This is a genomic window from Actinomadura sp. 1N219, from assembly GCF_044326405.1.
Lineage (GTDB): Bacteria > Actinomycetota > Actinomycetes > Streptosporangiales > Streptosporangiaceae > Spirillospora.
Map to the genome: position 1 here is coordinate 56884 of NZ_JBIRAY010000003.1, position 56761 is coordinate 113644.

General features: G+C 73.1%; 57 protein-coding genes and 1 riboswitch (2 of these 58 running past the window's edge). Of the genes, 28 read left to right on the forward strand and 29 right to left on the reverse strand.

Translation table 11 applies throughout. The annotated features are described in order from the left end of the window. Positions 1-472: the 5' portion of an AIM24 family protein gene (locus ACH35V_RS12390; protein WP_395972121.1), read on the reverse strand. Its footprint begins 167 nt before the window's first position; the window shows 472 of its 639 coding nt (coding positions 1-472); its start codon is at positions 470-472; its stop codon lies beyond the left edge, outside the window. A gap of 114 nt (positions 473-586) precedes the next feature. Here ACH35V_RS12390 and ACH35V_RS12395 point away from each other — a divergent pair, with 114 nt between their 5' ends. Then, a complete protein-coding gene (locus ACH35V_RS12395; protein WP_395972123.1) occupies positions 587-982 on the forward strand; it encodes an ABC transporter permease in 396 nt (131 codons plus the stop codon). Between the two features lie 104 nt (positions 983-1086). Next, entirely contained in the window at positions 1087-2226 is a 1140-nt protein-coding gene (locus ACH35V_RS12400) for an EAL domain-containing protein (protein ID WP_395972124.1), read from the forward strand. 65 nt (positions 2227-2291) lie between these two features. On the opposite strand, the gene ACH35V_RS12405 is transcribed toward ACH35V_RS12400, so the two are convergent. Beyond that, positions 2292-2969, reverse strand: coding sequence for a response regulator (locus ACH35V_RS12405; RefSeq protein ID WP_395972126.1), 678 nt, complete (start codon positions 2967-2969; stop codon positions 2292-2294). Between the two features lie 16 nt (positions 2970-2985). Then, positions 2986-4188: a sensor histidine kinase gene (locus ACH35V_RS12410; RefSeq protein WP_395972128.1), complete on the reverse strand. Its 1203-nt coding sequence runs from the start codon at positions 4186-4188 to the stop codon at positions 2986-2988. On the opposite strand from ACH35V_RS12410, the gene ACH35V_RS12415 reads away from it, so the two are divergent. After that, entirely contained in the window at positions 4183-4881 is a 699-nt protein-coding gene (locus tag ACH35V_RS12415) for a hypothetical protein (RefSeq protein ID WP_395972130.1), read from the forward strand. The genes ACH35V_RS12410 and ACH35V_RS12415 overlap by 6 nt on opposite strands. 45 nt (positions 4882-4926) lie before the next feature. On the opposite strand, the gene ACH35V_RS12420 is transcribed toward ACH35V_RS12415, so the two are convergent. The 13 genes from ACH35V_RS12420 to ACH35V_RS12480 form a co-directional block, all read right to left on the reverse strand. Then, positions 4927-5244, reverse strand: a complete 318-nt coding sequence (locus ACH35V_RS12420; protein WP_395972132.1) for a metal-sulfur cluster assembly factor — start codon at positions 5242-5244, stop codon at positions 4927-4929. Continuing rightward, positions 5241-5699 carry a Fe-S cluster assembly sulfur transfer protein SufU gene (sufU, locus tag ACH35V_RS12425; RefSeq protein ID WP_395972134.1) on the reverse strand — a complete coding sequence of 153 codons (459 nt, stop codon included), beginning with the start codon at positions 5697-5699 and terminating at the stop codon, positions 5241-5243. The genes ACH35V_RS12420 and sufU overlap by 4 nt, the downstream gene beginning before the upstream one ends. Positions 5700-5753: 54 nt before the next feature. After that, positions 5754-7016, reverse strand: coding sequence for a cysteine desulfurase (locus ACH35V_RS12430; protein ID WP_395972136.1), 1263 nt, complete (start codon positions 7014-7016; stop codon positions 5754-5756). Next, a complete protein-coding gene (sufC, locus tag ACH35V_RS12435; RefSeq protein WP_395972137.1) occupies positions 7013-7777 on the reverse strand; it encodes a Fe-S cluster assembly ATPase SufC in 765 nt (254 codons plus the stop codon). The genes ACH35V_RS12430 and sufC overlap by 4 nt, the downstream gene beginning before the upstream one ends. 26 nt (positions 7778-7803) lie before the next feature. Continuing rightward, positions 7804-8121, reverse strand: a complete 318-nt coding sequence (locus ACH35V_RS12440) for a bifunctional 3-phenylpropionate/cinnamic acid dioxygenase ferredoxin subunit (RefSeq protein ID WP_395972138.1) — start codon at positions 8119-8121, stop codon at positions 7804-7806. Next, entirely contained in the window at positions 8118-9254 is a 1137-nt protein-coding gene (gene sufD, locus ACH35V_RS12445) for a Fe-S cluster assembly protein SufD (protein WP_395972139.1), read from the reverse strand. The genes ACH35V_RS12440 and sufD overlap by 4 nt, the downstream gene beginning before the upstream one ends. Beyond that, a complete protein-coding gene (sufB, locus tag ACH35V_RS12450; protein WP_395972140.1) occupies positions 9254-10666 on the reverse strand; it encodes a Fe-S cluster assembly protein SufB in 1413 nt (470 codons plus the stop codon). The genes sufD and sufB overlap by 1 nt, the downstream gene beginning before the upstream one ends. A 112-nt stretch (positions 10667-10778) precedes the next feature. Beyond that, a complete protein-coding gene (locus ACH35V_RS12455) occupies positions 10779-11606 on the reverse strand; it encodes a helix-turn-helix transcriptional regulator (protein ID WP_395972142.1) in 828 nt (275 codons plus the stop codon). An 80-nt stretch (positions 11607-11686) separates the two neighbouring features. Further along, positions 11687-12613 (reverse strand): universal stress protein, encoded by a 927-nt coding sequence (locus ACH35V_RS12460; RefSeq protein ID WP_395972144.1) that lies wholly within the window; start codon positions 12611-12613, stop codon positions 11687-11689. Beyond that, positions 12610-14070 (reverse strand): amino acid permease, encoded by a 1461-nt coding sequence (locus ACH35V_RS12465; protein ID WP_395972145.1) that lies wholly within the window; start codon positions 14068-14070, stop codon positions 12610-12612. Before ACH35V_RS12465 ends, ACH35V_RS12460 begins: the two co-directional genes overlap by 4 nt. Next, entirely contained in the window at positions 14067-15002 is a 936-nt protein-coding gene (gene arcC / locus ACH35V_RS12470) for a carbamate kinase (RefSeq protein WP_395972146.1), read from the reverse strand. Before arcC ends, ACH35V_RS12465 begins: the two co-directional genes overlap by 4 nt. Positions 15003-15052: 50 nt before the next feature. After that, complete coding sequence (argF, locus tag ACH35V_RS12475; RefSeq protein ID WP_395972147.1) at positions 15053-16054, reverse strand: ornithine carbamoyltransferase; 1002 nt, start codon at positions 16052-16054, stop codon at positions 15053-15055. A 27-nt stretch (positions 16055-16081) separates the two neighbouring features. Further along, positions 16082-17326, reverse strand: a complete 1245-nt coding sequence (locus ACH35V_RS12480) for an arginine deiminase (RefSeq protein ID WP_395972148.1) — start codon at positions 17324-17326, stop codon at positions 16082-16084. A gap of 199 nt (positions 17327-17525) precedes the next feature. Between ACH35V_RS12480 and ACH35V_RS12485 the strand changes: the two genes are divergently transcribed. The 5 genes from ACH35V_RS12485 to polX all read left to right on the forward strand — a co-directional run bounded on the left by ACH35V_RS12485 (position 17526) and on the right by polX (position 22864). Continuing rightward, entirely contained in the window at positions 17526-18464 is a 939-nt protein-coding gene (locus ACH35V_RS12485; RefSeq protein WP_395972149.1) for an ABC transporter ATP-binding protein, read from the forward strand. An 8-nt stretch (positions 18465-18472) separates the two neighbouring features. Next, on the forward strand, positions 18473-19231 hold the full coding sequence (locus ACH35V_RS12490; protein WP_395972727.1) for an ABC transporter permease: 759 nt from the start codon (positions 18473-18475) through the stop codon (positions 19229-19231). A gap of 3 nt (positions 19232-19234) precedes the next feature. Then, complete coding sequence (locus ACH35V_RS12495; protein WP_395972150.1) at positions 19235-20173, forward strand: EamA family transporter; 939 nt, start codon at positions 19235-19237, stop codon at positions 20171-20173. A gap of 82 nt (positions 20174-20255) precedes the next feature. Then, entirely contained in the window at positions 20256-21092 is an 837-nt protein-coding gene (gene prcB, locus ACH35V_RS12500) for a proteasome subunit beta (protein ID WP_395972152.1), read from the forward strand. A gap of 53 nt (positions 21093-21145) precedes the next feature. Next, the gene (gene polX, locus ACH35V_RS12505; protein WP_395972153.1) at positions 21146-22864 is read left to right on the forward strand and encodes a DNA polymerase/3'-5' exonuclease PolX; all 1719 of its coding nucleotides are present in this window, start codon (positions 21146-21148) and stop codon (positions 22862-22864) included. Between the two features lie 2 nt (positions 22865-22866). Here the strand turns inward: polX and ACH35V_RS12510 are convergent, their stop codons facing one another. From ACH35V_RS12510 to ACH35V_RS12520, 3 genes are read right to left on the reverse strand one after another with little or no spacing between them, the layout of a single operon-like run. Next, positions 22867-23868 carry a heme A synthase gene (locus ACH35V_RS12510; RefSeq protein ID WP_395972154.1) on the reverse strand — a complete coding sequence of 334 codons (1002 nt, stop codon included), beginning with the start codon at positions 23866-23868 and terminating at the stop codon, positions 22867-22869. 48 nt (positions 23869-23916) lie between these two features. After that, positions 23917-25167 (reverse strand): PrsW family intramembrane metalloprotease, encoded by a 1251-nt coding sequence (locus tag ACH35V_RS12515; protein ID WP_395972155.1) that lies wholly within the window; start codon positions 25165-25167, stop codon positions 23917-23919. Between the two features lie 43 nt (positions 25168-25210). Continuing rightward, on the reverse strand, positions 25211-26221 hold the full coding sequence (locus ACH35V_RS12520; protein ID WP_395972156.1) for a heme o synthase: 1011 nt from the start codon (positions 26219-26221) through the stop codon (positions 25211-25213). A 446-nt stretch (positions 26222-26667) separates the two neighbouring features. Between ACH35V_RS12520 and tkt the strand changes: the two genes are divergently transcribed. The 13 genes from tkt to ACH35V_RS12585 all read left to right on the forward strand — a co-directional run bounded on the left by tkt (position 26668) and on the right by ACH35V_RS12585 (position 42475). Next, complete coding sequence (gene tkt, locus ACH35V_RS12525) at positions 26668-28794, forward strand: transketolase (RefSeq protein ID WP_395972157.1); 2127 nt, start codon at positions 26668-26670, stop codon at positions 28792-28794. A gap of 11 nt (positions 28795-28805) precedes the next feature. After that, positions 28806-29921 carry a transaldolase gene (tal, locus tag ACH35V_RS12530; RefSeq protein ID WP_395972158.1) on the forward strand — a complete coding sequence of 372 codons (1116 nt, stop codon included), beginning with the start codon at positions 28806-28808 and terminating at the stop codon, positions 29919-29921. After that, positions 29918-31585, forward strand: a complete 1668-nt coding sequence (locus ACH35V_RS12535; RefSeq protein WP_395972159.1) for a glucose-6-phosphate isomerase — start codon at positions 29918-29920, stop codon at positions 31583-31585. Before tal ends, ACH35V_RS12535 begins: the two co-directional genes overlap by 4 nt. Before the next feature lie 84 nt (positions 31586-31669). Beyond that, a complete protein-coding gene (locus ACH35V_RS12540) occupies positions 31670-33355 on the forward strand; it encodes a phosphoheptose isomerase (protein WP_395972160.1) in 1686 nt (561 codons plus the stop codon). After that, complete coding sequence (locus ACH35V_RS12545; protein WP_395972161.1) at positions 33352-34989, forward strand: hypothetical protein; 1638 nt, start codon at positions 33352-33354, stop codon at positions 34987-34989. The genes ACH35V_RS12540 and ACH35V_RS12545 overlap by 4 nt, the downstream gene beginning before the upstream one ends. 33 nt (positions 34990-35022) lie before the next feature. Beyond that, positions 35023-36561: a glucose-6-phosphate dehydrogenase gene (gene zwf, locus ACH35V_RS12550; protein ID WP_395972162.1), complete on the forward strand. Its 1539-nt coding sequence runs from the start codon at positions 35023-35025 to the stop codon at positions 36559-36561. Beyond that, a complete protein-coding gene (locus ACH35V_RS12555; protein ID WP_395972164.1) occupies positions 36561-37592 on the forward strand; it encodes a glucose-6-phosphate dehydrogenase assembly protein OpcA in 1032 nt (343 codons plus the stop codon). Before zwf ends, ACH35V_RS12555 begins: the two co-directional genes overlap by 1 nt. Then, complete coding sequence (pgl, locus tag ACH35V_RS12560) at positions 37589-38368, forward strand: 6-phosphogluconolactonase (RefSeq protein ID WP_395972165.1); 780 nt, start codon at positions 37589-37591, stop codon at positions 38366-38368. Before ACH35V_RS12555 ends, pgl begins: the two co-directional genes overlap by 4 nt. 99 nt (positions 38369-38467) lie before the next feature. Continuing rightward, positions 38468-39679 (forward strand): Ig-like domain-containing protein, encoded by a 1212-nt coding sequence (locus ACH35V_RS12565; protein WP_395972167.1) that lies wholly within the window; start codon positions 38468-38470, stop codon positions 39677-39679. A 43-nt stretch (positions 39680-39722) separates the two neighbouring features. Continuing rightward, the gene (locus tag ACH35V_RS12570; protein ID WP_395972168.1) at positions 39723-40055 is read left to right on the forward strand and encodes a cupin domain-containing protein; all 333 of its coding nucleotides are present in this window, start codon (positions 39723-39725) and stop codon (positions 40053-40055) included. Between the two features lie 93 nt (positions 40056-40148). Beyond that, on the forward strand, positions 40149-41315 hold the full coding sequence (locus ACH35V_RS12575; RefSeq protein WP_395972169.1) for a sensor histidine kinase: 1167 nt from the start codon (positions 40149-40151) through the stop codon (positions 41313-41315). 39 nt (positions 41316-41354) lie between these two features. Further along, positions 41355-41783: a pyridoxamine 5'-phosphate oxidase family protein gene (locus ACH35V_RS12580; RefSeq protein WP_395972170.1), complete on the forward strand. Its 429-nt coding sequence runs from the start codon at positions 41355-41357 to the stop codon at positions 41781-41783. Between the two features lie 26 nt (positions 41784-41809). Further along, complete coding sequence (locus tag ACH35V_RS12585; RefSeq protein ID WP_395972171.1) at positions 41810-42475, forward strand: response regulator; 666 nt, start codon at positions 41810-41812, stop codon at positions 42473-42475. On the opposite strand, the gene ACH35V_RS12590 is transcribed toward ACH35V_RS12585, so the two are convergent. After that, positions 42472-43965 (reverse strand): MDR family MFS transporter, encoded by a 1494-nt coding sequence (locus ACH35V_RS12590; protein ID WP_395972172.1) that lies wholly within the window; start codon positions 43963-43965, stop codon positions 42472-42474. The genes ACH35V_RS12585 and ACH35V_RS12590 overlap by 4 nt on opposite strands. Positions 43966-44060: 95 nt before the next feature. Here ACH35V_RS12590 and ACH35V_RS12595 point away from each other — a divergent pair, with 95 nt between their 5' ends. The 3 genes from ACH35V_RS12595 (at position 44061) to ACH35V_RS12605 (ending at position 46235) form a co-directional block, all read left to right on the forward strand. Further along, positions 44061-44516 carry a MarR family winged helix-turn-helix transcriptional regulator gene (locus ACH35V_RS12595; RefSeq protein ID WP_395972173.1) on the forward strand — a complete coding sequence of 152 codons (456 nt, stop codon included), beginning with the start codon at positions 44061-44063 and terminating at the stop codon, positions 44514-44516. Positions 44517-44589: 73 nt separating this feature from the next. After that, complete coding sequence (locus tag ACH35V_RS12600; protein ID WP_395972174.1) at positions 44590-45591, forward strand: sigma-70 family RNA polymerase sigma factor; 1002 nt, start codon at positions 44590-44592, stop codon at positions 45589-45591. Positions 45592-45656: 65 nt separating this feature from the next. Further along, positions 45657-46235: a dihydrofolate reductase family protein gene (locus ACH35V_RS12605; protein WP_395972176.1), complete on the forward strand. Its 579-nt coding sequence runs from the start codon at positions 45657-45659 to the stop codon at positions 46233-46235. Positions 46236-46270: 35 nt separating this feature from the next. Here the strand turns inward: ACH35V_RS12605 and ACH35V_RS12610 are convergent, their stop codons facing one another. After that, positions 46271-46642, reverse strand: coding sequence for a VOC family protein (locus ACH35V_RS12610; RefSeq protein WP_395972177.1), 372 nt, complete (start codon positions 46640-46642; stop codon positions 46271-46273). A 121-nt stretch (positions 46643-46763) separates the two neighbouring features. Here ACH35V_RS12610 and ACH35V_RS12615 point away from each other — a divergent pair, with 121 nt between their 5' ends. The 3 genes from ACH35V_RS12615 to ACH35V_RS12625 are packed head-to-tail and all read left to right on the forward strand — an operon-like array spanning position 46764 to position 49144. Beyond that, the gene (locus ACH35V_RS12615; RefSeq protein WP_395972178.1) at positions 46764-47558 is read left to right on the forward strand and encodes an SDR family NAD(P)-dependent oxidoreductase; all 795 of its coding nucleotides are present in this window, start codon (positions 46764-46766) and stop codon (positions 47556-47558) included. A 37-nt stretch (positions 47559-47595) separates the two neighbouring features. Then, a complete protein-coding gene (locus ACH35V_RS12620) occupies positions 47596-48408 on the forward strand; it encodes a class I SAM-dependent methyltransferase (protein ID WP_395972180.1) in 813 nt (270 codons plus the stop codon). Between the two features lie 7 nt (positions 48409-48415). After that, entirely contained in the window at positions 48416-49144 is a 729-nt protein-coding gene (locus tag ACH35V_RS12625; protein WP_395972181.1) for an aspartate/glutamate racemase family protein, read from the forward strand. A gap of 10 nt (positions 49145-49154) precedes the next feature. Here the strand turns inward: ACH35V_RS12625 and ACH35V_RS12630 are convergent, their stop codons facing one another. Beyond that, a complete protein-coding gene (locus ACH35V_RS12630) occupies positions 49155-49763 on the reverse strand; it encodes a GNAT family N-acetyltransferase (protein WP_395972183.1) in 609 nt (202 codons plus the stop codon). Beyond that, positions 49756-50487, reverse strand: coding sequence for a carboxymuconolactone decarboxylase family protein (locus ACH35V_RS12635; protein ID WP_395972185.1), 732 nt, complete (start codon positions 50485-50487; stop codon positions 49756-49758). Before ACH35V_RS12635 ends, ACH35V_RS12630 begins: the two co-directional genes overlap by 8 nt. 130 nt (positions 50488-50617) lie before the next feature. On the opposite strand from ACH35V_RS12635, the gene ACH35V_RS12640 reads away from it, so the two are divergent. Continuing rightward, positions 50618-51430, forward strand: a complete 813-nt coding sequence (locus ACH35V_RS12640) for a class I SAM-dependent methyltransferase (RefSeq protein WP_395972186.1) — start codon at positions 50618-50620, stop codon at positions 51428-51430. Here the strand turns inward: ACH35V_RS12640 and glyA are convergent. The 6 genes from glyA to gap form a co-directional block, all read right to left on the reverse strand. Continuing rightward, on the reverse strand, positions 51397-52668 hold the full coding sequence (gene glyA / locus ACH35V_RS12645) for a serine hydroxymethyltransferase (RefSeq protein WP_395972187.1): 1272 nt from the start codon (positions 52666-52668) through the stop codon (positions 51397-51399). The two genes, ACH35V_RS12640 and glyA, sit on opposite strands and share 34 nt — an antisense overlap. A gap of 52 nt (positions 52669-52720) precedes the next feature. Further along, a riboswitch (ZMP/ZTP riboswitch) is annotated at positions 52721-52807 on the reverse strand. 228 nt (positions 52808-53035) lie between these two features. Continuing rightward, a complete protein-coding gene (locus tag ACH35V_RS12650; RefSeq protein WP_131962259.1) occupies positions 53036-53407 on the reverse strand; it encodes an RNA polymerase-binding protein RbpA in 372 nt (123 codons plus the stop codon). A gap of 82 nt (positions 53408-53489) precedes the next feature. Further along, on the reverse strand, positions 53490-53726 hold the full coding sequence (gene secG / locus ACH35V_RS12655) for a preprotein translocase subunit SecG (RefSeq protein WP_131962261.1): 237 nt from the start codon (positions 53724-53726) through the stop codon (positions 53490-53492). Between the two features lie 151 nt (positions 53727-53877). Next, positions 53878-54672 (reverse strand): triose-phosphate isomerase, encoded by a 795-nt coding sequence (gene tpiA / locus ACH35V_RS12660; protein WP_395972189.1) that lies wholly within the window; start codon positions 54670-54672, stop codon positions 53878-53880. A 2-nt stretch (positions 54673-54674) separates the two neighbouring features. Then, positions 54675-55862 carry a phosphoglycerate kinase gene (locus ACH35V_RS12665; RefSeq protein WP_395972190.1) on the reverse strand — a complete coding sequence of 396 codons (1188 nt, stop codon included), beginning with the start codon at positions 55860-55862 and terminating at the stop codon, positions 54675-54677. Positions 55863-55972: 110 nt separating this feature from the next. Next, positions 55973-56761 carry the 3' portion of a type I glyceraldehyde-3-phosphate dehydrogenase gene (gene gap / locus ACH35V_RS12670; protein WP_395972192.1) on the reverse strand. Its footprint extends 216 nt past the window's final position, so only the last 789 of its 1005 coding nucleotides appear in the window; the start codon falls outside the window, past its right edge — the gene reads right to left on this strand; its stop codon occupies positions 55973-55975.

A 56761-nucleotide genomic window follows, 5' to 3' on the forward strand; every position in this document is an offset into this window, starting at 1 on the left:
GCGGGTCGACGCACAGCGGCGTCTGCGGCGTCACCTCCAGCACGATCGCGGGGCCCGCGGACAGGATCGCGACCGTCCCGTGCCCCTCCACCTTGGTGGTGGCGAGCCCCTGCCCGGTGCCCATGCCCCGCAGCCCGACGAAGTGGACGCCGGTCTGCAGGTTCCCGTCCAGGGCCAGGAGGCTCTCCGACTCGACGAACAGGGTGTCGCCGGTCAGCGGGACGAGGGTCACCTCCGTCGCCTCGCTCGCCAGGTACACCGTCCCCTGCCCGCTGATCTCCATGAGGGTCATGCCCTCGCCGGCGATCCTGCGTTTCAGCGCGCCCCGCAGGCCCTCGCCGCCCGTCATGCCCTGGCGTTTGAACGACATCTGGCCCTCGTAGGCGACCATGGATCCGTTCAGCGCCCTGATGGTCTCGCCGCCGAGGTCGACGGCGAGCATCTTGGAGCCGTTCATTCGAAATTGCGCCACGAAGCGAGAAGATACAGCTGTTCCCGGGGGGTGTGGGGGCGGCGTCTCCGCACAATTGAGCAGCCCGGCGCGTTGAGGGCCCGCGCCGGGCGCTGATCGGGAAGGATGAGGACCATGTGGATCGCTCCCGAACGCCGCAGCCTCAGCAGGTGGGCCGTGCCCGGGCTCGTCCTGGGCGCGGGCGTGGTGGTCGGGGCCGTGCTGGCCGCCGACGGGCGGTCGGGGACGGCCCTCATCGCGCTCGCCTCGCTCGCCGGGTACGCGGCGTACCTCGCCTACCGGCGCAACGAGCCGGCGCTGCCGATCAGCGAGGGCTTCGGCTCCGGCACCCGCGCCCGCGCGCATCTGCGGGCCGCGGCGATGACCGGGGACGTGCTGACCGTCGCGGTGGTCGGCGGGCTGACCGTCCAGGCCCTGCGCGGCGCCGACATCACCGCCTACGTGTGGCTCGCCGCCGTCGCCGGCGTGACGTACCTGCTGGCGGCGTTCGCAGGCGGCCGCGGTCTCTGACCGCACACGACCGGTGACCGCGCATGGCCTCTGAACTGCGAATATTGGGTTAACTTCGGCTGACACATCTAGTTTCGTCGCGGAGTGGGCGACATGATGCGGCTGTGTCAGCAGTCGATGCACTCGATGCCCTCCTCCCGGCCCGGGCGGTGTTCCATCCGGTCGTCGACCTCGGCACCGGAACCGTCGTCGCGGTGGAGGCCCACGCGCCCCCGGCCGGTCCGTCCGGCCCGATGCGGCTCGATCCGGCGGCCGAGGACGTGCGCCGCGCCGTCGAGGCCGCCCGCGCCGCCACCGGACTCGGCACGCCCCTGCCGCTGCAGATCGGCCTGCGCACCGAGACCCTCGCCCGCGGCGACGACCTCCTCGCCGACCTGCACCGCGGGCTCAGCGACACCGGACGCCGCCCGCAGGAGATCATCATCTGCGTGTCGGGCGGGTTCCCGCCCGCGGCGCGCCCGCCCGTCACCGCCGCGCTGTCCGGGCTGCGCCGGACCGGCTACCTCGTCGGCCTCGCCGGCCTCGGCGCCGCCCACGCGCCGCTGGACCTGCTCGTGGACGGCGCGTCCTACCTGCTGAAACTCGATCCCGAGCTGGCGCGCAGGGCGGTGTCGGAGCCGCGCCGCGCGGCGCTGGTCGGGAGCCTGGTCGAGCTGGCGCACCGCCTGGAGACGCACGTCCTGGCGCCGCAGATGGCGACCAGGGAGCAGGTGCTGCACATGCGGGACGCGGGGGTGCGGCTCGTCCAGGGGCCCGCGCTGGCGCCGCCGGAGTGGCGGCCGGGGATGCCGGTCCACATCCCGGTCGCGGCGGCCGAGGAGCCCGCGCGCCCGGACCCGGGGCTGGGCCTCGGGCCGCGGGTGTCGGAGTTCACCCTCCCGGCGGTGACGCTGCCGCACACCGCGACCGCGGGCGCGGTCCTCAACGCGCTGAACGCCGAGACCGGCATCACCAGCATCGTCCTGGTCGACGACCGGCAGCGGCCCCACTGCACCGTGGACCGGACGCGCTTCCTGCTGCGCCTGTCCGGCGCGTACGGGCACGCGCTGCACGCCCGCCGTCCCGCCGCGCGGCTGGCCGACGCGCCCCGGCTGGTGCCGCGCACCGTCCCGGCGGTCGCGGCGCTGCGGGCCGCAGGGCGGGAGGACGAGCGCGTCTACGACGACCTGGTCGTGGTGGACGAGGTCGGGCGCTGCCTCGGCATCGTCCGCGTCGCCGACCTGATCCGCAGCCTGTCCAGCTGAAGATCATCCGTCGCGCCGACCGTCCGCCGCGGATCCTTCGCCGCGCTGAGATCGTCTCTGGCGGGTCAGCTCGCCCCGGGTGATCCTTTATGCGGATCGGTCCCGGAACGCCCGGAGGCGGCCGTCTCCTGCGCGAGGATGGCCGCCTGCACCCGCCCGGCCAGCCCCAGCTTCCCGAGGATGCGGCTGACGTGGGTCTTGGTGGTCGTCTCCGCCATGTCCAGCCGGGCCGCGATCTGCCCGTTCGACAGGCCCTCCCCCAGGCACGCGAACACCTCCCGCTCCCGCGGCGTCAGCTCCGCGAGCCCCGGCGCGGACGGGTCCGCCGCGGGACGGGCGGAGAAGGCCTCGATCAGCCGCCGGGTGACCTTCGGCGCGATGATCCCCTCGCCGGCCGCGACCGTCCGCACCGCGTCCACCAGCTTGTCGGCGTCGACGTCCTTGAGCAGGAACCCGGCGGCGCCCGCCCGGAGCGCGCCGAACACGTACTCGTCCATGTCGAACGTGGTCAGCACCAGCACGTCCGCGATGCCCGCGATCTCCCGGGTGGCGCCGATGCCGTCCAGGCGGGGCATGCGGACGTCCATCAGCACCACGTCCGGGCGCAGCTCCCTGGCCAGCTCCACCGCCTCCACCCCGTCGGCCGCCTCGCCCACGACCCGGACGCCGGGCGCCGCGCCCAGGATCAGCACCAGCCCCGCCCGCACCGCCGCCTGATCGTCCGCGACCAGCACCTCGATCATGACGCCCTCGCTCCGGTCATCGGGTCTCCGTGAACTGCTGGTCGACGGGCAGCTCGGCGTGCACGCGCCACCGCCGCGCGGCGGCGTCGGGCCCGGCGTCGAACTCGCCGGCCAGCATCACCGCGCGCTCGCGCATCCCCACCAGCCCGCTGCCGGTACCGGGGAGCCGCGCCGCATCCGCCCCGAGCGGGCTCAGCACGTCGATCACCACGCTCCGCCGCGTGTACTCGACGCGGACGTCGGTGCTGCCGGGACCGGCGTGTTTCAGCGCGTTCGTCAGCGCCTCCTGCACGATCCGGTAGGCGGCCAGTTCCACCGCGGCGGGCAGCTCCGGCGGCTCCCCGGCGACCTCCAGCCGCGCGAACAGGTCGGACCGCGCCGTGTGCCGGACGAGCCGTCCCAGCTCCGCCAGCCGCGGCCGGGCCGCGGGATCCTCGCCGTCGCCGTCGCCGTCCCGCAGGAGCCCGATCATCCGGCGCATCTCCGCGAGGCCCTGGACGCTGTTCTCCCGGATGACCTCCATCGCCCGCTCGATCCCCTCCCGGTCGAGGCCGGGCACCTTCAGCACGGCCGACGAGTGCAGCGCCACGGCGCTCAGATGGTTGGCGATCACGTCGTGCAACTCCCGCGCCATCCGGGCCCGCTCGGCCGTCACGGCGGCCCGCCGGTCCAGCTCCGCGAGCCGCGCCACCTGCTCGGCGCGCTGCCGCTCGGCCTCGGCCCGCCGCCGCTCCGCCTCCGCCCGGAACCGGTGCTCCCGGACGGCCATCGCCGTCAGCACCGGCGCGACCCACACCACCCCGGCGACCGACCCGCCGACCACGCCGACGGCGAGGTCCCGCAGCCCGATCCCGGTGCCGGCCGCGACCGCCAGGCTCGCCGCCGCGGTGGTGCCGAGCAGCCACTCCGCGGTCCGGCGCCGCCCGTAGAGGCTCGCCGCGTACAGCGCGTCCCCGTAGATCATCGCGGTGGCGATGCTCGGCCCCATCGCCACGTCGGCGAAGTTGAACGGCGTCGCCACCGCCAGCGCGGTCAGCGGCGCCGTCCGCCGCAGCAGCAGCGCCGAGGACAGCCCGAGCAGCGGGACGAGCCGCGCCCACACCGACGGGTCCCAGTCCTCCGACCAGGTCGAGTAGCCGTGCACCGCGAGCATGAGCAGCCCGCCGGCCAGCGCGGCCGCGGCGACGAGCGCGTCCTTGCGGGTGGTGAGCCTGTGCACGACTCCATCTCAGCATCCCCGCGCGAGAACCTCGTCCACCGGGATGACGAGGACGCGTACATCCTTCGGACGACCCCCCGAACCCCCACCGCGGACGACGATTTCCGCCCGTCCCGCACCGACGATGGAACCATCGAGAAAGGACTCCACGTGCTCATCGCGATCATCGCCGCCTGCGAGATCGGCTTCTGGGTCGTCCTGGCCGCCGGTCTCGCCGCCCGCTACCTGCTGCGGCTCCGCCGGACCGGCGCGGTGCTCCTGCTGTGCGTCCCGCTGGTCGACCTGGTTCTGCTGGTCGCGACGGCGATCGACCTGCGCGGCGGCGCCACCGCGGGCTTCGCCCACGGGCTCGCCGCCGCCTACATCGGCTATTCGGTCGCGTTCGGGCACAGCATGGTCCGGTGGGCCGACCAGCGCTTCGCGCACCGCTTCGCCGGCGGCCCGCCGCCCCGCCGCAAGCCCGGCCACGGCCGGACGCGCACCCGCTACGAGTGGCGCGAGTTCGGGAAGGCGGCCGTCGCGACCGCCATCGCCTGCGGCCTGCTCCTGGCGATGATCGCCTGGGTCGGCGACCCCGACCGCACCGAGGCCCTGCTCGGCTGGCTCGCCCGCCTCGGCACGGTCCTGGCGATCTGGTCGCTGTGGCCGATCACCCACACCCTGTGGCCGTCCAAGCCCAGCACGCACGCGTGAGGCCGCGCCCCTGGCGGGGCGCGGCCTTCGTGTGCGTGGCGCGGGTCAGACGTTGAAGCCGAGGGCGCGGAGCTGGTCGCGGCCCTCGTCGGTGATCTTGTCGGGGCCCCATGGCGGGAGCCACACCCAGTTGATCTTGACGTCCTTGACCATGCCCTCCAGGGCGCTGTGGGCCTGGTCCTCGATCACGTCGGTGAGCGGGCAGGCGGCGCTGGTGAGGGTCATGTCCAGGGTCGCGACCTCGTCGGCGATGCTGACGCCGTACACCAGGCCGAGGTCGACGACGTTGATGCCGAGTTCGGGGTCGACGACGTCCTTGAGGGCCTCGAGGATGTCCTCGTCGGGAATGGCCGTTTCGGTCATGATGCCTCTCCGAGTGCGCGGGCGGTCGCGTCCTTCCACGCCATCCAGGCGAGCAGGGCGCATTTGATGCGGGCGGGGTACTTGGAGACCCCGGCGAAGGCGACGGCGTCCTCCAGGACGTCCTCGTCGGGCTCGACGTCCTGGCCGCGCGACTGCATCAGCGCGCGGAACTCCTCGCCGACCGCCATCGCCTCCTTGACGGACTTCCCGATGACCAGGTCCGACATCACCGACGCGCTGGCCTGGCTGATCGAGCAGCCCATCGCGTCGTAGGACACGTCGGCGACCGTGGCGTCCTGGCCGTCGCCGTCCAGGTGGACGCGCAGCGTCACCTCGTCCCCGCAGGTCGGGTTGACGTGGTGCGCCTCGCCCTCGAACGGCTCGCGCAGCCCCTTGTGGTGGGGGTTGCGGTAGTGGTCCAGGATGACCTCCTGGTACATCCCCTCCAGGTGCATGTGGTCCTCTCCAAGGCTCTCTCGCTACAACCGGGCAGGTCTCGGGGCTGTTCCTCAGGACGTGCCGAAGAACTTCTGGGCCTGCCTGACCCCGTCGGCGAGGACGTCGATGTCGCCGAGGGTGTTGTAGAGGTAGAACGTCGCGCGGGTCGTCGCCGGGATGGCGAAGCGGCGGCAGATCGGCCACGCGCAGTGGTGCCCGACGCGGACCGCGACGCCCAGGTCGTCGAGGACCTGGCCGACGTCGTGGGGGTGGATGCCGTCGACGGTGAACGACACGGCGCCGCCGCGGGCCTCGGTCGTGCCGGGGCCGATGATCCGGACGCCGGGGATCTCGGTGAGCCGCTCCAGCGAGTAGCCGACGAGGGCCTCCTCGTGGGCGTGGACGCGGTCCATGCCGATCTCGGCGAGGTACTCGCAGGCCGCGCCGAGTCCGATCGCCTGCGCGGTCATCGGGACGCCGGCCTCGAACCGCTGCGGCGGCGGCATGAAGGTCGTCTCCTCCATGCGGACGATCTCGATCATGGAGCCGCCGGTGATGAACGGCGGCATCACCTCGAGCAGCTCGTGCCGTCCCCACAGCACGCCGATGCCGGTCGGGCCGAGCATCTTGTGGCCGGAGAAGGCGAGGAAGTCGACGCCGAGGCGGGTGACGTCCACCGGCTGGTGCGGCACCGACTGGGCCGCGTCCAGCAGGACGAGCGCGCCGACGGCGTGGGCCCGCGCCGCGATCCGCTCGATCGGCGGGACGGTCCCGAGGACGTTCGACTGGTGCGTCAGCGCGACGATCTTGGTGCGCTCGTTGACGAGGTCGTCGAGGTGCTCCAGGTCGAGGCGGCCGTCGTCGGTGATGCCGAACCAGCGCAGCGTCGCCCCGGTCCGCCGGCAGAGCTGCTGCCACGGGACGAGGTTGGCGTGGTGCTCCATCTCCGACACCACGACCTCGTCGCCCGGCCCGACCGCGAACCGCTCGGCCTCAGGGCCCGCGGTGGCGGCGTTGCTCATCGCGTACGCGACCAGGTTGATGGCCTCGGTGGCGTTCTTGGTGAACACGACCTCGGCGGTCGACGCGCCGATGAACCGGGCGACGGACGCGCGGGCCTTCTCGTAGCCCTCCGTCGCCTCCTCGGCGAGCTGGTGCGCCCCGCGGTGCGGCGCCGCGTTATAGCGCTCGTAGAACTCGCGCTCGACGTCCAGGACCTGGACGGGCTTCTGCGACGTCGCGCCCGAGTCGAGGTACACCAGAGGGCGCCCGCCGCGCACCGTGCGCTGCAGCAGCGGGAAGTCCTTCTTCAGCTCCTCCGGCAGCAGCCTCATAGCGACGCGCCCGCCTTCGCGTACTTCTCGTAGCCCTTGTCCTCCAGCTCGTCGGCCAGCTCGGGGCCGCCCTCGGCGACGACGCGGCCGCCGGAGAACACGTGCACGAAGTCGGGCTTCACGTAGCGGAGGATGCGCGTGTAGTGGGTGATGAGCAGGACGCCGGTGTCGCCGGACGCGAACCGGTTCACTCCCTCCGCGACGACCTTGAGGGCGTCGACGTCCAGGCCGGAGTCGGTCTCGTCCAGGACGGCGACCTTCGGCTTGAGCATCTCCAGCTGCAGGATCTCGTGCCGCTTCTTCTCGCCGCCGGAGAACCCCTCGTTGAGGCTGCGCTGCGCGAACGCGGGGTCGATGGACAGGTTCTCCATCGCCTGTTTCATGTCCTTGGCGAACTCGCGGAGCTTCGGGGCCTCCCCGCGGACCGCGGTGACGGCCGAGCGCAGGAAGTTGGAGACCGACACGCCGGGCACCTCGACCGGGTACTGCATCGCCAGGAACAGCCCGGCGCGGGCGCGCTCGTCGACCGACATGCCGAGGACGTCCTCGCCGTCGAGCGTGACGGAGCCGGACGTCACCTCGTACTTCGGGTGCCCGGCGACCGCGTAGGCGAGGGTGGACTTGCCGGAGCCGTTCGGCCCCATGATCGCGTGGGTCTCCCCGGCCTGCACGGTCAGGTCGACCCCGCGCAGGATCTCCTTCGCCCCGTCCGAGCCGTCGCCGACGGAGACGTGGAGGTCGCGGATCTCTAGCGTGGCCATGGTGCGTGATGTCCTTCGTGGTGGGGTCAGCCGTCGGCGGCGAGCGAGACGTAGACGTCGCCGTCCTCGACCTTGACCTTGTATGTGGCGACCGGCTGCGTGGCCGGAGGATTGGTGGGCTTGCCGGTGCGCAGGTCGAAGCAGGACCCGTGCAGCCAGCATTCGATGGTGCCGTCGTAGATCTCGCCTTCGGACAGCGAGACCTCGGCGTGGGAGCAGATGTCGTTCACGGCGTAGACGTCGCCGCCGCTGCGCGCGATGGCGACGGGCGTGTCGTCGACCTCGACGGCGAGCGCCCCGTCGGCCGGGACGTCGTCCAGCGCGCACACCTTCACGTACGTCACTTCGCCGCCCCCCGGTCGAGTTCGGCCTCGATGGCCTGCTGCACCTTCTCCCGCACTTCGGGGACCTCGATGCGCTCGATCAGCTGGCCCAGGTAGCCCCGCACGACCATGCGGCGCGCCTGGTCGAAGGTGATGCCGCGGGCCTGGAGGTAGAACAGGTGCTCGTCGTCGAGCCGCCCGGACGCCGAGGCGTGCCCGGCGCCGGCGACCTCGCCGGTGAGGATCTCCAGGTTCGGCACGGAGTCGACCCGCGTCCCGTCGGTGAGGACGAGGTTGCGGTTCAGCTCGTAGGTGTCGGTGCCCTCCGCCTCCGCGCGGATGATCACGTCGCCGATCCAGACGGCGTGCGCGTCCTGGTCCTGCAGCGCGCCGCGGTAGTCGACGCGGCTGCGGCAGTTCGGGACGGCGTGGTCGACCAGCAGGCGGTGCTCCAGGTGCTGGCCGCCGTCCGCGAAGTACACGCCGTACAGCTCGGCGTCGCCGCCGGGCCCCTCGTAGGCGACGGACGGCGAGATCCGCACGACGTCGCCGCCGAGCGAGACGTTGTGCGAGACGAACCGGGCGTCGCGGCCGAGGCGGGCGTGCTGGTGGGACACGTGGACGCTGCCGTCCGCCCAGTCCTGGAGGCTGATCACCGAGAGGCGGGCGCCGTCGCCGACGACGAACTCGACGTTGTCGGCGTACGTCGCGGGGCCGCGGTGCGTCAGCACGACGGTGGCCTGCGCGAACGGCTCCACGATCACGGTCGTGTGGCCGTAGGCGGCGGCCGAGGCGTCCTCGCCGCGCAGCCGCAGCACGGTCGGCGCCGACGCGACGGCCTCCTTCGGCACGGTCACGACGGTGGCCTGCGTGAACGAGTTCCACGCCTGCGCGCTGACCCGGTCGGACGGGACGTAGGCCGTGCCGAGCCGCGCGTCGTCGCGCCCGACGGTCTCGACCGTCACCTCCGGCGCCGCCTCCACCTCGACCAGGACCTTGCCGTCTGCGTCGGCGGTGCCGTTGTGCAGGCCGCGGAGGCGGCGCAGCGGCGTGAACCGCCACTCCTCCTCGCGGCCCGTCGGGACGTCGAAGTCGCCGACGTCGAACGACGCCTTGTCGTGCAGCGTCGAGAGAGGCTTGACATCGAGCCCCATCAGCCGACGGCTCCTTCCATCTGCAGCTCGATGAGCCGGTTCAGCTCGAGGGCGTACTCCATGGGCAGCTCGCGCGCGATCGGCTCGACGAACCCGCGCACGATCATCGCCATCGCCTCGTCCTCGGTGAGGCCGCGGCTCATCAGGTAGAACAGCTGCTGCTCGGACACCTTGGAGACGGTGGCCTCGTGGCCCATCTCGACGTCGTCCTCGCGGACGTCGACGTACGGGTAGGTGTCGGACCGGCTGATCTGGTCGATGAGCAGCGCGTCGCACTTCACCGTGGACTTGCTGTGCTCGGCGCCCTCCTGGATCTGCACCAGCCCCCGGTAGGACGTGCGGCCCCCGCCGCGCGCCACCGACTTGGAGATGATGGTGGAGGACGTGTTCGGCGCGGCGTGCACCATCTTGGCGCCCGCGTCCTGGTGCTGGTCCTCGCCCGCGAACGCGATCGACAGGGTCTCGCCCTTGGCGTGCTCGCCGAGCAGGTACACCGCCGGGTACTTCATGGTGACCTTGGAGCCGATGTTGCCGTCGACCCACTCCATCGTCGCGCCCTCGTAGGCGACGGCGCGCTTGGTCACCAGGTTGTAGACGTTGTTGGACCAGTTCTGGATGGTCGTGTAGCGGACGCGGGCGTCCTTCTTCACGACGATCTCCACGACGGCGGAGTGCAGCGAGTCGGACTTGTAGATCGGAGCGGTACAGCCCTCGACGTAGTGGACGTAGGAGCCCTCGTCGGCGATGATCAGCGTCCGCTCGAACTGGCCCATGTTCTCGGTGTTGATCCGGAAGTAGGCCTGGAGCGGGATCTCCACGTGCACGCCCGGCGGGACGTAGATGAACGAGCCGCCCGACCACACCGACGTGTTGAGCGCGGCGAACTTGTTGTCGCCGACGGGGATCACCGAGCCGAAGTACTCCTGGAAGATCTCCGGGTGCTCGCGCAGGCCGGTGTCGGTGTCGAGGAAGATGACGCCCTTCTCCTCAAGATCTTCGCGGATCTTGTGGTAGACGACCTCCGACTCGTACTGCGCGGCGACGCCGGCGACGAGGCGCTGCTTCTCCGCCTCGGGGATGCCGAGCTTGTCGTAGGTGTTCTTGATGTCCTCGGGCAGCTCCTCCCAGGAGCCGGCCTGCTGCTCGGTGGAGCGGACGAAGTACTTGATGTTGTCGAAGTCGATGGCCGACAGGTCCGAGCCCCAGGTGGGCATCGGCTTCTTGTCGAACAGGCGCAGCCCCTTGAGGCGGAGGGCGAGCATCCAGTCGGGCTCGTCCTTCTTGCCCGAGATGTCGCGGACGACGTCCTCGTTCAGGCCGCGCCGCGCCGAGGCCCCGGCCTCGTCGGAGTCGGCCCAGCCGAACTTGTACTTGTCGAGCCCCTCCAGTTCGGGGTGGGCTGCCGTAGTCATACTTTAACTCCAGAGAGTGATATGTTCGTCACGTCGTGATAGCCAAACGACCGGCGGCAGGACATGCCGTTGCAGGACGTGGAGACTTCGCCGTTGGGCGGTCTAAGAAGCGTCAACCTCGGCCCCCCGGGTCGGAACCCTCGGCTTCGGCCGTCGGGTGGATGTCAAATCGGGGTCCCTCCGGACCATTGCCCCCGCGGGCCCGGTCGGCACAAAGGTCGACCGGGCTGACGTGGGTGGTGCATATGCCGTCGCCGTGGGCGATCGTGGCCAGCCGCTGGACGGGGGTGCCCAGCAGGCGGCTGAACGCCTCGGTCTCGGCCTCGCACAGCTGCGGGAACTCCGCGGCGACGTGCGCGACCGGGCAGTGGTGCTGGCAGAGCTGCTCGCCGCCCCCCGGCTGGGGCGCCTTGGCCGCGGCGGCCGCGTAGCCGTCGCCGGACAGCGCCTCGGCGAGCGTGCGGACCCGCTGGTGGGGCGGGGCCTGCTGCACGACGGGCCGGTAGCGGCGCTCCAGGTCGGCGATCTGGCGCCGGGCGAACTCGGCGACCGCGTGGTCGCCCGCCGTCTCGGCGATGAACCGCAGCGCGCTGGTCGCCAGGTCGTCGTAGGCGTGCACGAACGCGTTGCGCCCGGCGTCGGTGATCGCGAACCACTTGGCGGGACGCCCCCGGCCGCGCCGGGCCTGCGGCGCCCGCGCCTTGCGGACCTCGATCATGCCGTCGGCCAGCAGCGCGTCCAGGTGCCGGCGGATCGCGGCGGGTGTGAGGCCGACGCGCTCCCCCAGCGTGGACGCCGTGACCGGGCCGTGCTCGAGGATGAGCCGGGCCACCCGCGCGCGTGTGTCACGCTCGGTGTGGCCGGGCACGTGGGCGGGCACGGACGGCACGCCGAGGGGCCGCGCGGTGGCGGCCTCTGCGCTGGTCCGGTCCTCGCTCACGTTTTTCACAACATCAGTGTGCCGTAATTCCTTCCCGGCAAACACCGGTTTCCCGATGTCGTGCCTCACGCAGGTAAGCCTTACCTAACCTGCGACTTCGCGCCGGAAGCGGCACCGGGAGCGGCGGCGGCTCCGCGCGGCATGAGGAGCACCGGGCAGGGCGCGGCGCGGACGATCTTGCCGGAGCTCTCCCCGAGGAAGACCTTGCGCAGCGGCCCGTCATGGCTCGACAGGCAGGCCAGCACCTCGCCGGGCAGCATATCGACGGCGCCGAGGGTCTTGGCGATGCCCGTCCCGACGGCGGCCAGGCGCTCCACGGGGGTCCCGCCGCCGAAGCGGGCGGCGGCTTCGCGGAGGTCGTCGTCGGCCTGGGCCGCCTGGCGGTCCAGGACGCCGCCCGCGTCCTTGAACTTCGCCGCGATGCCGGGAGGCCGCAGGACGAGCGTGAGGAGCCGCATCGGCACGTCCAGCGCGGCGGCGATTTCGGCGGCGGCGGACAGCGGGCCGTCCGCGTCCTTGCGACGCCAGTACGCGACGGTCATCCGCTCGAACCGGCCCGGTGGGTCGTCGGCGTAGCCGCGCGGCGCGAGCAGGACGGGGACCGGCGAGCCGTGCAGCAGTTGGTCGGCGGTGCTGCCGATGGCGATGCGCCCGCGCCGTCCGCGCGGGGCGGAGCCGATGACGATCAGGTCGGCGCCGGCGGCCCTGGCGACCTCGATGAGCCCGCGCCCGCTGCCCCGGTGGGAGTGGACGCGGAGCGTCACGTCCGATTCGGGCACGTCCGACGCGGCGAGCTTCCCGGCGGCCTCCGTCAGCGCCGCCTGCGACTCGCCCTTGAGGTAGGCGACCCATTCGGCGTCGACGGAGCCGGGGCCGCGCGCGGGCCACGGCGGCGGATGGACGTTCGCGACCACCAGCGAAGCGCCCGCCGCCCGGACGACCAGCGCCGCCAGCGCGAGGGCGTCGGCGCCGCGGTCGTCGGACGAGTAGCCGACGAGCACCCTCATGGCGTCCCCCTTCCCACCGGTCCGGCCGCGAGCCGGGAGTGGCGGCGGCCGTACAGGAAGTACGCGGCCAGGCCGACGAGGGTCCACAGCAGGAACACCGCCCACGTCACCCCGCCCAGGCCGACCATGAGGTAGACGCAGAACCCGACGCCGAGGAGCGGCGTCAGCGGGTAGAGCGGGGTCCGGAAGCTGCGCGGCAGGTCGGGACGGGTCCGCCGCAGGACGATGACCCCGACGCTGACCAGCGCGAACGCGAACAGCGTGCCGATGCTGGTGGCGTCCACCAGGCGGCCGAGCGGGATCGCGGCGGCGAGGATCGAGATGAACCCCGCCACGATGACGGTGTTGGCGACCGGGACGCGGCGTCCGGGGCTGACCTTCTGGAACACGGGCGGGACGAGCCCGTCCCGCGACATCGCGAACAGGATGCGGGTCTGCCCGTACATGACGGTGAGCACGACGCTGGCGATGGCGATCACCGCGCCGAGCGAGAGAATCATCGAGGGCCAGGTCTGCCCGGTCGCCTCGTCCAGCACCGCGGCCAGCGACGCCTCGGAGCCGCTGATGTCGAACTTCTCCCAGTGCATCGCGCCGACCGCCGCCAGGCCGACCAGGACGTAGATCACGGTCACGATGACCAGCGACAGGATGATCGCGAGCGGCAGGTCGCGCCGCGGGTTCTTGGCCTCCTCGCCCGCGGTGGAGGCGGCGTCGAAGCCGATGTAGGAGAAGAACACCTTCGACCCGGCGGCGCTGATCCCCGCCCAGCCCATCGGCGCGAACGAGCTCAGGTTCCCCGAGTCGAACGCGGTGAACGCGACCGCGCAGAAGAACAGCAGCACGCCGATCTTCAGGAACACCATGATCGTGTTCGCGGTGGCGCTCTCGGACGTCCCGCGCAGCAGCAGGAACATCGCGAACATCACCACGATCACGGCCGGGACGTTGACGATCCCGCCCTCGCCCGGCGGCCCGCTGATCTCCGCCGGGATCGTGAACCCGGCCGCGTCGTCGAAGAACGCGCTGAGGTAGGAGCCCCAGCCGACCGCGACCGCCGACACCGACACGGCGTACTCCAGCAGCAGGCACCAGCCGCAGACCCACGCCACCAGCTCCCCGAGCGTGGCGTAGGAGTAGGAGTAGGACGAGCCGGACACGGGGATCGTCCCGGCCAGCTCGGCGTACGACAGGGCCGAGAACAGCGCGGTCACGGCGGCGAGGACGAACGACAGCACGACCGCCGGCCCGGCCTTCGGCACCGCCTCGCCGAGGACGACGAAGATCCCGGTGCCGAGGGTCGCGCCGACGCTGAACAGGGTGAGCTGCAGGAGGCTCATCGTCCGCTTCAGCTCGCCGCCCTCGCCCCGCCCGCCCTCGGCGACGATCGCGTCGACGGGCTTGGTCCGCAGCAGGCTCCGCCCGAACGAGACCGGCGCGGCCCCCGTGCCGGTCTTCACAGCGTGCTCGCCAGCGGCCAGGTCGCGTTGGGGGTGACGATCGTGCCCGCGGTGCCCTCGAGGATCTGCACGCACTGGTCGAGCATCCCGATCGCGGCCATGTCGCCGGTGCGCTCGACGAAGCTCGCCACCGCCTCGACCTTCGGGCCCATCGACCCGGCGGGGAAGTCCTCGGCGCGCAGCTCGTGCGGGGTGGTGTGGGTGATCTCCTCCTGCTCGGGGGTGCCGTAGCGGCGCATCACCCGCGGCACGTCGGTGAGGATCAGCAGGGCGTCCGCGTCCATGCTCTCGGCCAGGACGGACGCGGTCAGATCCTTGTCGATCACCGCCTCGACGCCCTCCAGCCGCCCGACGTCGTTGCGGAACACCGGGACGCCGCCGCCGCCCGCGCAGACCACGACCGTCCCGAGCCGGACCAGCTCCCTGATCAGCCGGGTCTCGATCACCCGCTGCGGGCGCGGGGACGGCACGACGCGGCGCCAGCGGTCGCCGTCCGGCCGGACCGTCCAGCCGTACTCGGCGGCGAGCTTCTCCGCCTCCTCGCGGTCGTAGACCTGGCCGACGAACTTGGTCGGGTTCTCGAACGCCGGGTCCACCGCCGACACCAGCGTCTGGTTGATCATCGCCATGACCTGGCGTCCCGGCAGCGCGTTCTGCAGCGCCTGCAGCATCCAGTAGCCGATCATGCCCTGGGTCTCGGCGCCGATCGTGTCGAGCGGGTACGGGCGGGTCAGGTTCGGGTCGTTGACGCTCTCCAGCGACAGCACCCCGACCTGCGGCCCGTTCCCGTGCGTGACGATCAGCTCGTGCCGCTCGGCGAGCGGCGCCAGCGCCCGCACGGCCCGGTCGACGTTGCGGCGCTGCGGCTCGGCGTCCGGCGTCTCACCGCGCTTGACCAGCGCGTTCCCGCCGAGCGCGACGACCACCCGCATAGTCCCCCCCGTCCCCCTTGTCAGACCCGCTTGTCAGACCCGCCCGGCGGTCAGCCGAGCGTCGCGACCATGACCGCCTTGATGGTGTGCATCCGGTTCTCCGCCTCGTCGAACACGATCGAGGCCGGGGACTCGAACACGTCCTCGGTGACCTCCAGGCCGTCCATGCCCGTCTTCTGGTAAAGCCGCTCCCCCATGACGGTCTCCCGGTTGTGCAGAGCGGGGAGGCAGTGCATGAACTTCGCGTCCGGGTTGCCGGTGGCCGCCATGACCTCGGTGTTGACCTGGTAGGGGCGGAGCAGCGCGATGCGCTCGTCCCACACGTCGGCGGGCTCGCCCATCGACACCCACACGTCGGTGATCACGAAGTCGGCGCCCCGCACGCCCTCCCGGACGTCCTCGGTGAGGCTGATGTCCGCGCCTGTCGTGGCGGCGACCGCGTTGGACGGCTTGACCACCGTCTCCTCGTCCGGCCACAGGGCCCGCGGCGCGACGATGCGGACGTTCATCCCGAGCAGCGCACCGGCCGCGACGTACGAATGCCCCATGTTGTTGCGGGCGTCGCCCAGATAGGCGTACGTGACGTCGCGCAGGGGCTTGTCGCTGTGCTCGCGCATGGTGAGCATGTCGGCGAGCATCTGCGTCGGATGCCACTCGTCGGTCAGGCCGTTCCACACCGGGACGCCCGCGTGCTCTGCCAGTTCCTCGACGAGCCTCTGGCTGGAGCCCCGGTACTCGATGCCGTCGTACATCCGTCCCAGGACGCGGGCGGTGTCCTTCATCGATTCCTTGTGGCCGATCTGGGTGCCGCCGGGGTCCAGGTAGGTCACGTGGGCGCCCTGGTCGTGCGCGGCGACCTCGAAGGCGCAGCGCGTCCTGGTGGACGTCTTCTCGAAGATCAGCGCGATGTTCTTGCCGGTCAGCGCCGGGTTCTCCGCCCGGCTGTACTTGGCGGCCTTCAGCTCGGCCGCCAGGTCGAGCAGGAATCCGAACTCCCTGGGGGTGAAGTCGAGCTCCTTGAGGAAGCTGCGTCCGCGAAGGTTGAACGCCATACGTGTCTCCTGGGGAAGTCGCGGGCGTCAGGCGTCCCGCTCGATGGGGCAGGACATGCAGCGCGGGCCGCCGCGCCCGCGGCCCAGCTCGCTGCCGCGGATCGTGATGACCTCGATCCCGTTCCGGCTCAGATGGTTGTTGCTCGTCGCGTTGCGCTCGTAGGCGACGACGACGCCGGGCGAGACCGCCAGGACGTTGGAGCCGTCGTCCCACTGCTCGCGCTCGGCGGCGAACACGTCCTGCGTGGGGGTGAGGACCTTGATCCCGTCCAGGCCGAGGGCGGCCGCGATCGCCCGGTCCATGTCCTCGGGCGGATGGTCGGTGATCTTCAGTTCCTTCTCGGTGTCGCCCGGCTCGATGGTGTGGGACGGCAGCATCCCCATCCCCGCGTACTTGGTGAACACCCCGTGGTCGACCATCGTCAGGACGGTGTCCAGATGCATGAACGCCCGCTTCTGCGGCATCCGCAGCGCGACGATGCGGCCGCACGAACCGGCGGCGAACAGCGACTGCGCGAGCATCTCCACGGCCTGCGGCTGCGTCCGCTCGCTCATCCCGACCAGGACGGCGCCGTTCCCGAGGACCAGGACGTCGCCGCCCTCCAGCGTCGCCGGGGCCATCTCCATGCCCTTGTTCCAGACGTGGAATCCGTGTTCGGCGCCGGGCCTGCCGTAGCCGTCGGCGAACAGCGGATGCCACCGGTAGATCGCCTCCATGTTCACCGTCTCGCGCATCCGCGCCTTCTTGCGCATCGTGTTGATCGACACGCCGTCGTAGATCCAGCAGGACGTGTCGCGGGTGAACAGGTGGTTGGGCAGCGGCGGCAGGATGAACCCGTCAAGAGGCACGGAGTGGAACGCGATCGAGGCGGGCTCCGGCATCCGCTCCAGCATCTCCCGCTTGGTGATCCCGCCGACGAGGAACGCGCTCAGCTCGGCGGGGTCCATCGCGTCGAAGCAGTTGCGGATCGCGTCGACGGCGAGCGGCCCGAACCAGTGCGGGTCGACGACGGCGTCGAGGATGTGGACGCGGGCCTCGGGGTTCTCGACGGTCTCGCGCAGCAGGTCGAGGACGAGGTGCGTCTGGACGCCCTGCGCGCGCAGCACGTCCTCGAACTCCTCGTGCTCCTCCACGGCCCGCTTGACCCACAGCACGTCGTCGAAGAGCAGGCCCGCGGCGTTGGACGGGGTCAGCCGCTTCAGCGACAGCTCGGGCCGGTGCAGCAGGACGCCCCGCAGCCGTCCGACCTCCGAGTCGACATGGAACGCCATCCCCCGCACCTCCTCGGGCCCGGCGCCGGTGACGGGTCCCAGGCCGCCGGGCCCCGCCCCCGGCGACAGGCGGTCAATTCCCCCGGCTCACGTGGGCGAAACTAGATCCACTTCCACCCGGCGGCTTTACCGCGCCTTCACCGTCCCGGCGGCGGGACCGGGCGCGGGACCGTCCCTCCGCCGACCTAAACTCGTGGGCATGACACCCCCCGGAGACGGCGCCGTCGAGCTGCACACGCTCGTCAAGCGCTATGGCGCGGCCGGCGGCGCGCGGCCCGCCGTGGACGGCCTGTCGCTCACCGCCGCCCGGGGCGCGGTCACCTCGCTGCTCGGCCCGAACGGCGCGGGCAAGACCACCGTGGTCGAGATCTGCGAGGGGTTCCGGCGAGCGGATTCGGGAACGGTCCGCGTCCTCGGCCTCGATCCCGTGGCCGACGGGCGTTCGCTGAAACCGAGGGTCGGGGTGATGCCGCAGACGGGCGGCGTGCCCGGCACGGCCCGCGCGGGCGAGTTCCTGCGGCTCGTCGCCTCGTTCCACGCGACGCCGCTCGACCCGGCCGCGCTGCTGGAGCGGCTCGGCCTCGCCGGGCACGCCCGCGCCCAGATCCGCCGCATGTCGGGCGGGCAGCAGCAGCGGCTGTCGCTGGCCGCCGCCGTGGTCGGACGGCCGGAGCTGGTCTTCCTCGACGAGCCCACCACCGGCCTCGACCCGCAGGCCAGGCACGCCACCTGGACGCTGATCGAGGAGCTCCGCGCCGCCGGGGTCTCGGTCGTCCTCACCACGCACAACATGGAGGAGGCAGAGCGCCTCTCCGACCACGTCGTCATCGTCGACCACGGCAAGGTCGTCGCCGAGGGCGCCCCCGAGGAGCTGACCGGCGCGGAGCGGCAGCTGCGCTTCCGCGCCCGGCCCGGCCTCGGCCTGGAGGAGCTGCTGTCGGCGCTGCCCGCCGGGAGCGCCGCCAAGGAGTCGCCCGCCGGGCACTACCTGATCGAGGCGGACGTGCGGCCCGAGCTGCTCGCCACCGTCACCGCCTGGTGCGCCTCGCACGGCGTCATGACCGAGGACCTGCGGATCGAGCGCCGCACCCTGGAGGACGTCTTCCTCGAACTGACCGGACGGGAGCTCCGCTCGTGACCGCCCCCATGGACCTCTCCCCGGCGCCCGGCGCGGTGCCGCTGCCGCGGATGATCCTCTCCCAGACGGCCTTCGAGATCCGCGCCGTGCTCCGCAACGGCGAGCAGCTGCTGCTGACGCTGATCATCCCGGTGGTGCTGCTCGTCCTGTTCGGCGCCACGTCCCTGCTCGACCTCGGGCCCGGCCGCCGGATCGACTTCCTCGCGCCGGGCGTCCTCGCGCTCGCGGTGATGTCCACGGCGTTCACCGGGCAGGCGATCGGGACGGGCTTCGAGCGGCGCTACGGCGTCCTCAAGCGGCTCGGCGCGACGCCGCTGCCGCGCGGCGGGCTCATCGCCGCCAAGACCCTCGCCGTGATCGCCGTCGAGGCCGTGCAGGCCGCCGTGATCTGCGCGGTGGCGCTGGCGCTCGGCTGGCAGCCGCACGGCGACCCCTTCTCGGTGATCGTCCTGCTGCTGCTCGGCACGGCCGCGTTCAGCGGCTTCGGGCTCCTCATGGCGGGGACGCTGCGCGCCGAGGCCACCCTCGCCGCCGCCAACCTCGTCTACATCCTGCTGCTGGCGGTCGGCGGCGTCGTCTTCCCGCTGGACGAGTTCCCGGGCGGCGTCCGGAGCGTTCTGGAACTGCTGCCCATCACGGCGCTGGCCGATGGGCTGCGGGACGTCCTCCAGGACGGCGCGTCCCTCCCCGGCACGCCGCTCCTCGTCCTCGCGGTGTGGGCCGTCGCGGGGCTCGTCCTGGCCGGGAGGTTCTTCAAATGGGAGTAGTGCATGGCGCTCGCTGAGGCGCCCGGGTCGCTCGGCGGCGCGTCGCGGGCGTCCGGACGCGCCCGGACGCTGTCGCTCGGGTCGGTGCCGCCGCCCGCGCTGATCCTGCTCGGCATCATCTCCCTGCAGGTCGGCGCCGGGATGGCCAAGCACCTGTTCGACCGGCTGCCGCCGAGCGCCGTCGTGACGATCCGGCTGCTGACGTCCGCGATCGTGCTGGGGTTCCTGGCCCGCAAGGCGATGCGGACGATCCTGCGCGACCACTCCCGCTCCAGCCTCGCCATCGCCGCCTGCTTCGGGCTGGCGCTGGCGCTGATGAACTTCTCGATCTACCAGTCGTTCGCGCGGATCCCGCTGGGCGTGGCGGTGACGATCGAGTTCCTCGGGCCGCTGACGGTGGCCATCGTCGCGTCCCGGCGTCCCAGGGACGCGCTGTGGGTCGTGCTGGCCGGGGCTGGCGTGGTCATGCTGGCCAGGGGCGGCGCCGACGACCTCGACCCGGTCGGGATCGCGTTCGCGCTGCTCGCCGGGGCGTGCTGGGCCGCGTACATCCTGCTGACCGCCGCGACCGGGCAGCGGTTCCCCGGGTCCACCGGCCTGGCCTTCGCCAGCGTCATCGGGTCGATCGCGATCCTGCCGCTGGGCATCGCGTCCGCCGGGTCGGCGCTGCTCGACCCGAAGCTCCTGCTGATCGGGCTCGGCGTCGGGCTGCTGTCGTCGGTGATCCCGTACTCGCTGGAGCTGGAGGCGCTGCGGCGCATGCCCGCCCGCGTCTTCGGGATCCTGATGAGCCTGGAGCCCGCCGTGGCCGCGCTGGTCGGGATGGCGCTGCTCGGCGAGATCCTCACCGGACGCCAGTGGGCCGCGATCTGCTGCGTCATCGTCGCCTGCGCGGGCGCCACCCGCAGTGCGAAGGACCCGCCGGAGGCGCCGGAAGCCTGAGCGGTGGCGGACGGTTGTGGCAGCGTGGAAGGATCGGGATCAAGGATCGTCCAGCGGAATCGTCCAGTGGAAAGGAGCCGCCGTGACCGGCCGGACCGAGGACCAGGGGATACCGCCCGAGTACTTCGAGGCGGGGTCGGCGTCGTTCGTCGACTTCCTGCGCGTCCACTCCCCCGACCTGCTGCCCGTCAACCGGGTGCCGGACGGGGACGTCCCGGAGCTGCCGCACGGCACGACCGTCCTCGCGCTGACGTTCCCCGGCGGGGTCATGATGGCGGGCGACCGGCGCGCCACCCAGGGCAACCGCATCGCCTACCGCCACCTCGACAAGGTGCAGCGCGGCGACGAGTACTCCGCCGTCGCGTTCGCGGGGACGGTCGGGCTGGCGCTGGAGATGGTCCGGCTGTTCCAGGTGGAGCTGGAGCACTACGAGAAGATGGAGACCGTCCCGCTGTCGCTGCCGGGCAAGGCCCGCCGCCTCGGCGCCGTCATCCAGGCCAACCTCGCCCAGGCGCTGCAGGGCCTCGCGGTCGTCCCGCTGTTCACCGGCTACGACCCCGACACCGGCGAGGGACGGATCTACACCTACGACATCACCGGCGCCCCGCAGGAGGCCCGCGACTTCCACGCGGACGGCTCCGGCTCCCCGTACGCGCTCGGCGCGCTGAAGAAGCTGTACCGGAGCGACCTGTCGCTGGAGGACGCGGCGACGGTCTGCGTCCAGGCCCTGTACGACGCGGCCGACGACGACACCGCCACCGGCGGCCCCGACCTGGCCCGGCGCATCTTCCCGACGATCGCGGTCGTCACCGAGGACGGCTACCGGCGGCTGCCGGAGGAGCAGGTGTCCGCGATCGCCGAGGACGTCGTCCGCGCCCGGATGGACGACCCGAACGGCCCCGTCGCGCCGCTGCGCTGACCCGCCCGTCCCGCCGCATCGGGAACGTCCGACCCGGCTTCTAGACTCGAAGCATGGCACGGGCGAACGACGAGGCTGCGGCCCTCATCCAGGAACTGGCCGACCTGCTGTCCATCACCGGCGGCGACGCGTTCAAGATCAGGGCGTACGAGAAGGCGGCGCGGGCGATCGCGGGCCATCCCGACGACATCTCCGGCCTCGACCTGGCCGGGCTCCGCAAGATCCCCGCCGTCGGCGAGGCGATCGCGAAGAAGGTCCTCGACTACACCGGCACCGGCACGATCCGGCAGGTGGAGGAGCTGCGCACGCAGATCCCCGCCGGGGTCAGGGCGCTGACCGCCATCCCCACGCTCGGCCCGAAGAAGGCGCTCGCCGTGTACGAGGAGCTCGGCATCTCCTCGGTGGACGAGCTGGCCGCCGCCATCAAGGAGGGGCGGCTGAAGGGCCTGAAGGGCTTCGGCGCGAAGACCGAGGAGAACATCCTCCGCGGCATCGAGCTGATGCAGAGCGCCGGGGAGCGCGTCCTGGTCGACGCCGCCGCGAGCGTCGCCGACGAGGTCGTCGCGGCCCTCTCCGGACTGCCGCAGGTGGAGCGGTGCGAGCACGCCGGGTCGCTGCGCCGGATGCGGGAGACGATCGGCGACGTGGACGTCCTGGCCGCGTCCCGCGACCCGCATCCGATCATGCAGGCGTTCGCGGCGCTGCCGTTCGTCGCGGAGGTCATCGCGAGCGGCGACAAGAAGACCTCGATCCGCACGGCCAAGGGGCTGCAGGTCGACCTGCGGGTCGTCCCGCCGGAGTCGTGGGGCGCGGCGCTGCAGTACTTCACCGGGTCGCAGGCGCACAACATCCGCACCCGCGAGATCGCCGTGAAGGCGGGCCTGAAGCTGTCCGAGTACGGCCTGTTCGACGCCGAGTCGGACGAGCTGATCGTGTCGGAGACGGAGGAGGAGGTCTACGAGCGGCTCGGCCTGCCGTGGGTCCACCCGACGCTCCGCGAGGACGCCGGCGAGATCGAGGCCGCCCTCGCCGGGGAGCTGCCCCGGCTCGTCACCGTCGACGACCTGCGCGGCGACCTGCACAGCCACACCGACCTGACCGACGGCGTCGCCTCCCTGGAGGACATGGTCGCCGCGGCGCACGCCCGCGGCCTGGAGTACTACGCGATCACCGACCACGCGCCCAACCTGGTGATGCAGCGGATGACGGACGAGAAGATGCTCGCGCAGCGCGACCAGGTCGCCGACCTGCAGAAGCAGTACCGCGACCTGACGCTCCTGCACGGCACCGAGCTCAACATCGACCCGGAGGGCGGCGTCGACTGGGACGCCGACTTCCTGTCCGGCTTCGACGTGTGCGTGGCGTCCGTCCACTCCCATTTCACGCAGGACCAGGCGGCGATGACGCGCCGTCTCGTCCGGGCGTGCGAGAACCCGCACGTCCACGTCATCGGGCATCCGACCGCGCGGAGCATCGGCCGCCGCCCGCCGGTCGACGCCGACTGGGACGAGGTGTTCCGCGCCGCCGCCCGCACCGGCACCGCGATGGAGATCGACTCGTTCCCCGACCGGCTCGACCTGCCCGCCGACCTGATCCGCCGCGCGAAGCGGCTCGGCGTGAAGTTCTCCGTCGACACCGACGCGCACTCCCTCGGCCACCACCGCAACATCCGCTACGGCGTCGGCACCGCGCAGCGCGGCTGGCTGACGCCCGACGACGTCATCAACACCTGGCCGCTGGACCGGCTCCGCGAGTTCCTGCGGAAGCGGTGACGTCAGGCGGGCTGAGGGGTCTCGGCGGGCGCGGCCGTGGCGGGCGCCGCCACCGGTTCGGCCGCCGGGACGGGGCCGCGGTCGCGAAGGGCGAAGAAGAGGCGGAACGCCGCGAGCCACATCAGCACCGAGCCGAGCATGTGCAGCAGCACCAGGCCCTCCGGGACGCCCAGGAAGTACTGGACGTACCCGACGACGCCCTGCGCGACGATGAGCCCCGCGAGTTCCTGCCCGCGGCGGCGCGCGGCGGGCGGGGCGCCCGTCCGGTACAGGGCGATCAGGACGATCACCGTCAGGGCCGTGGTGACCCAGGCCAGGACGCTGTGGATGCGGGCGACGTCGGTGATGTCGAAGCCGTAGCGGCGGGCCTCGGCGTCGCCCGCGTGCGGGCCGGTGCCGGTGACGACGGTGCCCGCGACCATGACGGCGGCGCAGGCGACGATCAGCGCGGCGACGAGACGGCGCGTCCAAGGCGCGGCGAGCGGGCGCGGCGGCGCGTCGCCCTCACCGGCCCGGATCCACAGGGCCACGCAGAAGACGAGCAGCGCGGGCGACACCAGGAAGTGCAGGGACACCGTCGCCGGGTGCAGCTCGGTCAGGACGACGATCCCGCCGATCACGGCCTGCGCGACCACGCTCATCGGCTGCGCCAGCGCCCACCACACCAGGCCCTTGCGGCGCGGGCGCAGCCGCAGCGCCGCGACGAACACCAGGGCGCCCACGGCCAGCACCACGAAGGTGATCAGCCGGTTGCCGAACTCGATCGACATGTTGAGCACGTGGTGCTCGGGGTTGTGCGTCGGGACGAGGCTGTCGCCGGAGCAGCGCGGCCAGTCGGGGCAGCCGAGCCCGGACTTGGTGACCCGGACGGCGCCGCCGCTGACGACGATGACCACGTTGCCGACGACGCCGAGGAGCGCGAGCAGCCGCAGCGACCCGGGCGTCGGGCGCCACACGGCGTTCCAGGCCCGGTTCAGGAGGTTGGAGGAGGGTCGCTCTGCCACGGCACCAATCGTATGGGCGGACGCCGATGCCCCTGATCCGGCCCCCGGTTACGTCCGATAGGGGCCGGGCGGGCCGGGCGGGCCGGGCGGCGGTGGGCCGGGTGGCGGCTGCGTGAACCCGGACGGCCCCTGACCCGCCCACGGCGGGCCCGCCGCCCCCGCCCCCGACCGCGGAGGCGTCCGCAGGAAGGCCTGCCTGGCCAGCGACATCAGGCCGAGCAGCGAGTCGCGGCGGGCGACGAACCAGCCCCGGTCGGCGACGCCCCGGTCGGCGCGCTTGTGCAGCAGCGCCAGCTCGGTCGCCGCGAGCTGGTAGTCGGTCATGGCGCGGGCCGCGTCCTTGCCCCCGACGTTGCGGGCCCAGCGGCGGGCGACGCGGCGGGCCGGCATGGAGCGCAGCATCCGCACGTCCTGCGGCGTGACCAGGCCCGTCCCGGCGTACATCGGCAGGTACGCCTCGATGCGCCGGACGGTCCCCCGCCGCTCCACGAACACGATGACGATCAGGACGACGAGGATGCAGAAGTCCAGCGCGTAGACGACGCCGAGCCCGCCGAGCCCCAGCGACGCGCCGCCGTTCCAGAGCCCGTGCAGGACCATCGCGCCCAGCAGCCCGGCGAGCGGCGCGGCGAACTGGCCCCGGCGGTGCGTGGCGGCGTAGGCGACGCCGAGCCCGGTCATCGAGGTGAACAGCGGATGGCTCAGCGGCGCGATCAGGCCGCGCAGGACGAACACCGCCGTGAGCTGCTGCGCGCCGCCCTCGTCGTAGGCCCGCATGTAGTAGGTGATGTTCTCCATCATCGCGAAGCCGAGGCCGACCATCGCGGCGTAGATGATGCCGTCCGCGAAGCCGTCGATCTCGTTGCGGCGGAACCACAGCAGGCCGAACAGGACGGCGCCCTTCAGCGTCTCCTCGATGAGCGGCGCGCCGAACGTGGCGCTGACGAAGTGGCCCTCCGTCTCCCCGAAGATCGGGACGGTCACGTACAGCAGCCCGGCGGTGTTGAGGACGAGCGCGCCGAGCACCGCGATGCCCGCGCCCCACAGGAACGAGAAGACGAGGGCGCGCGGCGGCTCGGGCTCCAGCCGGTCGAGGGTGAGTGCGAGCGCGATCAGCACCGGGATCGGGACGATGGCGAGGAGCACCCCCACCCAGAACCCGGCCCCGCCGAGCGCGGCCGTCAGGCCGAGCGCGATGAGCACGCACACGCCGGAGACGGTCATGCCGAGGATCATTCCGACCGGCGGCCGCCCCGGAACCCGCCCTTCGAGCACCGCCTTGGGGTCCACGTGCGTCATGTGGCGAAGCGTAACGGCCCGTAGCGGCGAACGGGGAGACCGCCTACGACAAGATCGGGTCGACGGCCACGGCGGTGAACAGCAGCGCCAGGTAGACGTTGGAGAGGTGGAAGAACCGCATCGGCCGGAGGTGGACGCCCGTCACCCCGGCCCGCACCGCGCGCAGCAGCCGGTGGCCCTCGGCGAGGAACACCAGCCCGAGGACGACGGCGACGGCGCCGTACACCGGCCCCATCCCGGCGACCGGCCACAGCAGCAGCGAGCAGGCCACGGTGGCGTAGGTGTAGGCGAGGCTCTCGGTGACGACGCGGCGCTCGGTGGCGACGACCGGCAGCATCGGGACCTTGGCGAGGGCGTAGTCGTCGCGGTAGCGCATCGCGAGCGTCCAGGTGTGCGGCGGCGTCCAGAGGAACACGACGCCGAACAGGACGAGCGGCGTCCAGGCGACGCCGCCGGTGACCGACGCCCACCCGATGAGGACGGGCATGCACCCGGCGATGCCGCCCCACACGACGTTCTGGGACGTCCGCCGCTTGAGCAGCAGCGAGTACACGAAGACGTAGAACAGGATCGCGAACAGCGACCCGCCGGCGGCGACCGGGTTGACGGCGAGCAGGAACCCGGCCGTGGACAGCGCCGCGAGCCCGACCCCGAAGATCAGCGCGCGGGCGGGGGTGACCTGGTGGCGGGCCAGCGGGCGGCGCCGGGTGCGGCGCATCTTGGCGTCGATGTCGCGGTCGATGTAGCAGTTGATCGCGTTGGCGGCGCCGGCGGACATGGTGCCGAACGCCAGCGTCAGCAGCACGGTGGACAGCTGCGGGACGCCCCCGGACGCCAGGAACATCACCGGGATGGTGGTGATCAGGAGCAGCTCGATCACGCGCGGCTTCGTCAGCGCGACATAGGCGCGCAGGCTCGCCCCGAACGTCCGCCGGACGGCCGGGGCCAGGTCGAGGTCCGGCCCGGCGGCCACCGGCACGAGCGGGGCCACGGACGCCCCCTCGTCGAGGTCGAGGTCGACCTCGACCCCGCGCTTGTTACTGAGCACCGTCACAATCGGGTCCACGTCCAACTAGGGATGAGAAAGTCGCGTACACCTCGGCGGCGCCCCCGCGATCCGGGCCGGCCTCGGCTGGATGCAACTTCCGGCTTCTTCCTGCCGCGGCCGCTGTCGTCAACCGCGCAATCACTGTAGTGCGCCCCCTCCGGGGGTCACGCACCGGGTCACCGGATCACCTCCCGGATCCCCGCGCGATCCCCCGCTCGGGCCCCGGCGCGATCCCCTGTGCGAGGGGTTAGCCGCCGGTACGTCCGGGCAGGGGTGCTTGGCGATAGGCTCGCGAAGGGCGAGTCATGATCTTCGCCGGTCGCGGACGGGGCGTCGCACGGGGCCGGCGGGAAGAGGCGCCGCGCCGCCGGACGTTACCGCTCATGGGCGGGCGCGCGCGGGCGGCGCACGAGCACAATCCGTACACCGGTTCGAGAGGAGCCCGGCGTTCCGTGAGCAGGGACAACAGCACGTTTGAGTGGTCCGACCAGGACGGGGCGGCGGTGGACGTGATCCGCGCCCTCGCCATGGACGCGGTCGAGGAGGCGGGGTCCGGCCACCCGGGGACGGCGATGAGCCTCGCGCCCGCCGCCTACCTCCTCTTCCAGCGCTTCCTCCGGCACGACCCGACGGACCCGCACTGGCCCGGCCGGGACAGGTTCGTGTTGTCCTGCGGCCATTCCAGCCTGACCCTCTACATCCAGCTGTACCTGTCGGGTTACCCGATGACGCTGGAAGACCTGAAGGCTTTGCGCAAGTGGGGCAGCCTCACCCCCGGCCACCCCGAGTTCGGGCACACCGCGGGCGTGGAGACGACGACGGGCCCGCTGGGGCAGGGCGTCGCGAACGCGGTCGGGATGGCGATGGCGGCGCGCCGCGAGCGCGGCCTGTTCGACCCGGACGCGGCGGAGGGCGCGTCGCCGTTCGACCACACGGTCTGGGCGTTCGCGTCCGACGGCGACGTCGAAGAGGGCATCAGCCACGAGGCGAGCGCGCTCGCCGCCCACCAGCGGCTCGGGAACCTGATCCTGCTGTACGACGACAACCACATCTCCATCGAGGATGACACCGCGATCGCGCTGTCAGAGGACGTCCGCGCCCGGTACGCCGCGTACGGCTGGGACGTCCACCACGTCGACTGGACGGAGAACGGCGACTACGAGGAGAACGTCGCCGCGCTGGCCGCCGCCTTCGCCGCGGCGAAGGCGGAGACGTCGCGCCCGTCGTTCATCGCGCTGCGGACGATCATCGGCTGGCCCGCGCCGAACAAGAAGAACACCGGCAAGGTCCACGGCTCTGCGCTCGGCGAGGAGGAGGTCGCGGCGACCAAGCGGATCCTCGGCATGGACCCGGCGGAGACGTTCCACGTCCCCGAGGACGTCCTGGCGCACGCCCGGCAGGTGTGCGATCGGGGCCGCGCCGACCACGCCGAGTGGAACAAGGCGTTCGAGGGGTGGCGGTCGGCGAACCCGGAGCGGGCGGCCGAGTACGACCGGATCTCGTCCCGGGCGCTGCCGTCCGGGTGGGGCGGCGCGCTGCCGGAGTTCGAGCCCGGCAAGGACATCGCGACCCGTGCCGCGTCCGGGCAGATCCTGGCCGCGCTGGCGCCGGTGCTGCCGGAGCTGTGGGGCGGCTCTGCCGACCTGGCCGAGAGCAACAACACGACGATGAAGGGCGAGCCGTCGTTCATCCCGGAGGAGTTCCAGACGAAGGAGTTCCCGGGGCACCGGTACGGCCGGACGCTGCACTTCGGCGTCCGCGAGCACGCGATGGGCGCGATCTGCAACGGCATCGCGCTGCACGGCGGCACCCGCCCGTACGGCGGCACGTTCCTGATCTTCAGTGACTACATGCGCCCGGCGGTGCGGCTGGCGGCGCTGATGAAGCTGCCGGTCACGTTCGTGTGGACGCACGACTCGATCGGGCTCGGCGAGGACGGCCCGACGCACCAGCCCGTCGAGCACCTGTGGGCGCTGCGGGCGATCCCGGGCCTGGACGTCGTCCGTCCGGCGGACGCGAACGAGACCGCGGTGGCGTGGCGGACGATCCTCACCCACGCCGACCGCCCGGCCGGGCTCGCGCTGACGCGGCAGAAGCTGCCGACGCTCGACCGCGGCACCGGGCTGGCGTCGGCGGAGGGCGTCGCGAAGGGCGGCTACGTGCTGGCCGACGCGGACGGCGGACAGCCCGACGTGGTCATCATCGCGACCGGCAGCGAGGTTCAGCTCGCGCTGGAGGCCCGCGACACGCTGCAGGCGGAGGGCACCCCGACCCGCGTCGTGTCGATGCCGTGCGTGGAGTGGTTCGAGGCGCAGACCGACGCCTACCGGCAGGAGGTCCTGCCGCCGGGCGTGCGCGCCCGCGTGTCGGTCGAGGCCGGGATCGCGCTCGGCTGGCGCGCCTTCATCGGCGACGCCGGCGAGGCGGTGAGCCTGGAGCACTTCGGCGCGTCCGCCGACTACAAGACGCTGTTCCTGCAGTTCGGCATCACCTCCGAGCGGGTCGTCGCGGCGGCGAAGGCCAGCCTGATCAAGGCGGGCGTCAAGCACGCCGGGCGCGGCGAGACCACCGGCAACTAGGGAGAGGCACGATGAGCGACATCTTGAAGGCGCTCTCGGACGAGGGCGTGTCGATCTGGCTGGACGACATCAGCCGCGACCGGCTCCGGTCGGGCGACCTGGCCGAGCTGGTCAAGGACAGCAACGTCGTCGGGGTGACCTCCAACCCGACGATCTTCGCGAAGGCGCTGAGCAAGGGCACGGCCTACGACGACCAGGTCCGCGACCTGGCGGTGCGGGGCGTGGACGTCGAGGAGGCGTCCCGCGCGATCACCACCTACGACATCCGCTGGGGCTGCGACGTGCTGCGCCCGGTGTACGACCGGACGGACGGCCTGGACGGGCGCGTGTCGATCGAGGTCGACCCGCGCCTGGCCCGCGACACCCGCCGGACGGTCGCCGAGGCGCGGGCGCTGTGGTGGCTGGTGGACCGGCCCAACCTGTTCATCAAGGTCCCGGCGACCAAGGAGGGCCTGCCCGCGATCACGGCGGCGCTGGCGGAGGGCATCAGCGTGAACGTGACGCTGATCTTCTCGCTGGAGCGCTACGGCGAGGTCATCGAGGCGTTCTTCACCGGCCTGGAGCAGGCGAGGGAGAACGGGCACGACCTGTCGAGGATCGCGTCGGTGGCGTCGTTCTTCGTCAGCCGGGTCGACACCGAGATCGACAAGCGGCTGGAGAAGATCGGCACGGACGCGGCGAAGGCGCTGGAGTCCAAGGCGGGCCTGGCCAACGCACGGCTCGCGTACGCGCTGTACGAGGAGAAGTTCGGCACCGACCGGTGGAAGGCGCTGAAGGACGCGGGCGCGCGCCCGCAGCGCCCGCTGTGGGCCTCGACCGGCGTGAAGGACCCCGACCTCGTCGACACCCTGTACGTGGACGAGCTCGTCGCGCCCGGCACCGTCAACACGATGCCGGAGGCGACGCTGGCGGCGGTGGCCGACCACGGGCAGCTGCGCGGCGACACCGTCCGCGGCGCCTACGACGGCGCCCGCGCGCACATGGCGGCGCTGAAGGACGCCGGGGTCGACTACGACGACGTCGTGAAGGTGCTGGAGGACGAGGGCGTCGAGAAGTTCGCGGCCTCGTGGAAGGAACTGCTCGACTCCATCACCGGCGAGCTGGAAGCCAAGAGGGCCGGCGCGTGACCTCGGTGGTGACCGCCGGGGGGATCTCGGTCACCATCCGCGGCGCCGTCCTCGACGAGAGCGAGACGGTCCTGGACCGTCTCGTCTCCGACGGCGTGCCGGGCTCGCTGACGTCCGGGAACGCCAACCTGTGGGGGCCCGACGCGGCCCCGCTCGCCGCCCGCCGCCTCGGCTGGCTGGACCTGCCGGAGACCTCGCGGTCGCCGGCGGGCCGGCTGGCCGATCCGGCGGCCGAGGCCCGTGACGCCGGTCTCGACCAGGTCGTCCTGCTGGGCGCGGGCGGTTCCGCGCTCGCCGCCGACGCGATGTTCCGCACCGCAGGCGGCTCCTCGGGGACGGAACTGATCGTCCTGGACACCTCCGACCCGCATGAGGTGTCGCGCGTCCTGGCGGGCGATCTGGACCGGACGCTCGTCGTCGTGGTGGGCGAGAGCGTCGAGGCGGAGGCGCTGCGCCGCGTCTTCGGGCGGGCGTTCTCCGACGCCGGCCTGAACGGCGCCGACCTGGCCCGCCGGTTCGTGGTCGTGGCGGAGGAGGGCTCCGCGCTCGAACGCGCCGCCCTGGACGCGGGCCACCACCTCGTCCACGCCGAGGCCGACGTCGACTCGCGTTTCGGTGCGCTCGGCGCGCGGGGCCTCGTCGCCGCCGCGTTCGCCGGGGTCGACGTGACCGCGCTGCTGGACGAGGCGTCCCGGCTGGCGCGGGCGCTCCGGCAGCCCTACGACAACCCGGCGCTGGCGCTGGGCGCGGCGCTCGGCTCGTCGGCGCTCGGCGCCCGCGACAAGCTGGTCATCGCCGACCACGGCTCGGGGCTCGGCGGCTTCGCCGCGTGGGCGGAGCAGCTGGTCGGCGGGGCGATGGGCAAGGACGGCAAGGGCCTGCTGCCGGTCGTCGTGGAGAGCGTCGACGCCCCGGGCTTCGAGCTGACCGACGACCTGCGCCGCGTCATCCTGGGCCGCCGCCCGGACGAGCCCGGCCCGGGACGCGAGGCGGGCGTGAGCGTCGCCGGCCCGCTCGGCGCGCAGTTCCTGCTGTGGGAGTACGCGGTCGCGGCGGCGTGCCGCGTGATCGGCGTGGACCCGTTCGCCGAGCCGGACGTCGCCCAGTCGCTGGACAGCACGGCGGCACTGCTGCGCTCCGAGGACGGCGCGGCGCCCACGATCGTGCGCAGGCCGCCCGAACTGGTGGCGGGCGCCGTGGAGGTGCACGCCCCGGAAGGCTCGCTGCGCGGCGCGCAGACCCTGGCCGAGGCTCTCGACGTGGTTCTGGAGGACGTCCCGGACGGCGGCTACCTCGCCGCGGTCGCCTACCTGGACCGGGTCGGCGACGCGGCGGCGGCCGCGCTCCGGCCGCTGCTGGCCGCGCGGGGCGCGAAGGTCCGGCGGCGTCCGGCGCCCGTCACGTTCGGGTGGGGGCCGCGGTCGCTGCACGCCGTCGGCCAGTACCACAAGGGCGGCCCGCGGAACGGCGCGTTCGTGCAGGTCACCGGGGCCGTCACGGACGACGTCCCGGTCCCGGGCAGGCCGTACAGCCTCGGGGAGCTGCAGCTCGCGCAGGCGTTCGGCGACCTGCGGGTGGTCCGGTCGCTCGGCCGTCCCGCCGTCCGCCTCCATCTGCGCGACCGCGCGGACGGCCTCGCCCAGCTCGCCGAGGCGCTCGGCTGACCGCCCCGCCGGGCCGAAGAAGATCGATGGAGATGGTCGCGAATGCCCTTTCTCTCCTGAAACGATGGGGGGAGGGAGGGTGCAGTGTCCGGATTCGACGTACTGACGCGCGGCGACGTGCTGGACTCGGCGCTGCGGGCGAGGGACTACCTCGTGAGCTGCGGCGTTCCCGGCATGCTCGCCGCGAAGGACCCGCGGCTGTGGGGCCGGCGCGCGGTCGACCACAGCCGGCTCGGCTGGCTCGACCTGCCGTTCGCCTCCCGCGGGCTGCTGACCCAGGTGGACGGCCTGGTCGCGGAGGCGCGCTACTCGGGTCTCGACCACATCGTGCTGATCGGCGTCGGCGCGGAGAGCCTCGCCGCGCAGGCGATCATGGAGGCGCACGCGCCGCCCGGCGCCGCCGGGCAGGACGCGAACGGCACGGCCCGCCCGTCCGGGGAGCTGACCGTCCTTGACGGCTGCGACACCGCCGCCCTCGCGTTCGCGCTGGAGCGGCTGGACCGGACGCTGGTCGTGCTGGCCAGCAAGGCGGGCGTGTCGCTGGAGGGCGACGCCTACCGCAGGATCTTCGCGGCCGCGTTCCGCGAGCGGGGCCTGTCGGAGCGGGAGATCGCGAGCCGGTTCCTCGTCATCACCGACCACGGCAGCCCGCTGCACGACTTCGCCCGGCAGTGCGGCTACCGGATCGGGCTGACCGACCCGTACCTGCCGGGGCATTACGGCGCGCTGTCGGCGTACGGGCTGGTCCCGGCCGTCCTCGCGGGCGCGGACGCGGAGCGGCTGCTTGAGGAGGCGGCGGCGCTGGTGCCGTCGCTCGGCAAGGACGAGGACAACCCCGGCCTGCTGCTCGGCGCGATCCTCGGCGGCTGCGCGCAGCAGGGGCAGGGCGGCGTCGCCCGCGACAAGGTGCTGCTGCGCGAGCCCGGCGGGACGGGCGCGCTCAGCGCCTGGATCTCCCAGCTCCTCGCCGTCGGCACCGGCAAGCGCGGCCGGGGCGTGCTGGCGCTGGAGGCGCTCGGCGGGCGCGGCGCGTTCCCCGACGTGCACGGCGTGTCGATCAACCCGCGGACGGCGAACGACGACGAGTCCGACACCTCGGTGTGGGCGCCGCTCGGCGCGCAGTTCCTGCTGTGGGAGTACGCGACGGCGGTCGCCGGGTGGCTGCTCGGCGTGAACCCGTTCGAGGCGGGCGGCGATGTCGTGCAGGAGGCGGAGGACGACGCGGCGGCGCTGCTGCGCGCGGCGGGCGACGGGCCGCCGTCCGGGGAGCGTCCGGTGTACGTCGAGGACGGCATCGAGGTGCACGCCGACTTCCCGTGGCCGCCGGGCGCTGAGCTGCAGACCGTCCTCGGCGGGCTGGTCGCGTCCGTCCCGTCCGATGGGTACCTGTCGGTCATGACGTACCTGGGAGACTTCTCCGGCCGGTATCTGGCGCCGTCCCTGGCCCGCGGGTCCGGGCGTCCCGTCGCCTACGGGCCGGGGCCCGCCTACCCGCACGCCACTGGACCGGTGCACAAGGACGGCCGGGGCAACGGCGCGTTCCTCATCATCACCGGCGACCCGGCGCCGGGCGACACGCTCGCCGCGCAGCCCGTCCCCGGCCGCCCCTACAGCCTGGCGAAGCTGCAGATCGCGCGGGCGCTCGGCGAGCTGCGGGCGCTGCGCAGGCGGCGGCTCCCGGTGATCCGGCTGCACCTGCGCGACCCGGTGGACGGCGCGGGCAGGCTCACCGAGGCGGTGCGGGCGGTGGCGGGGGCGCGCAGGCCGTGAGCTTCACCGCCGTCGTCTCGGGGGAGACGGCCATCACCGCCCGCGGGCCGCTCAGGGAGGCCGCCGAGCGGGTGCTGGGCCGGCTCTGGATCGACGAGGTGCCCGTCCGGCTCGCCTCGGAGGACCCGTCGCTGTGGCCGTCCGCCCGCGCCGCCGGGGCGGAGGGCCGCGCGCTGTGCTGGCCGAGCCAGCCGGGGCCGGGGCGCGCCGCCCTGGACCGGGCCGGTGAGCTGCGCCGGCAGGCCCGCGCGGACGGGCTGACCGAGGTCGCGCTGCTCGGGCACGGCGCCCCGGCCCGCGCCGCCGAACTGATCGTCGCGGCCCACCGGCTCGCCGCGGACGACGCCGACGACGACCCGGGCTCCCCGATCATGCCGCTCACCGTCCTCGACGGGCCGGAGCCGGGCCCGCTGCTGCGCCTCGCCGACGACCCGGAGCGGCTGAACCGGACGCTGTTCGTCGTGACGGGCGACGACCCGGGCTCCGACGCGCTCCGCGAGGTCCTGGACGGGCTGCTCCGCGACGCCCTCGGCCTGTCGTCCGCCGAGGTCGCGCGGCGGTTCGTCACGGTCGCCGAGCCGCGCGCCGCGGCCGCCAAGCGCGCCGCCGAGGCGGGCCATCCGCTGATCGAGGCGCCCGCGCCGACCGCGTTCGGCGCCCTGTCCCCCTACGCGCTGGTGCCCGCGGCCCTCGCCGGCGCCGACATCCCCGCGCTGCTCGACGGCGCGACCGCCGTCCTGCCGTCGCTGACGCGGCCGGAGAACAACCCGGGGCTCGTCCTCGGCGCGATCCTCGGCGGCGCGGTCCGCGCCGGGCGGCGCACGGCCGTGCTCGGCGGCTACCCGGCGGCGCTTCCCGGCATCGCGCGGTGGGTCGCGCTGCTGCTGGAGGAGACGGCGTGCGGGCGGCTGACGCCGGTCGTCCAGGACGGCGGCCTCCCCCTGCGGCCCGACGACGACCTGTTCCTCGTGACGTTCGACGGCCGCCCCCGCCAGGACGACGCCACCGTCACCGGCCCGCTCGCCGCCCAGCTCGTGGTGTGGGAGTACGCCGCGGCCGTCGCGTCCTACCTGCTGGAGCTGGACCCTCTCGCGCCTCGGCACGGCGCGGCCCCGATGACGCTCGACGACGGGACCGGCGAGCCGCTCCTCGCCGACGGCGTCCCCGGCCAGGCCGTAGAGGTGTTCACGACCGTCCCGGAGCTGATGGCCGCGCCGGACCTGCCCGCGCTCGTGGACGCGCTCGCCGCCCGGATCGGCGCCGACGAGCACCTCGCGATCGTCGCCTACCTGGACCCGGACGAGCCGCACGGGCAGGGCGGGCAGGTGCGCCGGCTGGCCGCGCTGCTCGCCGCCCGCTCCCGCCGCCCGGTCACCGTGGACTGGGGCGCGGGCCACCCCGCGATCTGGAATGATCACCGCGACGGGGGCGTATACCTGATGGTGACCGGGAACGTCGTCCGCGACGTGCCGGTCCCCGGCCGCCACCACCGGCTCGGCATGCTGCAGCTCGCGCGGGCGCTCGGGGACGCCCGCGACGCGCGCGCGGCCGGCCGCCCGGTGGTGCGGCTGCACCTGCAGAACCGCCGGGCGGGGCTCGCCCGGCTGCTCGACTCCGCCAGAGAAGGGGACTGAGCACGCAGTGCGATCACCGACGAAGGGGACCACGTGACCGACCCACTGATCAGCCCGGCCAACCCGCTCCGCGACCCGCGGGACAAGCGCCTCCCGCGCGTGGCCGGGCCGTGCGTGCTCGTGCTGTTCGGCGTCACCGGCGACCTGTCGCGCAAGAAGCTGCTCCCGGCCATCTACGACCTGGCGAACCGGGGGCTGCTGCCGCCGGGGTTCTCCCTGGTCGGCTTCGCCCGCCGAGACTGGGAGCACGAGGACTTCCGCCAGATCGCCCACGAGTCCATCAAGGCGCACGCCCGCACCCCGTTCCGCGAGGACGTGTGGACGCACCTGTCCGAAGGCATGCACTTCGTCCCCGGCACGTTCGACGACCCCGGCGCGTTCGACGCGCTGTCGATGGCCGTCAAGGAGCTGGACGACACCCGCGGCACCGGCGGCAACTACGCGTTCTACCTGTCGATCCCGCCGAAGTTCTTCCCGAAGGTCGTCGAGCAGCTGCGGCGCAGCGGCCTCGCCGACCGCAAGGACGGCTCGTGGCGGCGGGTCGTGATCGAGAAGCCGTTCGGCCGCGACCTGAAGACCGCCGTCGAGCTGAACGACACCGTCCACCGCGTCTTCCCCGAGGAATCGATCTTCCGGATCGACCACTACCTCGGCAAGGAGACCGTGCAGAACATCCTCGCGCTGCGGTTCGCCAACTCGATGTTCGAGCCGATCTGGAACCGCTCGTTCGTCGACCACGTGCAGATCACGATGGCCGAGGACATCGGCATCGGCGGCCGGGCCGGGTACTACGACGGCATCGGCGCGGCCCGCGACGTCATCCAGAACCACCTGCTGCAGCTGCTGGCGCTGACCGCGATGGAGGAGCCGACCTCCTTCAGCGCGGAGGCCGTCCGGGCGGAGAAGGCCAAGATCCTGTCGTCGGTGCGGGTGCCAGGCGATCTGGAAGGTTCCACGGCGCGGGGTCAGTACGCGGCGGGCTGGCAGGGCGGCGTGAACGTCCGCGGCTACCTGGAGGAGGACGGCATCCCCGCCGACACCCGCACCGAGACCTACGCCGCCGTCAAACTGGAGATCGACAACCGGCGCTGGGCGGGCGTCCCGTTCTACCTGCGCACCGGCAAGCGGCTCAGCCGCCGGGTGACGGAGGTGGCGATGGTGTTCCAGCAGGCGCCGCACCTGCCGTTCTCGGAGACCGACACCGAGGAGCTCGGGCAGAACGCCCTGGTCATGCGGGTGCAGCCGGACGAGGGCATCACGGTCAGGTTCGGCTCGAAGGTGCCGGGCACCTCGATGGAGATCCGCGACGTCAACATGGACTTCGCGTACGGCGAGTCGTTCACCGAGACCTCGCCCGAGGCGTACGAGCGGCTGCTGCTGGACGTGCTGATCGGCGACCCGCCGCTGTTCCCGCGCCAGGAGGAGGTCGAGCTGTCCTGGCGGATCCTGGACCCGATCGAGGAGTTCTGGGCGAGCCGGGGCGGCCTCGACCAGTACAAGTCGGGCGGCTACGGGCCCGACAGCGCCGACGAGCTGATGGCCCGCGACGGCCGCGCCTGGAGGAGGCTCTGATGAACATCGACCTCACGGGGACGACCACCCGGCAGATCCAGGACGCGCTGACGCAGTCCCGGCACCTGATGGGCGGCCCCGCCGTCGGCATGGTGCTGACCCTGATCATCGTGACGGACGAGTCCGCGCAGTACGACGCGGTGCGCGCGGCGACGGAGGCGGCGCGCGAGCATCCGTGCCGGGTGCTGACCGTGATCTCCCGCGACCCGCGCGGCAGCTCGTCCCGGCTGGACGCCGAGATCCGCATGGGCGAGACCGGGCCCGGCGAGACGGTGCTGCTGCGCATGTACGGGCCGCTGGCCGAGCACGCCGACTCGGTGGTCGTGCCGCTGCTGATGCCCGACACCCCGGTGGTGACGTGGTGGCCGGGCGGCAAGGTCCCGAAGGTTCCGGCCAAGGACCCGCTCGGCCGGCTGGCGCAGCGGCGGGTGACGGACTCCTACGCGGCCCGCGACCGGCTCGGCACCCTGGCGCAGCTCGCGGCCGGGTACCGTCCGGGCGACACCGACTTCACCTGGACGCGGCTGACGAACTGGCGGTCGCTGCTGGCCGCCGCGCTCGACCAGGACCACGACGAGATCGTGTCCGGCGAGGTGACGGCGGAGCCGGACAGCCCGAGCGCGGAGCTGCTGGCGGCGTGGCTGTCGATCCGGCTCGGCGTCCCGATGGACCGGGCGGTGTCGGAGGGGCCCGGCATCACCGGCGTCCGGCTGGCGACGACCGGCGGCGACATCGTGATCCACCGCCCGGACGGGCGCGTCGCGACGCTGTGCCGTCCCGGCCAGCCCGACCGGCAGGTGGCGCTGATGCGCCGCCCGATGTCGGAGCTGCTGGCCGAGGAGCTGCGCCGGCTCGACCCCGACGAGGTGTACCACGACGCCGCGGCCCGGTTCGCCAAGGACCTCGCGGGCGGGACGACGAAGGAGGGCACGGCGAGCGAGCCGCTGTCGGCGACGGCGGACGCGGCGAAGACCTGGCCCGCCAAGGAGGAGGCCGAGGAGCAGGGCCGGGACCACGCGGAGGACGCGTGATCCCCCTGTCGGTCCTGCTGCACCGCGACCAGGACGTCCTCGCGGAGGCGGCGGCGGCGCGGCTGGTGACCCGGATCGTGGACGCGCAGGCGGCCCGCGGGTCGGCGTCGATCGTGCTGACCGGCGGCGGCGTCGGCACGGCGGTGCTCGCCGCGCTGGCCGCGTCCGGCGCCCGCGACGCGGTCGACTGGGGCCGCGTGGACGTGTGGTGGGGCGACGAGCGCTTCCTGCCCGCCGGTGACCCGGAGCGCAACGAGACCGGCGCCCGCGCGGCGCTGCTGGACCACGTCCCGGTCGATCCGGCGCGGGTGCACCCGATGCCGGCGGCGGACGGCCCGGACGGCGACGACCCCGACGCCGCCGCCGCACGCTACGCCGCCGAGCTGTGGGCCGCCGCGCGTCCCGAAGACCGCGAGCGGGTGCCGCCGTTCGACGTGCTGATGCTCGGCGTGGGCCCGGACGCGCACGTGGCGTCGCTGTTCCCGGAGACGCCCGCGCTGCGCGACGAGCGCCCGGTGACGGCGGTGCGGGGCGCGCCGAAGCCGCCGCCGACGCGGATCTCGCTGACGTTCCCGTCGCTGCAGGCCGCGACGGAGGTGTGGGTGCTGGCCGCGGGCGAGTCGAAGGCGGAGGCCGTCCGGCTCGGGCTGACGGAGCCGTCGCCCCTTCGGGCGCCGGTCGCCGGGGCGCGGGGCCGGCAGGGGACGCTGTTCCTCCTGGACAGGGCCGCCGCCGCACGGCTCCCGCACGGCGCGGAGGGCCTGGCGTCCCCTTGACCCTGGCCAGGCCCCGGCCAGGCGAAATCCGACCATTCTCCGCGCTTTCGCATGCCTTGCGTAAAACCGTGCATACCCTGACAAAGGGACGCGTCAAGCGTGAGGAGTGCTCTGGTGCTGAAGGGCCGGACCGGAACGGCGATCGCGGCGATCACGGCGGCGGCGGCCATCGCCGCCGCGGGCTGCTCGTCCGGGGGCGACGGCGGCGGGGGCGGCGGCAAGGCCGAGGACGCGGTGAAGCTCGCCATCGCGCCCGCGACCGGGACCCAGCAGGTCGAACCCGACAAGCCCGTCACCGTCACCGCGGACAAGGGCAGGCTGACCAGCGTCACCCTCACCTACGGCAAGAAGAACGCCAAGGCCCAGGGGACGCTCGCCCCGGACGGCTCGTCGTGGAAGTCGGCGTGGACGCTGCGTCCGTCCACCACGTACACGGTGACCGCGAAGGGCGCGGGCGACGGCGGCAAGCAGGCCACGGCGACGTCCACGTTCACGACGCTGACGCCGCAGAAGAAGCTGGAGAGCGGCATGTCGCCGCTGGACGGCGAGACGGTCGGCGTGGGCATGCCGGTGCAACTACTGCTGTCCAGGCCGGTGAGCACGAAGGCCGGGAAGGCCGCCGTGGAGAAGGCCCTCGAGGTCAAGGCGTCCGAGCCGGTGGAGGGCGCCTGGACCTGGGTCAGCGACAAGGAGGTCGACTTCCGGCCCCGCGAGTACTGGCCGTCCGGGCAGAAGGTGAAGGTCGTCGCGCACCTGGCGGGCCTGAAGGCCGGCGAGGGCATGTACGGGATGAAGGACCGCAGCGTGTCCTTCACCGTCGGCCCGAAGCACGTCACCACCATCGACGCCAAGCGGCACCGCGCCACGGTCACCGACGGCGGCCGGACGGTCCGGACGATGAAGGTCAGCCTCGGCAAGCCGGGCCACGAGAGCTACAGCGGGACGATGATCGTCCAGGAGAAGGCGGGCCGCATCGTCATGGACTCCGCCACCACCGGCAACCCCGGCGAGTACCGGATCAAGACGAACTGGAACGTCCGCCTGACCTACAGCGGGACGTTCGTGCACTCGGCGCCGTGGTCGACCGACTCTCAGGGCAACGACAACGTCAGCCACGGCTGCGTGAACGCCTCCCCCTCGGACGCCAAGTTCTTCTACGACTTCGCCCAGCGCGGCGACATCGTCAAGGTGACCGGCACGTCGCGGCAGCTCCAGTTCGGCAACGGCCCGACGCCGTGGGCGAAGTCGTGGCAGGACTGGCTGGCGGGCGGCGCGACCGGCAAGCCCGTCACGGCCGCCCCGCTCAAGTGACCCGCCGGGCATCCGGCCCGTGAGGGTGGGCACACTGGGTGCCATGCAGAAGCTCTCGCTGGACGCACAGGTACGGGACCACTTGAAGCGCGCCGCGGCCGGCTCCACGGGACGCAGCGCCGAGACCGTCTACGGCGGGCACGAGCGCGTCCTGCGGCAGACGCTGATCGCCCTGACGGCGGGCACGGTGCTGGCGGAGCACGAGAACCCGGGCGAGTCGACGGTCATGGTCCTGCACGGCCGGGTGCGGATGCTGAGCGGCGAGCACTCCTGGGACGGCATCTCCGGCGACCTCCTCATCGTCCCGGACGCGCGGCACAGCCTGGAGGCCATAGAGGACGCCGCCGTGCTCCTCACCGTCGCCAAACTCGGCTGACCCGCTGCCGCCGCCGCCCGGCGATACCAAAGTCGACGGAGCGCCGACCTGCGGCCACTGCCGCGGGCGACGGCGGCGGTTAGCGTGGTGGACGTGATTCTCCGCAGGTCCGCACGCGAATGGAGCCGCGACGCCGCCGTCGCGGCGGCCGCCCTGATGATCGGGCTGCTGGTGCTGGCGGGCGCCCGGGAGGAGTATCCGGCGCCGCCGGGCTTGCTCGACGACGTCCGGGAGGCCGTGCTCGGGGGCGCCGGCATCCTGGTGCTGGTGCTGTTCCGGCGCCGGTGGCCGGTCGGGGTGGCGCTGGGCCTCACCTTCCTGGAGTTCGCCAGCTCCGTCTCGTGGGGCGCCACGGCGATGAGCCTGTTCACCGTCGCCGTCCACCGCTCGTGGCGGCCGGCCGTGGCCCTCGCCGCGCTGAACTCGGCGTTCGTCGTGACGGTTTTCCAGCTGACGGACGGGATGACGAGCCAGCGGGAGCGCTGGGAGGCGGCCATCGTGTTCGTCCTCGGCTACGCCGTGCTCGTCGCCGTCGGGATGCTCGTCCGGTCGCGGCGGCAGCTGATCGAGTCGCTGCACGAGCGGGCGCGATCCGCGGAGTCGGAGCAGCGGCTGCGGGTCGAGGAGGCGCGGCTGCTGGAGCGGGAGCGGATCGCGCGCGAGATGCACGACGTGCTCGCGCACCGCATCTCGCTGCTGGCCGTGCACGCGGGGGCGCTGGAGTTCCGCCCGGACACGCCCGCCGAGCAGCGCGAGGCCGCCGGGATCATCCGGCGGAGCGCCTACGAGGCGATGGAGGACCTGCGCGAGGTGATCGGCGTGCTGCGCGCCGACCCGAGAGACGCCGACTCGCCCGGCGCCGACCCGGAGCGGCCGCAGCCGACGCTCGCGGACCTGTCCGGGCTCGTGCTGGAGTCGCGGCGCGCCGGGGGCCGCGTCACGCTGGACGAGAACGTCCCCGACCCGGACCGCGTCCCGTCCCGGGTCGGGCGGCACGCGTACCGGATCGTCCAGGAGGGGCTGACGAACGCCCGCAAGCACGCGCCGGGCGCCGCCGTCCGGGTCACCCTCGACGCCGGGAAGGAGCTGGACATCGAGGTCGTCAACGCCGTCCCGGCCGGCCCGCCCGCGCTCGCCATCCCCGGCGCCGGGGCGGGCCTCGTCGGCCTCGCCGAACGGGTCGCGCTGCTCGGCGGCACCCTGGAGCACGGCCGCACCCGCGACGGCCGCTTCCGCCTGCACGCCCGCCTCCCCCTGTAGATCCCGAATGGGGCGGCGCGTGCCGGGAAGGGAACACGCATGGCAGCGAACCCTTCTGACCAGCCCGTTCTCGAAGAGCTCGACCGCGCCGAATGCCTCCGGCTCATCGCCGGCGGCAGGGTCGGCCGCGTCGCGTTCGACGACGGCGAGGGGCCCGCGGTCGTCCCCGTGAACTACTCCCTCGACGGCGAGGCGGTGATCTTCCGCACGTCGGTCGGCGGGCGGCTGAGCCGCAGCCTGCTGACCGTCGTGGCGGGCGGGGAGGTCCGGGCGGCGTTCGAGGTCGACCGGTTCGACGAGGCGAGCCACGAGGGGTGGAGCGTCCTGCTGCGCGGCGGCGCGCATCCGCTGTCGGACGCGGAGATCGAGCAGGCCGCGCTGGTCGAGCCGTGGCCCGCCGGGGAGCGCGACGCCTGGTTCCGGCTGGCGGCGCGGGAGGTCAGCGGACGGCGCGTGCAGCGGCCGTGAGGCGCCGCGGGCCATAGGGTGGCGGGATGGACTCCCCACCCGTCCGCGTCCTGATCGTGGACGACGACGCGCTCGTCCGGGCCGGCCTGTCGATGATGCTGTCGAACGACGCCGGGCTCGACGTGGTGGGGGACGTCGCCGACGGCGCCGAGGTCGTCGCCGCCGTCAACCGGCACCGGCCCGACGTCGTCCTGATGGACATCCGGATGCCCCGGCTGGACGGGCTCGCCGCGACCGAGCTGCTGCGCTCCCGCCGCGACCCGCCGGAGATCATCATCCTGACGACGTTCGACACCGACGACCACATCATGCGCGCGATGCGGGCGGGCGCGAGCGGGTTCCTGCTGAAGCACACCCCGCCGCCGGAGATCGTCCGGGCGATCCGGCAGGTCGCGGCCGGTGAGCCGATGATGTCGCCGGCGGTGCTGCGCAAGATGATGTCCTACGTCGCCGACTCCGGCGCCGACCCGCGCCAGGCCCGCGCCCGGGAGCTGCTGGGCCGCCTGAGCGACGGCGAGCGGGCCGTCGCCGCCCTCGTCGGACGCGGCCGGACCAACAGCGAGATCGGCGCTGAGTTGTCGCTCAGCGTCGCGACGGTGAAGGCGTACGTGTCGCGGCTGCTGACGAAGCTGGACCTGAACAACCGGGTGCAGATCGCGCTCCTCGTCCACGACGCCGCCTTCGACGATTAGTCCCCGGCCCCTGGTCCGCCGCGGGGCGCCAGCGGGACGTTCGGCAGCAGCAGCGCGGCCGCGAGCCCCACCGCGAGGACGGGGAGCCCGATCAGGAACAGGTCGGAGAAGGCGGCCGCGAACGACTCGGCGACGCCGTCCCGCACCGGCGCGGGCAGCGCGTCCAGCACCTCGGGACGGACGGCGTCGCGGAACGCGGGGACGCTCCCGTCCGGGACGCGGCGTCCGACCTCCTCGGCGAAGCGGCTCGACACGATCGCGCCGAACACCGCCATCCCGGCCGCGGTGCCGAGCATCCTCGTCGCGAAGACCCCGGAACTGGCCGCGCCCAGGTCGCGGCGCGGCGCGGCGTTCTGGGCGATGAGCATGACGACCTGCTGGGACAGGCCCGCGCCGAACCCGAGGACCGCCATGTAGCACCCGGCGGTGAGCAGGCCGGTGCCGGTGTCCATGGTCGCCAGCAGCGCGACGCCCAGCGCGCTGAGCGCCATGCTCGCGGCGGGCAGGCGGTGGTAGCGGCCGGTCCGCGCGATGTACTGCCCGGCGCCCATGGACGCGACGAGCAGGCCGATCATCATCGGCAGGAGCAGCAGGCCCGACTCCGTCGCCCCCACTCCCCCGACGACCTGGAAGAACATCGGCAGGTAGATCGCGAGGCCGAACCCCGTCGCGCCGCCGACGGCCGCCACGGCGCAGGCAACGGCGAACGACCGGTCGCGGAACAGGCGCGGCGGGATCACCGGTTCGGCGGCCGTCCGCTCGGCGAGGACCCAGAGGGCGAACAGCGCCGCCGAGCCCGCGGCCAGCGCGAGGACGACCGGCGAGTCCCACGCGTGGCGCGTCCCGGCCCAGCTGGTGAACAGCGTGAAACAGGTGACCGCCGCGCCGAGCAGCACGATGCCCGGGTAGTCGATCCGCGGCCTGCCCTCCGGCTTCGGGAGCCGCAGGAACAGGACGGTCGTGGCGGCGGCGGCGAGGCCGAGCGGCAGGTTGACGTAGAACACCCACCGCCAGGACGCGTGGTCGGTGAGGAACCCGCCGACCAGCGGCCCGGCGACGCTCGACACGGCGAAGATCAGCGCCGAGTAGCCCTGGTACCTGGCGCGCTCCCTCGGCTCGAACAAGTCGCCGGTGACCGCGAACATAGAGCTCATCAGGCAGCCCGCGGCGGCGCCCTGCACGACGCGGAACGCGATCAGCCAGTCCATGGACGGCGCCGCCCCGCAGGCCGCCGACCCGGCCAGGAACCCGGCGAGCCCGATCAGCAGGACCAGGCGGCGTCCGAACAGGTCGCCCAGCCGTCCCGACAGGGGCACGGTGACGCTGGCGGCCAGCACGTAGGCGGTCGACACCCAGGCCATCCGGCCGAGCCCGCCGAGGTCCCCGACGATCGCGGGCAGCGCGGTGCCGAGCACCGTCGCGTCCAGCGAGGACATGAGCCCGGCGAGCATCAGCCCGCCGAACGCGAGCCGCCGGTCCCGGCGGCCCATCAACGCAACCATATGCACCTCACATTAATATGCTGTAAACATGTGAATGCTATGCGCATGCATATGAGCTGCGCAACCTAGCTAGACTGGCCGGCATGAGCGAGGAGGCACTGGACGCCGTCGAGCGGAGCATGGTCAAGCTGCGGCGCGGCATGTCGCGGCAGCGGCTGGGCAGGGCCGCTATCCGGGAGCACAACCTGCCGGTGGACGTCCAGGTCCTGCACGTCGTGGACGTGATCGACGAGGGCCCCGACGACGCCGGCCAGGAGATGAGCGTCGGCCTGGTCGCCGCCCGCCTCGGCGTCGACGCCTCGCGCGGCAGCCGCATCGTCGCGGAGGCCGTCAAGTCCGGCTACGTCCGGCGCGTCGCGTCCCAGGAGGACGGCCGCCGCATCCACCTTGAGCTGACCGCCGAGGGCCGTGCCGTCGTGGACGCCACCCGCCGCACCCGCCAGGAGCACTTCGCCAAGGCCATGAGCGACTGGACGGACGCCGAACGCACCGAGTTCGCCCGCCTCCTCGCCCGCTTCGTCCACACCTACGACGGCTGACGCCCGCGCGCGACACCCGCTGCCCGCCGCCCGCCGCCCGGACGCGGATCCCGCCACCGGCTAGGCTCCGCGTGTGGACGAGGCCGAACTCCTGACCAGGGCGCGCGCGGGCGACGCGGCGGCGTTCGACGCCCTGGTCAGCCGCTACCGGGGCGAGCTGAAGGCGCACTGCTACCGCATGCTCGGCTCCCTCCAGGACGCCGAGGACGGGCTTCAGGAGTCGCTGCTCGCCGCCTGGCGCGGCCTGCCCGGGTTCCAGGGACGCAGCTCGCTGCGCACCTGGCTCTACCGGATCAGCACCAACGCCTGCCTGCGGCTCGCCTCGAAGCGTCCGCGGCGCGTCCTGACCCCTGACCACGGGCCGCCGCGCGGCGACGTCCACGACCTCGGCGAGCCGGTCCCGGGCCCGGTCTTCCTGGAGCCGTGGCCGGACGACGTCGCCGCCGCCGAGCCCGACCCGGAGGCGTCGTTCGCCCGCCGCGAGACCGTGGAGCTGGCGTTCGTCGCCGCGCTGCAGCACCTGCCCGCGACGCAGCGCGCGGTGCTGATCCTGCGGGAGGTGCTGGAGTTCTCCGCCGCCGAGGTGGCCTCGTTCCTGGACCTCACGCCCGCCGCCGTGAACAGCGCCCTGCAGCGGGCGCGGAAGGCCGTCCAGGAACGGGTGCCCGGCGCGAGCCAGCAGACCGAGCTGTCCGCGCTCGGCGGGGACGGGCGGCGCGAGCTGATCGACGCCTTCGTCACCGCCTGGGAGCGGGCCGACGTGGACGCCCTCGTCGCGCTGCTCGCCGAGGACGTCCGGTTCACGATGCCGCCGCTGCCCGCCTGGTTCGACGGCCGCGACGTCGTCGCCCGCTTCTTCGCCGAACGGGTCTTCGAGACGCCCTGGCGCCTCGTGCCGATCCAGGTGAACGGCCAGCCCGGGTTCGCCTGCTACCAGCGGAGCCCCGACGGCCGCTTCCGCATGGGCGCAATCAACGTCCTCAGCCTCCGCGACGGCCGGATCACCCGGATCTCCGCCTTCCTCGACCCCGCGCTGTATCCGCTGTTCGGCCTCCCGGAAGAATTTCCGTCCTGACCGATGAATCCGCGGCGCGCCGCGTCTCTCCCCCTGTGAAACGCCTGAATCACGAGGAGAAACCGATGCGCAAGCTGATCGTCGCCAACATCATCTCGCTGGACGGCTACTACGAGGGCCCCGGCAACGACGTCATGGCCCTGCCCTTCGCCGACGCCTTCAGCGAGTACAACGCCGAACGCCTCCGCGCCGCCGACACGGTCCTGCTGGGACGCAGGAGCTACGAGGGCTTCAAGAGCTACTGGCCGTCCATCGCCGACGACACGTCCCGGGCTCCCGTCGAGCGCGAGATCTCCAGGCTCATGAACGCCGTCGACAAGGTCGTGATCTCCGACACGCTCGCCCCGGCCCGGACGGCGCCGTGGCACAACACCGAGATCGTCGGCCGCGCCGACGCCCACGCCCGGGTCGCCGACCTCAAGGACGCCCCCGGAAAGGAGATCCTGGTGTTCGGCAGCCGCACGCTGTGGAACGACCTGCTGGCCGCCGGCCTGGTCGACGAGCTGCACCTCATGATCGGCCCGGCCTTCCTCACCGCCGGGACCCCGGTGTCCGGGGGCCGCTCGCCCGTCCCGCTCCGGCTCCTGGAGGCCCGCACGCTGCCCGGCGGCGAGCTCGTCCTCACCCGCTACGCCCCGGCCTGACACCGGACCGGACAGACGCCGGACCGGGCGGACGGTCAGCCGAGGCGGCGCCTCAGCAGGCAGAACTCGTTGCCCTCGGGGTCGGCGAGGACGACCCAGCTCTCCTCGCCGGTCTGCCCGACGTCGGCGTGCCGCGCGCCGATGGAGAGCAGCCGTTCCAGCTCGGCGTCCTGGTCGCGGTCGGTGGGGTTGACGTCGATGTGCAGCGGCAGCTTGCCGGGCTTCGTGTCGTCGCTGCGGGACAGGACCAGCGTCGGCTGGAGGCCGCCGAAGCCCTCCCTGGGCCCGATCTCCACGTCGCCGTCCTCCCGGTGCAGCACGACGAATCCCAGCGCCTCGCACCAGAACTCCGCCAGCGCCTCCGGGTCGCGGCAGTCGAGCACGAGTTCGCTGATCCGACACGCCACCGCGGGCACCCCGTTCCGTCACTCAAGATCGAACGTACGGCCCGCAGGCTAACACCGGCCGCTGCCGGCGGGGATCGTCGGTGGCGGGGATCGTCGGTGGTCCCGCCTAGGGTCGGGAGTCATGGATCTGGAGCTTGGAGGACGGAAGGCGCTGGTCACGGCCGGCAGCGGCGGAATCGGCGCGGCGGTGGCGGTGCGGCTGGCGGTCGAGGGATGCGCGGTGCTGGTGCACGGCCGGGACGCGGAGCGCGCGGCGGAGGTCGCCGCACGGGCGCGGTCGGCGGGCGGCGCGGCGGAGGTCGTGCTCGGCGACCTCACCGACGACGGCGCGGCGGCGGAGGTCGCCGGGCGGGCCGCGGCGTGGGGCGTGGACGTGCTGGTCAACAACGCCGGACCGGTCGCCGAGCACGACTGGGACGACGCCGAACCCGCGGCCTGGCTGGAGGCGATGAACGGCAACGTCCTGTCGGCCGTCCGCGTGATCCGGGCCGTGCTGCCGGGCATGCGCGAGCGCGGCTGGGGGCGGGTCGTCAACCTGGGGAGCCGGGCGGCGACCACTCCCCTGCCCAACCTGGTCGAGTACTCGGCGGCCAAGGCGGCGGTCGTCAACATGACCACGAGCCTGGCCCGGCATCTCGCCGGAACGGGCATCACCGCCAACACCGTCAGCCCCGGCGTGATCGTCACCGCGGGTATGCGCAAGCTGTTCGAGGACGGCGCCGCCCGGCGCGGCTGGCCGCAGGACTGGGACGAACTGGAGCCGCTGGTGACGGCCGAGTACGCGCCCAACCCGACCGGCCGGCTCGGCACCCCCGACGACATCGCCGCCGCGGTGGCGTTCCTGGCCAGCCCGCTCGCCGGGTACGTCAACGGGATCGACCTCCGCGTGGACGGCGGCCTCGTCCCCGTCCCCTGACGTGGACGAGTGGGCAAGCGCCCACTAACGTGAGCGCATGCCCACCGAGCCCCACCAGCACCGCCGAATGGCGGAGTCGTTCGGCACTGACGCCGAACGCTATGACCGCGTCCGTCCTCGCTACCCGGCCGAGCTGATCGAACGGATCGTCGCCACGGCTCCCGGCCCGGACGTCCTCGACGTCGGCTGCGGCACCGGGATCGCCGCCCGGCAGCTCCAGGCCGCGGGCGCCGCGGTGCTCGGGGTGGAGCCCGACGCGCGGATGGCCGGCCTGGCGCGGCGCCTCGGGGTCGACGCCGACGTCGCGACGTTCGAGGACTGGGACCCGGCCGGACGCGAGTTCGACGCGGTCGTCGCCGGCCAGGCCTGGCACTGGATCGACCCGGACGCCGGCGCGGCCAAGGCGGCGCGGGTGCTGCGTCCCGGCGGCCTCCTGGCGGCGTTCTGGAACGCGCAGCAGCTCCCGTCCGAGGTGGCGGAGGCCCTCGCCGAGGTCTGCCGCCGGGTGATCCCCGATTCGCCGATCGACTTCGGCGCGTTCACGAAGTCCGCCGTCGACCTGTACTCCGCCGGGCTGGACAAGGCCGCCGACGGGATGCGCCGGACGGGCGCGTTCGGCGAGCCGGAGAGGTGGCGGTTCGGCTGGGAGCAGCCCTGCACCCGGGACGAGTGGCTCGACCAGCTGCCCACCTTCGGCGCCTTCACGCGGCTCCCGCCGGACGGCCTGGCGGAGGTGCGGGACGGCGTCGCGCCCGCCATCGACCGGCTGGGCGGCGGCTTCACCCTGGCCTACACCACCCTGGCGATCACCGCGGCCCGGCGGGAGCCGACCAGCCGTCCTGACCGATGATGGACGCATGAAGCATCTCGGCATCCTCGCCCACAGCATGGAAGGCGCCGCGCTGTGCCTCCGCGCCTTCTGCCAGGAGGGCTTCCGGGAACTGGGCCCCGACGACCACCCGGACGTGACGCTCGACCTCATCGCGATGGCGCGGAGCATGCCCGCGTGGGACGCCGGAGACCACGACCCGATCCGGGCGACGCTGGCCGAGAGCGTCCGGCGGCTCGCGGGGGCGGGCGCCGACTTCTTCGTCTGCCCGGACAACACCGCGCACATGGCGCTCGAACGCCCCGGCACCGACCTGCCGCTGCCCGGCCTGCACATCGCCCAGGTCGTCGCCGAGCAGGCCGCCGGGGACGGCCGCGCCCGCGTCGGCGTCCTCGGCACCAGCTACACGATGGACGGCCCGCTCTACCCCCGTGAGCTGGCCGCGCGCGGCATCGCGGCCGAGGTCCCGGACGCCGCCGACCGGGACACCGTGCACCGGATCATCTTCGAGGAGCTGGTCAACGGCGTCTTCACCGACGACTCGCGGCGCGAGTACGTCCGCGTCATCGACCGCCTCGCCGAACGCGGCTGCGACGCCGTCGCGCTGGTGTGCACCGAGATCCCGCTGCTGGTCACGCCCGGCGTCTCGCCGCTGCCGACGCTCGACTCCACCCGCCTGCTCGCCCGCGCCGCCTTCGAGACGGCCGTCGGCCACCGCCCCTTCCCCGCATGGCGCGGCGGCCCCGTCCAGAAGTGAGCGGCGGGCACTACGGGACGGCGTCGACGATCCGGCGGGACCCGATCCAGCGGGAGCGTTCGGCGGCGTAGTAGGCGGCGCCGTCGGGCCCGGCGGGGCCGTCCGGGCGGCGGCGCATCCCGAGCTGCAGCGCGATCTCCGCCGACGCCGGGTTCGCCGTGTCGATCTCGGCGGTGACCCGGTGCACGCCGACCACCCCGAACGCGTAGTCCAGCACCGCGCGGGACGCCTCGGCGGCCAGGCCCTGCCCCCACCGGTCCGGTTCCAGGCTGTAGAGGATCTCCACGTCCACGCCGTGGCCGAGCGGGCCGTCGTGGTGGCTGAGCCCGGCCACGCCGATCAGCGGCTCGCCCGCCGCGGGCGGCCGGGCGCCGGCGCCGTCGCCGTCGATCCCGCCGGACCAGCGGGCGGACCGCAGCGCCCACAGCCCGTAACCCTCGGTGGCGAAGTCGCGCTCACTGGAGTCGATGATCTCCGACACCTGGACGGCGGAGATCAGCCGGTCGTGGAACAGGTGCCGCCGGACGAGCGGGCCCGTCCAGTGCGTCAGCAGCGCGCCGTGGTCCCGCATGGACACCGGGTGCAGGACGAGCCGCACCGTGCGCAGCACCTCACTCATGCCCGTCCTCTCCGGACGGGCCGCCGGGGGCGGGCCATTCGGGCGCGGGCTCGCCGTCCGGGACGCCGACCCGGAACACGCGCAGCTGCAGCGCCAGCGCCCGGTAGTACCCGACGAGCGTGACCAGCTCCACGACGGCGGCGCGGCCGAGCGTGGTCGCAGCCTCGGTGAACACGGCGTCGCCGAGGTCGTCCTCGGCGACGAGCTGCCGGGTCGCCTCGTACACGACGCGTTCGCGGACGTCCGCGAGCATCGGGGCGCGGCCCTCGCGGAGCGCGTCCGTCTCGGCGTCGGCGAGCCCGGCGCGGCGGCCGATCCGCTCGTGCGCGTACCACTCGAAGTCGGACCGCAGGTGCGCGGCGACGACCAGCGTCGCGATCTCCCGCTCCCGCCTGGTGAACGCGGTGCGGAACCGCAGCGCGGCGCCGAGGTCCTGCAGCGGCAGCCCGACGGACGGGCTGTAGAGCATCGCGTTGAAGGGGCCGAGGAGCCGTCCCGACGCGTCGGCCAGGCCGAACACGGGTTCACCGGCCGGGGGATCCGCGGGGTCGTCCTCCGAGGCGGGGCCCGTGCCGCCGGCGCCGCGCGGGCCGCCGGTCACCGCCTCGTAGACGGCCAGCTGCTCGTCGCTGAGCGAGCCGGGGAGCAGCAGCGGGAGCCGGGTCGTGGACGGACCGCGCGCTGGTCGGTCGTTGACGTGCTCACCGCTCACGGGGTCGATCACTTACCGCACGCTAGGCGGTCGGCCCTGGCGGCTCAAGTCCCGTCCGGAATGTGAAACCTCTGCCGCACGATGACATGGCCGTCGCGTGACACCGGCCGGGACCCGCCGTCCGGCCTGGCAGGATGGCCGGGTGAGCGGCATCTACGACGATCCGTGGGCGTACGAGCTGGCGTGCTCGTTCCGCGACGTGCCCGCCGAGGCGGACGCGCTGCTCGGCTGGTGCGCCGAGCACGACGCGAAGCCCGCTTCGGTGCTTGAGCTGGCGGCCGGGCCCGCCGAACACGCCCGGGAGTTCGCCCGCCGCGGCCTCGCCGCCACCGCCCTCGACCTGAACGCGGAGATGTGCGCCCACGCGTCCCGCGAGGCGGCGCGCGACGGCGTCGAGGTGACGGTCGTCCAGGACGACATGACCCGGTTCGACCTCGGCCGCCGGTTCGACCTGATCGTGACCATGCTGGACTCGACGTCCCACCTGATGACGCTGGACGCGCTGGTCGCGCACCTGCGCCGGGTCGCCGCGCACCTGTCCCCCGGCGGCCTGTACATCGTGGAGATGTCGCATCCGCGCGACCGGCTCGGCGACGACCCGAGCGTCAGCACGGGCTGGACGGTCGAGCGCGGCGGCGTCCACGCCAGCGTGCGGTGGGGCGAGCCCGGCGACCGGCTCGACCCGGTCACCCAGATCGCCGACGACCACGTCACGATGACCATCACCGGGGACGGGGGCACGCGGGTGCTGCGCGACGTCGTCCCGTACCGGTTCTGGACGGCCACCGAGCTGGACGCCGCGATCCGTCTCGCGGGCGGCCTGGACGTGCTGGCCCGGCACGGCGACTTCGGGGCCGGTCAGGACGCGGTGGCCCTCACCGACCCCGCCGCCTGGCGCATGATCACCATCCTGCGCGGCGGCTACGGCGCGGGCGTCCAGCCGGGCATCGGGTAGGACGCCAGCAGCTCGCGGACCTGCCCCGCGACCCGCTCGACGGCGCTCTCGTCCTGCTTGGACGCGGCCTGCACGACCTCGTCCATCCAGGCCGCGACCCGCGGCATGTGCTCCTCGCCGAGCCCGCGGGTGGTGATCGCGGCGGTGCCGACGCGCAGCCCGGACGGGTCGAACGGCTTGCGCGTGTCGAACGGGACGGCGTTGTAGTTCAGCTCGATCCCGGCGCGGTCGAGGGCCTGCGCGGCCGGCTTGCCCCCGATGCCCTTGCCGGTCAGGTCGATCAGGATGAGGTGGTTGTCGGTGCCGCCGGAGACCAGGTCGTAGCCGCGGTCCGTCAGCGCCGCGGCGAGGACCTTGGCGTTCGCGACGACCTGCCGCGCGTACGTCGCGAACCCGGGCTGCGACGCCTCCTTCAGCGCGACGGCGATCGCGGCGGTGGTGTGGTTGTGCGGGCCGCCCTGCAGCCCGGGGAACACGGCCTTGTCGACCGCCTTCGCGTGCTCGGCCGTCGACATGACCATCGCGCCGCGCGGGCCGCGGAGCGTCTTGTGCGTGGTCGTGGAGATCACGTCGGCGTGGCCGACCGGGGACGGGTGCGCGCCGCCCGCGATCAGGCCCGCGATGTGCGCGATGTCGGCGGCCAGTACTGCACCGGCCTCGCGGGCGATCTCGGCGAAGGCGGGGAAGTCGATCGTCCGCGGGATCGCGGTGCCGCCGCACCAGATGAGCTTCGGCCGCTCCTTCAGCGCCAGGTCGCGGACCTGGTCCATGTCGACGCGCCCGGTGTCGGCGCGGACGTCGTACCGGACGGGCCGGAACCACTTGCCGGTGGCCGACACCGACCAGCCGTGCGTGAGGTGCCCGCCCATCGGCAGCGACAGGCCCATCACCGGGTCGCCCGGCTCCAGGAACGCCATGTAGACGGCGAGGTTCGCGGGCGACCCCGAGTACGGCTGGACGTTGGCGTGCTCGACGCCGAACAGCGCCTTCGCCCGGTCGATCGCGAGCGTCTCGATCGGGTCGACGAGCTGCTGGCCCTCGTAGTACCGCTTGCCCGCGTACCCCTCGGAGTACTTGTTGGTCAGGACGGTGCCGGCGGCCTCCAGGACGGCGGGCGACACGTAGTTCTCCGAGGCGATGAGCCGCAGCTTCTCGTACTGGCGGCGCGCCTCGTCCTCCACCATCCCGGCGATCTCGGGGTCCTGGTCGTGCAGATGGGGAAGGGCCGGTTCGTGCATGGATGCCTCCGCGCTGTCCGCGCCGGGGTTCGGGCACCCCGGCGGATGGGGACCCGTACACCCAGGCGCGCGGTGTGCGGACTGCATTCGCTCCCCGGTGGTCGTCTCCACCTTGACTGCGCCAGTCGCGTGGGCGCCATCTTACCGGCGCGGGCACGCCCGCTCGCGCCGGTCGCCGGTATCGCCGATCCGCTCCAGAGCCGCTCCACGGCCGCTTCAGAGCCGCTCCAGAGCCGCTCCACGGCCGCTTCAGAGCCGCTCCAGAGCTGCTCCGGGGCCGCTCCGGGCGCTTCGGCGCCACCCGGAAAGCGCAAGGCCCGGCCCCCTGCGTGGGGGCCGGGCCGTGCGGTGGTCGGTGCGCGGGCCGTCAGCGGCTCGCGGACTCCAGGGCCTTCTTGACGGCGGCGCGCTTCTGCCGGAGCTTCGCCAGCGCCTCCTCGAGGATGGCCTCGCCGTCCTCGTCACTGCGGCGCTCCTTCACGTACGCCAGGTGCGTCTTGTACGGCTCGGTCTTCGGCGGGGCCGGCGGGTTCTCCGAGTCCTGCCCGGCGGGGAACCCGCAGCGCGGGCAGTCCCAGGTCTCGGGGACTGCGACGTCCGTCGCGAAGCTGGGGCGGGTCTCGTGCCGGTTGGCGCAGTAGAAGGTCACCCACACGCGGGGGGCGGCGTCGCCACGCTCCGCCTCTCCCATCGGACCGGCCCCGACACGGCTGCCCCGAATCGCGTTGCCACTACCCACGGAGTACTCCTCGCTTGGTCTTCCGGCGCCGCCCGTGACCTCCTGGGGCGGCGCGGCGCTCGCATTGGTCGGAACGGGTGCTTCAGGCGTCGCCCTTGAACAGGAGCCCGAGAGCGACGATCGAGGCGAACCAGAGGACGCCGACGGCGACCGTCAGCCTGTCGAGGTTGCGCTCCACCACGGACGACCCGCCCAGGGACGACGAGATGCCGCCGCCGAACATGTCGGACAGTCCGCCGCCCTTGCCCTTGTGCATGAGGACGAGGACGACCATCAGCAGGCTCGTGACGATGAGCACTATGGACGATGCGATGATCACGATTCTTCAGCGCCTTGTCTGTAGTTCAGGACGGTCTGTAGTTCAGACGGTGGGTCAGGCCGGGCGGTTTACCCGTCAGCTACGAAGGGTACGACGAACAACCCGCTGGTTCGGCAAGAACCCCCAGTTCACGCGGAATTGATCACTTTGATCAGACGGGGAGATCCCGGTACCGGCAGATTTTGACGAACTCTCCCGGGTCCAGGCTGGCACCACCGACCAAGGCGCCGTCCACGTCGGCCTGCGCCATGAGCTTGGCGATGTTGCCGCCCTTCACCGAACCGCCGTACAGGATACGCACCTCGTCGGCCACTCCGCCGTCGTACAGCTCGGCGAGCCGCGTCCTGATCGCCGCGCAGACCTCCTGCGCGTCCTGCGGGGTGGCGACCTCGCCGGTGCCGATCGCCCAGACCGGCTCGTAGGCGATCACGGTGCGCCGCGCCTGCTCGGCGGTGATCTTCTCCAGGCCGCCGTCGAGCTGCTCGATGACGTGCGGGACGTGCCCGCCCGCCCTGCGGACCTCCAGGCCCTCCCCGACGCACATGATCGGGGTGAGGTCGGCGGCGAGCGCGGCCTTGGCCTTGGCGTTGACGAGCGCGTCGTCCTCGGCGTGGTACTGGCGGCGCTCGGAGTGCCCGACGAGGGCGTACGCGCAGCGCAGCTTGGCGAGCATCGACGCGGAGATGTCGCCGGTGTAGGCGCCGGACGTGTGCGGCGAGACGTCCTGCGCGCCGTACTCGATCGGGTACTTGTCGGCGTCGACGAGCGTCTGCACCGAGCGGATCGCGGTGAACGGCGGGATCACGGCGACGTCGACCGCGTCGTAGTCGGCGTCCTTGAGCGCGAACGCCATCTTCTGGACGAGCGCGATCGCCTCGAGGTGGTTGTTGTTCATCTTCCAGTTGCCCGCCATCAGCGGCTTGCGGGCGGGTGTCGCGGGGGCCATCGTCAGTCCTCCAGGGCCTGCAGGCCGGGCAGCGTCTCGCCTTCGAGGTATTCGAGGCTCGCGCCGCCGCCGGTCGAGATGTGGGAGAAGGCGGCCTCGTCGAAGCCGAGCCGCCGGACGGCCGCGGCGGAGTCGCCGCCGCCGACCACGGTGAACGCGCCGGAGTCGATGAGGCCCTGCGCGACGGCGCGGGTGCCGCCGGCGTAGGGCTCCATCTCGAACACGCCCATGGGGCCGTTCCAGAAGATCGTGCGGGCGTCGGCGAGGCGCGCGGCGAACAGCTTGCCGGACTCGGGGCCGATGTCCAGGCCGAGCCGGTCGGACGGGATCGCGTCGGCGGCGACCACGCCGTGGTCGGCGTCGGCGGAGAACGCGGCCGCGGCGACGATGTCGACGGGGAGCACGAACTCCACGCCCGCGTCCGCGGCGCGCCGCAGGTAGTCGCGGACGGTGCCGAGCTGGTCCTCTTCCAGGAGGCTCTTGCCGACCTCGTGGCCCTGGGCCTTGAGGAACGTGAAGACCATGCCGCCGCCGATCAGGATGCGGTCGGCCTTGCCGAGCAGGTTGTCGATCACGCCGAGCTTGTCGGACACCTTGGACCCGCCGAGCGCGACGGCGTAGGGGCGCTCGACGTCCTCGGTGAGCCGCTTCAGCACCTCGACCTCGGCGGCGATCAGCCCGCCCGCGGCGTGCGGGAGCCGCTTCGGCACGTCGTAGACGGACGCGTGCCTGCGGTGCACGGCGCCGAACCCGTCCCCGACGTAGATCTCGGCGAGGGCGGCGAGCCGGTCGGCGAACGCGCCGCGCTCGGCGTCGTCCTTGCTGGTCTCGCCCGGCTCGAAGCGCAGGTTCTCCAGGAGGGCGACGCCGCCGTCCGCGAGACCGCCGGCGGCGGCGCGGGCGGAGTCGCCGACGACGTCGGACGCGAACGCGACGTCCGCGCGGAGCAGGTCGCCGAGCCGCGCCGCGACGGGGGCCAGCGAGAACTCGGGCTTGACCTCGCCCTTGGGACGGCCGAGGTGGGCGCAGACGATGACCTTGGCGCCCCTGGCCCGCAGCGCCTCGATCGTCGGCAGGCTCGCCCGGATCCGCCCGTCGTCGGTGATCTCGCCGTCCTCCAGCGGGACGTTCAGGTCCGCGCGGACGAGGACGCGGCGACCGGCGACGTCGAGGTCGTCAATGGTGCGCATCGGATGCGGTGTCCTTCCGTACACGGCCGCGCCGTGGCGCGCGCGCTCCGTCGGGCGCGGCCACGGCACGAAGGGCTACGGGTTACGGCTACGGGGTTACCAGCTACGGGTTACAGCTGCGAGCCGACGAGCTTGACGAGGTCGACGAGCCGGTTGGAGTAGCCCCACTCGTTGTCGTACCAGCCGACGACCTTGACCTGGTCGCCGATGACCTTGGTCAGCCCGGAGTCGAAGATGCAGGACGCCGGGTCGGTGACGATGTCGCTGGAGACGATCGGGTCCTCGGTGTAGGTGAGGTAGCCCTTCAGCGGGCCCTCGGCGGCGGCCCTGAACGCCGCGTTGACCTCCTCGACCGTGACGTCGCGGGACAGCGTGACGGTCAGGTCGGTGGCGGAGCCGGTCGGCACCGGGACGCGCAGCGCGTAGCCGTCCAGCCTGCCCTTCAGCTCGGGCAGCACCAGGCCGATGGCCTTGGCGGCGCCGGTGGAGGTCGGGACGACGTTCAGCGCGGCGGCGCGGGCGCGGCGCAGGTCCTTGTGCGGGGCGTCCTGGAGGTTCTGGTCCTGCGTGTAGGCGTGGATCGTCGTCATCAGGCCCTTCTCGATGACGAAGCTGTCGTGCAGGACCTTCGCCAGCGGGGCCAGGCAGTTGGTGGTGCAGGACGCGTTGGAGATGATCGTGTGGTTCGCCGGGTCGTAGGCGTCGTCGTTGACGCCGAGGACGAGCGTCACGTCCTCGTTCTTCGCCGGGGCGGAGATGATCACCTTCTTGGCGCCGTTGTCGGCGTGCACCTTGGCCTTGGCGGCGTCGGTGAAGAAACCGGTCGACTCCACCACGACGTCGGCGCCGACGTCGCTCCACTTCAGGCCGGCGGGGTCGCGCTCGGCGAACGCCTTGAT

Coding starts and splice junctions, on each gene's coding strand:
- ACH35V_RS12665 (WP_395972190.1), bottom strand. CDS start 55,862: ATGCGCACCATTGACGACCTCGACGTCGCCGGTCGCCGCGTCCTCGTC.
- ACH35V_RS12405 (WP_395972126.1), bottom strand. CDS start 2,969: ATGATCGAGGTGCTGGTCGCGGACGATCAGGCGGCGGTGCGGGCGGGG.
- argF (WP_395972147.1), bottom strand. CDS start 16,054: ATGGCGTTCAACCTTCGCGGACGCAGCTTCCTCAAGGAGCTCGACTTC.
- tpiA (WP_395972189.1), bottom strand. CDS start 54,672: ATGGCCCCCGCGACACCCGCCCGCAAGCCGCTGATGGCGGGCAACTGG.
- ACH35V_RS12430 (WP_395972136.1), bottom strand. CDS start 7,016: ATGAGGCTGCTGCCGGAGGAGCTGAAGAAGGACTTCCCGCTGCTGCAG.
- ACH35V_RS12570 (WP_395972168.1), top strand. CDS start 39,723: ATGCAGAAGCTCTCGCTGGACGCACAGGTACGGGACCACTTGAAGCGC.
- ACH35V_RS12580 (WP_395972170.1), top strand. CDS start 41,355: ATGGCAGCGAACCCTTCTGACCAGCCCGTTCTCGAAGAGCTCGACCGC.
- ACH35V_RS12625 (WP_395972181.1), top strand. CDS start 48,416: ATGAAGCATCTCGGCATCCTCGCCCACAGCATGGAAGGCGCCGCGCTG.
- ACH35V_RS12395 (WP_395972123.1), top strand. CDS start 587: ATGTGGATCGCTCCCGAACGCCGCAGCCTCAGCAGGTGGGCCGTGCCC.
- sufD (WP_395972139.1), bottom strand. CDS start 9,254: ATGGGGCTCGATGTCAAGCCTCTCTCGACGCTGCACGACAAGGCGTCG.
- ACH35V_RS12605 (WP_395972176.1), top strand. CDS start 45,657: ATGCGCAAGCTGATCGTCGCCAACATCATCTCGCTGGACGGCTACTAC.
- ACH35V_RS12615 (WP_395972178.1), top strand. CDS start 46,764: ATGGATCTGGAGCTTGGAGGACGGAAGGCGCTGGTCACGGCCGGCAGC.
- tal (WP_395972158.1), top strand. CDS start 28,806: ATGAGCGACATCTTGAAGGCGCTCTCGGACGAGGGCGTGTCGATCTGG.
- sufU (WP_395972134.1), bottom strand. CDS start 5,699: ATGCACCTGGAGGGGATGTACCAGGAGGTCATCCTGGACCACTACCGC.
- sufB (WP_395972140.1), bottom strand. CDS start 10,666: ATGACTACGGCAGCCCACCCCGAACTGGAGGGGCTCGACAAGTACAAG.
- ACH35V_RS12590 (WP_395972172.1), bottom strand. CDS start 43,965: ATGGGCCGCCGGGACCGGCGGCTCGCGTTCGGCGGGCTGATGCTCGCC.
- ACH35V_RS12555 (WP_395972164.1), top strand. CDS start 36,561: ATGAACATCGACCTCACGGGGACGACCACCCGGCAGATCCAGGACGCG.
- ACH35V_RS12490 (WP_395972727.1), top strand. CDS start 18,473: ATGGACCTCTCCCCGGCGCCCGGCGCGGTGCCGCTGCCGCGGATGATC.
- ACH35V_RS12515 (WP_395972155.1), bottom strand. CDS start 25,167: ATGACGCACGTGGACCCCAAGGCGGTGCTCGAAGGGCGGGTTCCGGGG.
- polX (WP_395972153.1), top strand. CDS start 21,146: ATGGCACGGGCGAACGACGAGGCTGCGGCCCTCATCCAGGAACTGGCC.
- ACH35V_RS12630 (WP_395972183.1), bottom strand. CDS start 49,763: ATGAGTGAGGTGCTGCGCACGGTGCGGCTCGTCCTGCACCCGGTGTCC.
- ACH35V_RS12480 (WP_395972148.1), bottom strand. CDS start 17,326: ATGGCGTTCCATGTCGACTCGGAGGTCGGACGGCTGCGGGGCGTCCTG.
- ACH35V_RS12495 (WP_395972150.1), top strand. CDS start 19,235: ATGGCGCTCGCTGAGGCGCCCGGGTCGCTCGGCGGCGCGTCGCGGGCG.
- arcC (WP_395972146.1), bottom strand. CDS start 15,002: ATGCGGGTGGTCGTCGCGCTCGGCGGGAACGCGCTGGTCAAGCGCGGT.
- ACH35V_RS12620 (WP_395972180.1), top strand. CDS start 47,596: ATGCCCACCGAGCCCCACCAGCACCGCCGAATGGCGGAGTCGTTCGGC.
- ACH35V_RS12460 (WP_395972144.1), bottom strand. CDS start 12,613: ATGAGGGTGCTCGTCGGCTACTCGTCCGACGACCGCGGCGCCGACGCC.
- sufC (WP_395972137.1), bottom strand. CDS start 7,777: ATGGCCACGCTAGAGATCCGCGACCTCCACGTCTCCGTCGGCGACGGC.
- ACH35V_RS12485 (WP_395972149.1), top strand. CDS start 17,526: ATGACACCCCCCGGAGACGGCGCCGTCGAGCTGCACACGCTCGTCAAG.
- ACH35V_RS12420 (WP_395972132.1), bottom strand. CDS start 5,244: ATGACCGAAACGGCCATTCCCGACGAGGACATCCTCGAGGCCCTCAAG.
- ACH35V_RS12585 (WP_395972171.1), top strand. CDS start 41,810: ATGGACTCCCCACCCGTCCGCGTCCTGATCGTGGACGACGACGCGCTC.
- ACH35V_RS12595 (WP_395972173.1), top strand. CDS start 44,061: ATGAGCGAGGAGGCACTGGACGCCGTCGAGCGGAGCATGGTCAAGCTG.
- glyA (WP_395972187.1), bottom strand. CDS start 52,668: ATGCACGAACCGGCCCTTCCCCATCTGCACGACCAGGACCCCGAGATC.